The organism is Streptomyces stelliscabiei, from assembly GCF_014873495.1.
Taxonomy (GTDB): Bacteria; Actinomycetota; Actinomycetes; order Streptomycetales; family Streptomycetaceae; genus Streptomyces; species Streptomyces bottropensis.
Window position 1 is genome coordinate 3,441,381 of record NZ_JADBGF010000001.1, and the last position, 57,671, is coordinate 3,499,051.

46 protein-coding genes and 1 pseudogene (2 of these 47 cut by a window edge) are annotated in these 57,671 nt (G+C 73.2%); 24 read left to right on the top strand and 23 right to left on the bottom strand.

All coding sequences use genetic code 11. The annotated features are described in order from the left end of the window. A protein-coding gene (locus tag H4687_RS15035; protein WP_050398261.1) for a MerR family transcriptional regulator crosses the window boundary here: on the top strand, positions 1–68 show its 3' end. 1,009 nt of this gene lie to the left of the window's left edge; only the last 68 of its 1,077 coding nucleotides appear in the window; its start codon lies off the left edge, out of view; it ends in the stop codon at positions 66–68. A gap of 18 nt (positions 69–86) precedes the next feature. On the opposite strand, the gene H4687_RS15040 is transcribed toward H4687_RS15035, so the two are convergent. The 3 genes from H4687_RS15040 to H4687_RS15050 all read right to left on the bottom strand — a co-directional run bounded on the left by H4687_RS15040 (position 87) and on the right by H4687_RS15050 (position 2,612). Beyond that, the gene (locus tag H4687_RS15040) at positions 87–1,085 is read right to left on the bottom strand and encodes a nucleotidyl transferase AbiEii/AbiGii toxin family protein (RefSeq protein WP_046920371.1); all 999 of its coding nucleotides are present in this window, start codon (positions 1,083–1,085) and stop codon (positions 87–89) included. Then, positions 1,082–1,810, bottom strand: a complete 729-nt coding sequence (locus tag H4687_RS15045) for a hypothetical protein (RefSeq protein ID WP_050398260.1) — start codon at positions 1,808–1,810, stop codon at positions 1,082–1,084. The genes H4687_RS15040 and H4687_RS15045 overlap by 4 nt, the downstream gene beginning before the upstream one ends. 91 nt (positions 1,811–1,901) lie before the next feature. Further along, entirely contained in the window at positions 1,902–2,612 is a 711-nt protein-coding gene (locus H4687_RS15050; RefSeq protein ID WP_046918090.1) for a FadR/GntR family transcriptional regulator, read from the bottom strand. Between the two features lie 223 nt (positions 2,613–2,835). Between H4687_RS15050 and H4687_RS15055 the strand changes: the two genes are divergently transcribed. The 5 genes from H4687_RS15055 (at position 2,836) to H4687_RS15075 (ending at position 9,303) form a co-directional block, all read left to right on the top strand. Further along, positions 2,836–4,227, top strand: a complete 1,392-nt coding sequence (locus tag H4687_RS15055) for an SLC13 family permease (RefSeq protein ID WP_046918089.1) — start codon at positions 2,836–2,838, stop codon at positions 4,225–4,227. A 51-nt stretch (positions 4,228–4,278) separates the two neighbouring features. Then, positions 4,279–5,775: an acyl-CoA synthetase gene (locus H4687_RS15060; RefSeq protein ID WP_046918088.1), complete on the top strand. Its 1,497-nt coding sequence runs from the start codon at positions 4,279–4,281 to the stop codon at positions 5,773–5,775. Continuing rightward, complete coding sequence (locus tag H4687_RS15065; protein ID WP_050398259.1) at positions 5,768–7,234, top strand: carboxyl transferase domain-containing protein; 1,467 nt, start codon at positions 5,768–5,770, stop codon at positions 7,232–7,234. Before H4687_RS15060 ends, H4687_RS15065 begins: the two co-directional genes overlap by 8 nt. Before the next feature lie 241 nt (positions 7,235–7,475). Continuing rightward, complete coding sequence (locus H4687_RS15070) at positions 7,476–8,513, top strand: rod shape-determining protein (protein ID WP_046915884.1); 1,038 nt, start codon at positions 7,476–7,478, stop codon at positions 8,511–8,513. Between the two features lie 298 nt (positions 8,514–8,811). Then, the gene (locus H4687_RS15075) at positions 8,812–9,303 is read left to right on the top strand and encodes a hypothetical protein (protein WP_225966702.1); all 492 of its coding nucleotides are present in this window, start codon (positions 8,812–8,814) and stop codon (positions 9,301–9,303) included. 53 nt (positions 9,304–9,356) lie between these two features. Here H4687_RS15075 and H4687_RS15080 read toward each other — a convergent pair whose 3' ends face one another. Beyond that, complete coding sequence (locus tag H4687_RS15080) at positions 9,357–10,271, bottom strand: DUF4231 domain-containing protein (RefSeq protein WP_046915882.1); 915 nt, start codon at positions 10,269–10,271, stop codon at positions 9,357–9,359. Between the two features lie 228 nt (positions 10,272–10,499). Between H4687_RS15080 and H4687_RS15085 the strand changes: the two genes are divergently transcribed. The 5 genes and pseudogenes from H4687_RS15085 (at position 10,500) to fxsT (ending at position 19,078) form a co-directional block, all read left to right on the top strand. Then, on the top strand, positions 10,500–10,679 hold the full coding sequence (locus H4687_RS15085) for a hypothetical protein (RefSeq protein WP_046915881.1): 180 nt from the start codon (positions 10,500–10,502) through the stop codon (positions 10,677–10,679). A 97-nt stretch (positions 10,680–10,776) separates the two neighbouring features. Then, entirely contained in the window at positions 10,777–12,936 is a 2,160-nt protein-coding gene (fxsBH, locus tag H4687_RS15090) for a radical SAM/SPASM protein FxsBH, inactivated beta-hydroxylase extension form (RefSeq protein ID WP_046915880.1), read from the top strand. Next, positions 12,929–13,702 (top strand): AAC(3) family N-acetyltransferase, encoded by a 774-nt coding sequence (locus H4687_RS15095; RefSeq protein ID WP_046915879.1) that lies wholly within the window; start codon positions 12,929–12,931, stop codon positions 13,700–13,702. Before fxsBH ends, H4687_RS15095 begins: the two co-directional genes overlap by 8 nt. A gap of 96 nt (positions 13,703–13,798) precedes the next feature. Then, positions 13,799–15,016 (top strand): annotated as a pseudogene (locus H4687_RS15100) (TIR-like protein FxsC); the annotation flags it as partial. Positions 15,017–15,127: 111 nt separating this feature from the next. Continuing rightward, a complete protein-coding gene (fxsT, locus tag H4687_RS15105) occupies positions 15,128–19,078 on the top strand; it encodes an FxSxx-COOH system tetratricopeptide repeat protein (protein ID WP_050398300.1) in 3,951 nt (1,316 codons plus the stop codon). Between the two features lie 51 nt (positions 19,079–19,129). On the opposite strand, the gene H4687_RS15110 is transcribed toward fxsT, so the two are convergent. After that, positions 19,130–20,032 carry an alpha/beta fold hydrolase gene (locus H4687_RS15110; RefSeq protein WP_046919708.1) on the bottom strand — a complete coding sequence of 301 codons (903 nt, stop codon included), beginning with the start codon at positions 20,030–20,032 and terminating at the stop codon, positions 19,130–19,132. A gap of 276 nt (positions 20,033–20,308) precedes the next feature. Between H4687_RS15110 and kstD the strand changes: the two genes are divergently transcribed. Then, positions 20,309–22,108 (top strand): 3-oxosteroid 1-dehydrogenase, encoded by a 1,800-nt coding sequence (kstD, locus tag H4687_RS15115; RefSeq protein WP_046919709.1) that lies wholly within the window; start codon positions 20,309–20,311, stop codon positions 22,106–22,108. Between the two features lie 7 nt (positions 22,109–22,115). Here the strand turns inward: kstD and H4687_RS46400 are convergent, their stop codons facing one another. Both H4687_RS46400 and H4687_RS15120 read right to left on the bottom strand, forming a co-directional pair. Then, positions 22,116–22,589 carry a GNAT family N-acetyltransferase gene (locus tag H4687_RS46400; protein WP_046919710.1) on the bottom strand — a complete coding sequence of 158 codons (474 nt, stop codon included), beginning with the start codon at positions 22,587–22,589 and terminating at the stop codon, positions 22,116–22,118. A 9-nt stretch (positions 22,590–22,598) separates the two neighbouring features. Then, positions 22,599–23,639, bottom strand: coding sequence for a cyclase family protein (locus H4687_RS15120; RefSeq protein ID WP_078907161.1), 1,041 nt, complete (start codon positions 23,637–23,639; stop codon positions 22,599–22,601). A 70-nt stretch (positions 23,640–23,709) separates the two neighbouring features. Between H4687_RS15120 and H4687_RS15125 the strand changes: the two genes are divergently transcribed. Beyond that, a complete protein-coding gene (locus H4687_RS15125) occupies positions 23,710–24,633 on the top strand; it encodes a LysR family transcriptional regulator (protein WP_046919711.1) in 924 nt (307 codons plus the stop codon). Positions 24,634–24,660: 27 nt separating this feature from the next. Here the strand turns inward: H4687_RS15125 and H4687_RS15130 are convergent, their stop codons facing one another. Continuing rightward, a complete protein-coding gene (locus H4687_RS15130) occupies positions 24,661–26,286 on the bottom strand; it encodes an MFS transporter (RefSeq protein WP_046919712.1) in 1,626 nt (541 codons plus the stop codon). A gap of 130 nt (positions 26,287–26,416) precedes the next feature. On the opposite strand from H4687_RS15130, the gene H4687_RS15135 reads away from it, so the two are divergent. Next, complete coding sequence (locus H4687_RS15135) at positions 26,417–27,061, top strand: TetR/AcrR family transcriptional regulator (protein ID WP_046919713.1); 645 nt, start codon at positions 26,417–26,419, stop codon at positions 27,059–27,061. A gap of 143 nt (positions 27,062–27,204) precedes the next feature. On the opposite strand, the gene H4687_RS15140 is transcribed toward H4687_RS15135, so the two are convergent. From H4687_RS15140 to H4687_RS15150, 3 genes are all read right to left on the bottom strand, one after another. Continuing rightward, the gene (locus tag H4687_RS15140; RefSeq protein ID WP_046919714.1) at positions 27,205–27,852 is read right to left on the bottom strand and encodes a TetR family transcriptional regulator; all 648 of its coding nucleotides are present in this window, start codon (positions 27,850–27,852) and stop codon (positions 27,205–27,207) included. Between the two features lie 93 nt (positions 27,853–27,945). Beyond that, the gene (locus H4687_RS15145) at positions 27,946–28,506 is read right to left on the bottom strand and encodes a TetR/AcrR family transcriptional regulator (protein ID WP_046919715.1); all 561 of its coding nucleotides are present in this window, start codon (positions 28,504–28,506) and stop codon (positions 27,946–27,948) included. A gap of 115 nt (positions 28,507–28,621) precedes the next feature. Then, positions 28,622–30,838, bottom strand: coding sequence for an MMPL family transporter (locus H4687_RS15150; protein ID WP_050398258.1), 2,217 nt, complete (start codon positions 30,836–30,838; stop codon positions 28,622–28,624). 689 nt (positions 30,839–31,527) lie between these two features. Between H4687_RS15150 and H4687_RS15155 the strand changes: the two genes are divergently transcribed. Beyond that, positions 31,528–32,844: an FAD-dependent monooxygenase gene (locus tag H4687_RS15155; RefSeq protein ID WP_233443356.1), complete on the top strand. Its 1,317-nt coding sequence runs from the start codon at positions 31,528–31,530 to the stop codon at positions 32,842–32,844. Between the two features lie 66 nt (positions 32,845–32,910). Beyond that, positions 32,911–34,158, top strand: coding sequence for a cytochrome P450 (locus tag H4687_RS15160; protein WP_046919511.1), 1,248 nt, complete (start codon positions 32,911–32,913; stop codon positions 34,156–34,158). A gap of 244 nt (positions 34,159–34,402) precedes the next feature. Here H4687_RS15160 and H4687_RS15165 read toward each other — a convergent pair whose 3' ends face one another. The 5 genes from H4687_RS15165 to H4687_RS15185 all read right to left on the bottom strand — a co-directional run bounded on the left by H4687_RS15165 (position 34,403) and on the right by H4687_RS15185 (position 40,195). Then, positions 34,403–35,653, bottom strand: coding sequence for an MFS transporter (locus H4687_RS15165; RefSeq protein WP_050398257.1), 1,251 nt, complete (start codon positions 35,651–35,653; stop codon positions 34,403–34,405). 101 nt (positions 35,654–35,754) lie between these two features. Next, a complete protein-coding gene (locus tag H4687_RS15170; protein WP_050398256.1) occupies positions 35,755–35,949 on the bottom strand; it encodes a hypothetical protein in 195 nt (64 codons plus the stop codon). Beyond that, a complete protein-coding gene (locus tag H4687_RS15175) occupies positions 35,942–37,567 on the bottom strand; it encodes a phosphopantetheine-binding protein (RefSeq protein WP_046914214.1) in 1,626 nt (541 codons plus the stop codon). Before H4687_RS15175 ends, H4687_RS15170 begins: the two co-directional genes overlap by 8 nt. Further along, positions 37,557–39,140 carry a class I adenylate-forming enzyme family protein gene (locus H4687_RS15180; protein WP_046914215.1) on the bottom strand — a complete coding sequence of 528 codons (1,584 nt, stop codon included), beginning with the start codon at positions 39,138–39,140 and terminating at the stop codon, positions 37,557–37,559. The genes H4687_RS15175 and H4687_RS15180 overlap by 11 nt, the downstream gene beginning before the upstream one ends. Then, entirely contained in the window at positions 39,137–40,195 is a 1,059-nt protein-coding gene (locus H4687_RS15185) for a ketoacyl-ACP synthase III family protein (RefSeq protein ID WP_046914216.1), read from the bottom strand. The genes H4687_RS15180 and H4687_RS15185 overlap by 4 nt, the downstream gene beginning before the upstream one ends. 218 nt (positions 40,196–40,413) lie before the next feature. Between H4687_RS15185 and H4687_RS15190 the strand changes: the two genes are divergently transcribed. The 3 genes from H4687_RS15190 (at position 40,414) to H4687_RS15200 (ending at position 43,014) form a co-directional block, all read left to right on the top strand. Then, positions 40,414–41,970 (top strand): MFS transporter, encoded by a 1,557-nt coding sequence (locus tag H4687_RS15190; RefSeq protein ID WP_046914217.1) that lies wholly within the window; start codon positions 40,414–40,416, stop codon positions 41,968–41,970. A gap of 139 nt (positions 41,971–42,109) precedes the next feature. Then, a complete protein-coding gene (locus H4687_RS15195; RefSeq protein WP_046914218.1) occupies positions 42,110–42,637 on the top strand; it encodes an SRPBCC family protein in 528 nt (175 codons plus the stop codon). Next, complete coding sequence (locus tag H4687_RS15200) at positions 42,634–43,014, top strand: YrdB family protein (protein ID WP_005478945.1); 381 nt, start codon at positions 42,634–42,636, stop codon at positions 43,012–43,014. Before H4687_RS15195 ends, H4687_RS15200 begins: the two co-directional genes overlap by 4 nt. 107 nt (positions 43,015–43,121) lie before the next feature. On the opposite strand, the gene H4687_RS15205 is transcribed toward H4687_RS15200, so the two are convergent. Then, complete coding sequence (locus tag H4687_RS15205; RefSeq protein ID WP_225966704.1) at positions 43,122–43,928, bottom strand: thioesterase II family protein; 807 nt, start codon at positions 43,926–43,928, stop codon at positions 43,122–43,124. 145 nt (positions 43,929–44,073) lie between these two features. Beyond that, entirely contained in the window at positions 44,074–44,910 is an 837-nt protein-coding gene (locus H4687_RS15210) for an AfsR/SARP family transcriptional regulator (RefSeq protein WP_046916408.1), read from the bottom strand. A 296-nt stretch (positions 44,911–45,206) separates the two neighbouring features. Between H4687_RS15210 and H4687_RS15215 the strand changes: the two genes are divergently transcribed. From H4687_RS15215 to H4687_RS15230, 4 genes are all read left to right on the top strand, one after another. Beyond that, positions 45,207–45,533: a TIGR04351 family putative TOMM peptide gene (locus tag H4687_RS15215; protein ID WP_046916409.1), complete on the top strand. Its 327-nt coding sequence runs from the start codon at positions 45,207–45,209 to the stop codon at positions 45,531–45,533. Continuing rightward, positions 45,530–47,905 (top strand): TOMM precursor leader peptide-binding protein, encoded by a 2,376-nt coding sequence (locus H4687_RS15220; protein ID WP_046916410.1) that lies wholly within the window; start codon positions 45,530–45,532, stop codon positions 47,903–47,905. The genes H4687_RS15215 and H4687_RS15220 overlap by 4 nt, the downstream gene beginning before the upstream one ends. A 53-nt stretch (positions 47,906–47,958) precedes the next feature. Then, the gene (locus H4687_RS15225; protein WP_046916411.1) at positions 47,959–49,587 is read left to right on the top strand and encodes a SagB/ThcOx family dehydrogenase; all 1,629 of its coding nucleotides are present in this window, start codon (positions 47,959–47,961) and stop codon (positions 49,585–49,587) included. A 79-nt stretch (positions 49,588–49,666) separates the two neighbouring features. Continuing rightward, positions 49,667–50,920 carry a sensor histidine kinase gene (locus H4687_RS15230; RefSeq protein WP_046916412.1) on the top strand — a complete coding sequence of 418 codons (1,254 nt, stop codon included), beginning with the start codon at positions 49,667–49,669 and terminating at the stop codon, positions 50,918–50,920. Between the two features lie 135 nt (positions 50,921–51,055). Here the strand turns inward: H4687_RS15230 and H4687_RS15235 are convergent, their stop codons facing one another. From H4687_RS15235 to H4687_RS15250, 4 genes are all read right to left on the bottom strand, one after another. Continuing rightward, complete coding sequence (locus tag H4687_RS15235; RefSeq protein ID WP_046916413.1) at positions 51,056–51,661, bottom strand: response regulator transcription factor; 606 nt, start codon at positions 51,659–51,661, stop codon at positions 51,056–51,058. Positions 51,662–51,759: 98 nt separating this feature from the next. Further along, the gene (locus H4687_RS15240) at positions 51,760–52,791 is read right to left on the bottom strand and encodes a ScbA/BarX family gamma-butyrolactone biosynthesis protein (RefSeq protein WP_046916414.1); all 1,032 of its coding nucleotides are present in this window, start codon (positions 52,789–52,791) and stop codon (positions 51,760–51,762) included. A 51-nt stretch (positions 52,792–52,842) separates the two neighbouring features. Next, on the bottom strand, positions 52,843–54,489 hold the full coding sequence (locus H4687_RS15245; RefSeq protein ID WP_046916415.1) for an FAD-dependent monooxygenase: 1,647 nt from the start codon (positions 54,487–54,489) through the stop codon (positions 52,843–52,845). Further along, positions 54,486–55,235, bottom strand: a complete 750-nt coding sequence (locus tag H4687_RS15250) for an HAD family hydrolase (protein ID WP_225966705.1) — start codon at positions 55,233–55,235, stop codon at positions 54,486–54,488. The genes H4687_RS15245 and H4687_RS15250 overlap by 4 nt, the downstream gene beginning before the upstream one ends. On the opposite strand from H4687_RS15250, the gene H4687_RS15255 reads away from it, so the two are divergent. Then, entirely contained in the window at positions 55,225–55,455 is a 231-nt protein-coding gene (locus tag H4687_RS15255; RefSeq protein ID WP_063778533.1) for a hypothetical protein, read from the top strand. The two genes, H4687_RS15250 and H4687_RS15255, sit on opposite strands and share 11 nt — an antisense overlap. 323 nt (positions 55,456–55,778) lie before the next feature. Here the strand turns inward: H4687_RS15255 and H4687_RS15260 are convergent, their stop codons facing one another. After that, positions 55,779–57,671: the 3' portion of an MMPL family transporter gene (locus H4687_RS15260; RefSeq protein ID WP_046916417.1), read on the bottom strand. 465 nt of this gene lie beyond the right edge of the window; the window shows 1,893 of its 2,358 coding nt (coding positions 466–2,358); its start codon lies beyond the right edge, outside the window — the gene reads right to left on this strand; the stop codon is at positions 55,779–55,781.

Consider the following 57,671-nt stretch of genomic DNA (forward strand, 5'->3'; position numbering starts at 1 on the left):
GCCCGGACAACGTGAGCTGCGTGGTGGCGGACGTGGTGCGGGAGGGGGCCGGGACGCCCCGGGGGTGACGGGGACGGCTGGGGCCCCTACGGTCCGGCCCGCCGGGCGGCACGCCGCGGCATCGCCTCCAGTGCCCCGTTCAGGCGTTCGAGCCACTCCTCGGCCGTGCCCCGCACCTGCGGATGGGCGGCGCGGAAGTCCGTCCAGTCGGCGGGGTCCAGTACGACGGCGTCCAGGCGCGGGGCGTCCGCGACCGCCGGGTCGCCGGGACCGTGGCGGAAGACCTCGCGCAGCAGCCGCGGGGACAGTTCGGTGACGTCCGCCTCCGCGAGGAGGACGGCGTCGTGGAGGTCCTTGGCCCGGCCACGGCCCTCGGTGGCGCAGTCGGTGTGCAGCCACAGGAGTTTCCAGGCGAGGGACAGGCCGGGGCCGGGGGTGCGGACGACGGTGCGGCCGGAGCCGTCGCCGCGGGGTACCGCCGTCCACACGGGCGGCTCGGGGAGCCTCTCTTCGCGGGCGAAGTCCAGCCGCGCCTCGCCGGGCGGGAGGCCCTCCACCGCCCAGGGGATGGTCAGGCGGGTGCCGGGAGTCTCGTACTCCGTGTAGGTCCAGGTGCCGTCGGGGCGGGCGGCGGACGCGTCGAGCACCACCCCCGGCGCGGCCACCGGTCGCTCCCGCACCAGGTCGAGCACCGCCAGGTGCGGCGGGTGTTCCTCCGGCTCCGCCTCGACCACCCAGTGCAGCCCCTCGGGCGGGACCGCCGGCCGCAGGCCCTGGGTGTCGAACTCCTCGAACTTCCACATCTCGTACCGCCCGGCGCCGTCGGCCGCCTCCGGCCACTGCTGTACGGCCTCCAGCCCCTCCACGTACGGATAGGGGTGCGCGGCGTCCACCGGGACCAGCAGCGGCCGGGGAACGATCCAGTCGAGGTCGGCGGGCTCCCGTGCCCCGGCCCCCACCCACGCCGGCATGACCATGCTCCCGCGCAGCACCAGATCGTCCCCCAGGGGCGAGTCGGCGACGAGCCGGACCAGGTGGTCGAGCACCGCCCGATGGGCGGCCCGCCACCGCCCGGACGAGGTCATGAGGTCTCCGCCCGCAGGTCCCTCCGCGCCCCCGCCCGCACGTCCGCCCGCCCTGCCGCCCCCTCGTCGATCCACCCGCTGTCCAGGTCCGGGCGGTCGTCGTGCACGACGAACTCCTCCTCCACCTCGACAGCCTTGAAACCCGCCTCTGCGAGCGCGTCGAGGAGGGCGTCCAGCCGGCGGCGGGCCTCGGGGCGGCCCACGTCACGGCAGCGCTGGGTGACGAACCGCTCGTGCCCGCCCCCGCCACAACCACCCACCGCACGGCGGGCGTTGCGCGACACATGGGCCGCGTGCCGCTCGGCGAGGGCGCGCACCGGCCCGACCTCGGTGTCGTCGGCGAGGGCGAGCTTGACATGGTGTTCGAAGTAGCAGCCGGGAGGCAGGGCGCGGGCCTCGGCGGCCGTCAGCGGCACGTCCTCGTTCCACGGTGCCGCCTCGATCTTCACCCGCGCCACCCCGAACCCCTCGGTGCCCAGCCGCTCGGCCCACTCGGACGCGGCCGCGCGCTGCGCCGACAGGGAGCCCTCGCCGCGCACCGTCAGCATCGGCTGGTCGGGCGTCGCGCCCCGGTCGAGCACGATCCGTGTGTACTTGACCCGGTGCCGCTGTGCCCACCGACGTACGCGCCCCTCGCCCTCGCCCCAAGACTCGCCCCCGCCCCGGGACTCGTCCCCGATCACCACCGTCAGGTGGATCTCGAACTCCCCCGCGAACTCCCGCACCCCAGCCCCGCATGTCCCGTGCACATCCGCCTGCCCGCTTCTCGGCGGCCGACTGTACCGACCACCACCGACAGTGGCGCGGGAGCCGGGCTCAGGGCGCCGAGTCCCCCGGGTCCCAGTCCAGCAGACGGACCTTGGCGACCGTACGCACATGGCGACGCATCGCCGCGGCCGCCTGTGTGGGCTGCTCGGCGGCGATGGCGTCGAGGATGGCCCGGTGCTGGGCGAGGGAACGGTCGGGGCGGCCGGGCTGGCGCAGGGACTCGGTGCGGCTCTCGGCGATCTGGTCGGCGATGGACCGCATGAACTCGGCGAGCAGACTGCTGTGCGCGGCCGCCGTGACCGCCGCGTGGAACAGCCGGTCGCCCTCGATGCCGTGCCCCTCCCGCTCGATCTCCCCGGCCATGTGGGTGAGCGCGTCCCGCATCGCGGCGAGGTCGTCCTCCGTACGGCGTTCGGCGGCCAGTTCGGCGAGCTTCGTCTCCAGCGCCTCGCGGGCCTCCAGCACATCGGGCAGCCGTCGGCGCCGTTCGACCATGTCCTCCACGGGCTCGACGTCGAGGCTGTCGCGGACGAGATACGTGCCCCCGCCGTGCCGCGCCTCCACCAGGCCCTGGACCTCCAGCACCACGATGGCCTGCTTGACCGAGGCCCGGCTCACCCCCAGCCGTTGGGCGAGGTCCCGCTCGGGCGGCAGCCGGTCCCCCGCCCGCAGACCGCCCTCGGCGACGTACTGACGCAACCGGTCCAGGACCTGCTCGTAGAGCCGCTGTTTGGCCATGGGGCGCAGGGCGTCGCTCACGGTTCCCCCTCTGGTCCGGCACCGCTCGCCGGGAGCGTAACACCGGCGGGCACCAGTGGCCCGGTGGCCGAGTGGCTGAGCCAATTTCCGCGCGACCTCTTGACGCCACCGCCCTACGCCCCCACGCTGGCCCAACCGCGAGTGGCTCAGCCACTCGTCCACTCACCTCACTCGCCCGCCTGCTCAGCCCTCTCTGTCCCGGGACCCAACGACGGGAGCCCGCATGTCCCCCGAACTCATCTCGATCCTCGTCCTCGCCGTGGTGTTCGTCATCGCCACGACCCGTTCCGTGAACATGGGCGCGCTCGCCTTCGCCGCCGCCTTCGGGGTGGGCGAACTGGTCGCCGACCTCGACGCGGACGGCATCTTCGCCGGCTTCCCCGGAGACCTGTTCGTCGTCCTCGTCGGCGTCACCTACCTCTTCGCGATCGCGCGCTCCAACGGCACCACCGACTGGCTCGTGCACGCCTCGATCCGGCTCGTGCGGGGCCGGGTGGCGCTGATCCCCTGGGTGATGTTCTTCGTCACCGGCGCGCTCACGGCGATCGGCGCGGTCAGCCCGGCCGCGGTCGCGATCGTCGCCCCCATCGCGCTCAGCTTCGCCTCGCGGTACGGCATCAGCCCCCTGCTGATGGGCGCGATGGTCGTCCACGGGGCCCAGGGCGGCGGCTTCTCCCCGATCAGCATCTACGGCACGATCGTCAACGGCATCGTCGAACGCGAGAACCTCCCGGGCAACGCGACAGCCCTCTTCCTGATCTCCCTGATCGCCAACCTGGTCATCGCGGGCGTGGTGTTCGTGCTGTTCGGCGGCCTGAAGCTGTGGAAGCGGCCCCCCGCCGCCGATCCCGACACCAAGCACCCCGAGGCCGCCCCCGCGGCGGACGCACAGGTCGCCCCCACGACCGGCCCGGCGGCGGGCACGCGGCCCGGCCCCGCGACCGGCCTCGCCGTGGGCACGCAGACCGGCCCCGCGGTGGGCACCCGGCCAGCCCCCACGGTGGGCACCGAGGCAGTCCTCACCCCCGCCCGCATCGCCACGCTCTCCTCCCTCGCCGTCCTGGTCGTCGCGGTCCTCGCCTTCGACCTGGACGCGGGCCTCACCGCGGTGACCCTCGCCGCCGTCCTCAGCGCGGTCTGGCCGGACGACAGCCGCAAGGCGGTGGGCCAGATCGCCTGGTCCACGGTCCTCCTCATCTGCGGCGTCCTGACCTATGTGGGCGTCCTCGACGAGATGGGCACCATCACCTGGGCCGGCGAGGGCGTCGGCGGCATCGGCATCCCTCTGCTCGCCGCCCTGCTGCTCTGCTACATCGGCGCGATCGTGTCCGCCTTCGCCTCCTCCGTGGGCATCATGGGCGCCCTGATCCCCCTGGCCGTACCGTTCCTGGCGCAGGGCGAGATCGGCGCGGTCGGCATGATCGCGGCACTCGCCGTGTCCGCGACGGTCGTGGACGTGAGCCCCTTCTCCACGAACGGCGCGCTGGTCCTGGCCGCGGCACCGGACCTGGACCGCGAGCGTTTCTTCCGCCAGTTGATGGTCTACGGAGGGATCGTGGTGGCGGTGGTACCCGCGGTGATGTGGCTGGTGCTGGTGGTCCCGGGGTTCGGGTAGTCACCTGCGCGGTAGCGGTACCCGGACGACGACAACCAAGGAGTACGAGACGTGTCCCCTCTCTTCCCGGCACTCACCGGCGAAGCCCGGACCCCCGGACGCCCCGCCCTGCGCTTCGGCGACCGGTCCCTGACGTACGCGGAACTCGCGGCCGTCACCGACACCCTGGCGGAGCGCCTGCGGGGCGCCGGCCGGGTCGCCGTCTGGGCGACTCCCACACTGGAGACCGCCGTGGCCGTGGTGGCGGCGCTACGGGCCGGTGTACCCGCCGTACCCCTGAACCCGAAGTCCGGGGAGAAGGAACTCGGCCACATCCTCGGCGACAGCGCACCGTCACTCGTCCTCGCCGCACCGAACGACGAACTCCCGTCCCCGCTGGGCAAGTTGTCACGCATCGATGTAGAGGTCGAGGCCGAGGCCGACGCGCACGGTGCCGGAGGCCGGGCCGCCCCGGCCGGGACGGCCGCCGCCGAGGAGACGGCCACCGAGGAGGACGCGGCCCTCGTCGTCTACACCTCCGGCACCACCGGCCCGCCCAAGGGCGCCGTCATCCCCCGCCGGGCGGTCACGACCACCCTGGACGCGCTGGCCGACGCCTGGCAGTGGACCGCCGACGACGTACTGGTCCACGCCCTCCCCCTCTTCCACGTCCACGGCCTGATCCTGGGCGTCCTGGGCCCGCTGCGGCGCGGCGGCGCGGTCCGCCACCTCGGCAGGTTCGACACGGCCGCGGTGGCCCGGGAGCTGTCGGCCGGCGCGACGATGCTGTTCGGCGTCCCCACGATGTACCACCGCATCGCGGAGACCCTGCCCACCGACCCGGAGCTGGCGAAGGCGCTCGGCGGCGCCCGCCTCCTCGTCTCCGGCTCGGCCGCGCTGCCGGTGCACGACCACGAACGGATCACGGCGGCCACCGGACGCCGGGTGATCGAGCGGTACGGCATGACGGAGACCCTCATGAACACGAGCGTCCGCACGGACGGCGAGGCGCGCGCGGGCACGGTCGGACTCCCGCTGCCGGGCGTGGAGCTGCGGCTGGTCGAGGAGGACGGCACGCCGCTCACCGCGTACGACGGCGAGTCGGTCGGCGAGATCCAGGTGCGCGGCCCCAACCTCTTCACCGAGTACCTCAACCGTCCCGACGCGACCGCCGCCGCGTTCGCCCCCGACGGCTGGTTCCGCACCGGCGACATGGCCGTCCGCGACCCCGACGGCTATGTACGGATCGTCGGCCGCAAGGCCACCGACCTCATCAAGAGCGGCGGTTACAAGATCGGCGCGGGCGAGATCGAGAACGCCCTCCTGGAACACCCCGGGGTACGGGAAGCCGCCGTCACCGGCGAACCGGACCCCGACCTCGGCGAGCGCGTCGTCGCCTGGATCGTCCCGGCGGATCCCCAGTCCCCGCCCCCGGCGGGCGAGTTGGCGACCCATGTGGCCACCCACCTGTCGCCCCACAAGCGCCCCCGACGGGTCCACTACCTCTCCACCCTGCCCCGCAACGACATGGGCAAGATCATGAAGCGGGCGCTGAAGACGGATGAGTGAGCGGCGCGTGACGGCCCGCGAGGCCCTCGCCTCCCTGACCGACGACTTCACCGAACTCCCCACGCCCGAACGGGACCACGCCCCCGACGGCCCGCTCGCCTGGCACGGCTACGACACCTCCCGCGCCCGCGCCGCCGAGCGCACCGGCGAGGAGGAGTCGGTGGTGTGGGGGCGGGCGGTGATCGGCGGTACGGCGGCCGTGCTGATCTCCTTCGAGTTCGGCTTCCTCGGCGGCTCGCTCGGCGAACGGACCGGCGACCGTCTTCAGGCGGCGTACGGCCACGCCCGCGCGCACCGCCTCCCGGTCGTCTCCCTGGTCGCCACCGGCGGCAGCCGTATGCAGGAGGGCATGCGCGCCCTCAGCCAACTCCAGCGCGTGGCACGCGAGTCGGCGCTGACGGCGGCGGCCGGGCTGCCCCGGATCGCGGTGCTCCGCGACCCCACGACGGGTGGCGGCTGGGCCACGCTCGGTGCGGGCGCCGACATCGCCCTCGCCCTCCCCGACGCCCAGGTCGGTTTCGCGGGCTCCCGGGTACGCCCGCCCGACGCGGACCCGGCGGCGTACACGGCGGAGTCCCAGCTCGCGGCGGGTTCGATCGACGCGGTGGTCCCCGCGCCGGCCCTGCGCCGCGTCCTCGCCCTCTACCTGACCCTCCTGACCACCCCCTCCACCACCCCGGCACCTCCGCCCCACGCCCTCCCCGAGGGCCCCAGGCCCTCCAGGGGCGCGGGGAACTGCGCGACCGGCCCCCACCCACCCGTAGCCGCCGTCCAACCGAACCCCCCACCTCAGAAGGCGCCCCTGCCCACCACAGGCTGGGAAGCCGTACAACGCGCCCGCTCTCCCCGACGCCCCCGCGCCGAGACCTACTTGGACGCCTACTTCACCCGCCGAGCCCCCCTGCAGGGGGACCGCGCCGGCGGCACCGACCCCGGCGTGCTGTGCGGCTTCGGCGAGCACGAGGGCCGTACCGTCGCCTACGCGGCCCAGTGCGGCACGGCGACGCGCCCGGCGGGCTACCGCACCGCCGCCCGTCTGATCCGTCTCGCCGACCGCCTCGGCATCCCCGTCCTGACCCTCGTCGACACCCCCGGCGCGGCGAACGACGCCGCGGCGGAACGCGAGGCCGCGGGCCCCGCCATCGCCGACCTCTTCACCGCCGTCGCCACCGCCCGCACCCCCCTCACCACCCTCCTGATCGGCGAGGGCGGCTCCGGCGGCGCCCTCGCGCTCGCCGCCCCCGGCAACACCTGGGCCACCCCGGACAGCTATTTCTCGGTGATCGCGCCGGAACTGGCGGCCGCCATCCTCAAGCGGCCCGAGGAGCTGGTGCGGGCGACGGCGGACGAACTGCGCGTGCGCCCCCAGGACCTGGTGGAGCTGGGGGTGGTGCGGGGGGTCGTGGGGGAGCTAGCACGGCAGGGAGCCGAACCCGCGACGACGCGCCCACCCGACTGACGGGCCGTCCCCGGCCGACACCCACCCGCTCACGCCCCTTTCCGGCCCGTCCTCCCGCTCCTGCCGGGCCGTCGCCGCCTGACCTGCCGTCACCCGAACCACCCGTCCAGCGGCACCCCACCCGGCCCACCCCAGCGGGCAGCCCGGCGCCGGCCCGCGCACGATGCAAGGGAACCAGGGACCCGCCGACCGGCGGCGGCCCGCTCGGTCCGTGCTCTCGGGAGGATCCGCAATGACCGCGATGACCGCCAGTCTGGAGCAGCTGCGCCGCTGCCACTTCGGCGTCGACCTGGGAGCCGCGCGGACCCGCGTGTACGTGAAGGGCGCGGGCCTGGTGGTGGACCAGCCGAGCGTGGCCGCCGTGAACACCCGGACGGGCGCGCTGATCGCCGTCGGGGAGTTCGCCGAGAAGATGATGGGCCGTACGCCCGACTACATCAGGGTGGTCCGGCCCGTCTCCAGCGGCACGGTGGTCGACATCGAGATGGCCCAGCGGATGCTGCGTCAGCTGCTGGGCGACCGGGTCCGCCGCAACCTGCGCCGCAAGCCCGTCCTGCGCGCGGCCGCCTGCACCCCGCACGACGCGGACCCGCTCGCCCAGCGCGCCACGATCGAGACCCTGGTGGGCCTCGGCGCCCGGCGCGTGGAACTGGTCGACACGCTGATCGCGGCGGCCGTGGGCTGCGGGCTGCCCGTCGAGCAGCCCGAGGCCACGATGATCATGGTCTGCGGTGCGGGGGCCACCGAGCTGGCCGTCCTCTCCCTCGGCTCGGTCGTCAGCGCCGTACGCATCCCCGTCGGCGGTGAGGCCATCGACCACGCGATCGTGCAGCACCTGCGGCTGCGTCACGAACTGACGCTGCCCAGCCAGTCCGTACGGCCGCTCCAGCTCGCCCTCTCCGGCAACGGCCTCACCCCGCACGGCCCCGCCTCCACCGAGATCCACGGCCTCGACGTGGCGACCGGGCTCGCACGCTCCGTCCAGGTGGACACCGCGGCCGTTCGCGACGCCATCCAGACCCCGCTCACCGCAGTGGTCGACGGCATCGGCAAGGTGCTGCGCGACTGCCCGCCCGACCTGGTGGCCGACCTCGCCGACCGCGGCATCATGATGGTCGGCGGCAGCGCCCTCCTCCCCGGCTTCGACCAGATGCTCCGGCACGCCACCGGCATGCCGGTCCACATCGCCGAACGCCCCGACGTCTGCGCCGCCCTCGGCATCGGTGCCATGCTGGACGGCCGTATCGCCCCCATCAGCCTGGACCCGGTGGGCGACTGACGGCGGGCAGGCGCGGCCGGAGCACGGCCGACCCGCCGTGCCACCGTGCACCGCACGGCCGCCCCACCGTGCCGCCACCACTCGGCACCCGGCGAACACGTCTACGGCCACCCCGTCGGCATTCCTGCCAGCCGCAGCACGCGGAGCGCGTGAGGGCGGTCGGCGCCACGGCGGTCGCCCGGCGGTCGCCCCCGTGAGCCCGTGACGCCCCACCGAACGCCCGTACGTGTCGTTCTCGCGGACGTCGTCCGACGCTAGGGTTACTCGGAGGAACGCGGCCACGGAGGTGAGCGCTCGGATGCCAGGCCACGTGACCCGGATCGGTATCACCGGACACCGCGAGATCCCGGACGCCGCCCTCCCCGCCGTCCGCGCCGGCCTCCGGGCGGAGTTGGGGGGCCGTCCCGCCGCCACCCGGGCCCTCAGCAGCCTCGCCGCCGGCGCCGACCAGCTCTTCGCGGAGATCGCCCTGGAGAGCGGTCTGCAACTGACCGCCGTCATTCCCGGCATGGACTATGAGGCCCACCTCGGCGACGACGAGGTCAGGGCCGCCTACCGCCGGCTCCTGAAGTGCTGCGGCGAACGCGTGGAACTGCCGCGCGAACGCACCCACGAGGAGGCGTACCACGCGGCCGGCCGCTACATCGTCGACCACGCCGACCGCCTGATCGCCGTCTGGGACGGCGACCCGCCCCGCGGCCTCGGCGGGACGGCCGACATCGTCGACTACGCCCGCCTCACGTGCGTCCCGGTGACCGTGCTGTGGAGCCCGGGCGTACGCCGCGCCTGACGTCCCGTTCTCCCGTCCCGCCTCCCGTACCGTTCGCCGTCTCGCCGTGGCGGTCAGGACCCGAACCGCACCAGCCAGTCCGTGTGCTGGGGCGAGACGACCCGCTCCGCCTCCGCGACCGCGTCGGCCCAGCCGTCCTCACCGACGGTGGTGCTCATGGCGACGCGCAGGGTGTCCAGGTCCTGTTCGACGAGCTTGTGCGCGTACGTCAGCGGCCGGTGCCGCCGGACCTCCTGCCAGGCGACGCCCGCGGCGGCCGCGGCGCTCAGCACCCCGGTGGGGTCCCAGCGGCCGTCGATCGTCCCCAGGGCCCGCAACACGGCGGTGACCAGCGCCAGCAGCGTCAGAAAGGTCGTCATGCCCGACCATCGCACGGACGAGCGATGCGCCTCCCCGGCGCTGTTGCCGTACCAGGAGAGCTGTTCCAGGACGCGGTCGCGGAGATAGATGTCGCGCCGCGCCGCGAACGGCTTGGCGCGGACCGCGCGCATCATGGGCGTGATCTGCCCGAGCCCGAGTTCGGTGACGGCCTCCCGGGGGTCGTCCCACCCGACCTTGCGCAGCTCGCTGAGCCGTTCCTCCAGCCGCTCCGCGAACAGCGCCTCGGGATTGACGAGCCGTGAGGGGAACGGCCCGCCATGCACCATGAACTGCCAGGCCAGCGACTTGACCACCTCGGCCGCCGCCCGATGCGCCTGCCACTGCACCCGGGCACGACGACGGGACGCGTAGACCCCGATCCCCATCGTCAGGGCGTACAGCACGGCCGCCACGGCCGACGGCACCCGGCTGCCCATCCGCTCGGCCAGGGAAGCGGTCGCGGTGGCGAGCAGCAGCACGACCAGCTGCGTACGGACGACCTTGAAGGATTCCCCCTGATGGGTCACCGCCTTCTCGTCGCACACGTGGAACAACGGGGACAGATCTCGATCACTCACCGTGGTGCTGGGGCCGGGCGTCGCAGCCATGCACACCTCGTACGGATGCCGAAGTCGACGGAATGGTCATGCTCTCGTCAATCTTGAATTCGCGCCAGGCCGCCTCCCGCTCATATCGCGCAGCGAACACCTGTCGGCGCATGATAGAAACGCGCACGTCTGTAGTCTGTCGTCCCCCCTCATGTCCGAGCCTCGACCAAAAGGATCTCGTCAGCAAGGGACCGATGACAGCGTCCCTTTTTTCGAACTGGAGCGACGATGAACCTTTCCCTCACGAAGACGACACGTGGATCGGACACCACCCGGTCGGCCCACAGGAGGCTCGCCCCGCTCGCGACGGTCGCCGCACACGAGCCCCGCACCCAGCGTTCCACCGGACGGGTGACGGACGCTCGCGACCTGGACCTCGCCAGGCAGGGCTTCACCTCCAGCATCTGACACGGGTCGGCCGGGGCCTCAACCTCCTTGTTGATCAAGGAAGTTGGGCCCCGTCGTCATGTCTTCCCCGGATGACGTGAGGGCTTACACTGCCGAAGTGAGGGACCCCGCGATCCAGCAACTGGTACTCAAGATCCACAGTCGGTGCGACCTGGCGTGCGACCACTGTTACGTGTATGAGGCCTCCGACCAGTCGTGGCGTTCGCGGCCGACCGTCATCTCCGAGGAAACCGTCGTCCAAGTGGCCCGACGCCTCACCGAGTACGTGCTGGCGAGAAATCTGGATTCCGTCACCGTCATTCTGCACGGCGGTGAACCGCTCCTCGCCGGACCGGCCCGGCTCCGGCGAATCTGCGCGGAACTCACCCTTGCCCTCGCCCCGGTCACCGCCCTCGATCTGCGTATTCACACCAACGCCGTACGGTTGAACAGAGATCATTTGCAGATCTTCGACGAATTCCGGGTAAAGGTGGGGGTCTCGCTCGACGGCGACCGTGTCGCCAACGACCGCCACCGGCTCGACCGTCGGGGCCGCAGCAGCTACGACCGGGTCCTGCGGGCGATCGAACTCCTCCGCCTCCCCGAACACCGGCATCTCTACCAGGGCCTTCTGTGCACGGTGGACGTGGCCAACGACCCGGTCGCCGTGCACGACGCGCTGACCTCGCTCGATCCGCCCCGGATCGACTACCTGCTCCCCCACTCCACCTGGGACTTCCCGCCCCCCGGTCAGCAAGCCGGGGGACCGCCGACGCCCTACGCCGACTGGCTGCTGAGGGTCTTCGACCGGTGGGAGGAACAGGGGCGCCCCATGCCGGTGCGCACCTTCGAGTCGGTGCTCAGCACGCTGCGCGGCGGCCCCAGTCTCACCGAGGCACTGGGGCTCGCGCCGTCCGACCTGGCCGTGATCGAGACCGACGGCACCTTCGAGCAGGCGGACTCGCTCAAGACGGCGTACGAGGGTGCCCCGGCGACCGGCTACGACGTCTTCCGGCACGGTTTCGCGGAGTTCGCCGAGCATCCCGGTGTCCGGGCCCGCCAGCTGGGCATCGCGGGCATCAGCGACACCTGCCGCCGCTGCCCGGTCGTGGAGTCCTGCGGCGGCGGCCTCTACGCCCATCGCCACAGCAAGGAGAAGGGCTTCGACAACCCGTCGGTGTTCTGCGCCGACCTGCGGGGCCTGGTGGAGGGCATCGCTGAGCGGATCACCGACCACGCGCTCCACCCGGCGGTCACCGACGCCGAGGAACTGCGGCTGGCGCAACTGCGGTTGGACCGGGACCTGCTGGCCCGGGTCAACGCGCGGCTGGCGGGCGACCCCGACTGGGACGCGGCCTGGCGGGTGCTGGTCCGGCTGGACGCCGACGGCGCCACCGCCGCGCACCTCAACACCGTCCTCGCCCACCCGTATCTGCGGACCGTGCTGCGCCGCTCCCTGGACGGCCCCGCGGACCTCCCCCGACTGCTGGCGGCGGTCACGGCGGCCGCCGTGTCGGCGGGCGCGGAGGCCACCCTCACCTGGCGGCAGCCCGGCCCGGACCTCCACCTGCCGACCCTCGGCACCGTGCGGCTGTCGGGCCCCGGGCGGGTGGAGTGCGTGAGCACGGCGAACGGTCTCCAGGTACACGGCACGGGGGACGACGGCACGGAACTCACCGCCGGGTGGCGGCCGTCGCAGACGGTGGAACTCCTCGACGGACCGGCGCTGCTCCTCGACGACGCCGATCCCTCCCGCGACCGCTTCGAGGCGCCGGTCGCGGACCCCCTGCCTCCGAGCGACCTGGCCCTCTTCGTGAAGCGGCTGCAGGCGGCCCACGAGGCGCTGGACGCGCGGGAGCCCGGCTGGCGCAAGGCCGCCGACGCACTCGTCGTGACCACGATCACCCCGCTCGCCCCGGGCTGCGGACTACGGCTCGGCACCCACGCGTTCGGCGCGCTCGGTGTGGCCGTCGACTTCGAACCGGACGCGTTCGTACGGGAACTGCCGCTCCTGGGGCGCAGATCCAGGCTCGCGGCCCTGCGGGAGGTCACGGATCTGTGCGTGCCGGGCAGCGACGCCGGGCGGTTGCTCGACGAGGCGAGTGCGTGCGTGGGAGGCCTGGCCTCGGCCCCCCACGACACCGCCGCGTCGCTGCGCCGACGGGCGGAGGACGCCCTGGACAGGCTCGTCTCCACCTCCTCGGGCCGTCGCCTCACGTCGAGCGGGCTGCACCTGGTCGACGAGCTGCGTGCGGAACTGGCGGTGGTGCATGGCTGATACGACTCGGCCGCGCGACGCGCTCGCCGGCATCGGTGTCCGGCCCGGTGGTGTCCTCATGGTCCACTCCTCGTTGCGCGGCACCGGATGGAGCCCCACCGAGGTACGCAACGCCCTGCTGGACACCCTCGGCCCCGACGGGACACTCGTCGTCCCCGCCTTCACCCCGGAGAACTCCGACACCTCCCCCGCCCATCACCGCCGTACCGAGGGGATGACCGAGCGGGAGAAGGCCGAGTTCCGCGCGTCGATGCCCCCGTTCGAACCGAACGCCACCCCCTGTCCCACCATGGGCGCGCTCGCCGAGTGTGTGCGGACCACTCCCGGGGCGGTGCGCAGCGCGCATCCGCAGACCTCGTTCGCCGCGATCGGACGCCGCGCCGAGGAGCTTCTCGCCGGCCACGACCCGTACTGTCACCTCGGTGAGCGGTCCCCGTTGGCGGCGCTGTACGAGGCGGGCGCGCAGGTGCTGCTGCTGCGGGTCGGGTTCGAGGTGTGCACCGCCTTCCATCTCGCCGAGTACCGGATGACCCCGCCGCCGCCCACCCGCACGTATCGCTGTGTGGTGGAGGACAAGGGCAATTGGATCGAGTATCCGGATCTCTCTTTGTTCGACGGCGACTTCGCGGCGATCGGCGCTCGACTACCGCATGCTTTGTTCACGGAAAGGGAGTTCGCGGGAAAACCGACGTTTCTGTTCGAGATACGCGATGCTGTCGACGCGGCCCGGCATCTGATGTCCGGATATCGCTCTGAAATGACGTGAAACGAGCCATGTGCCCGGGGGTTGATCGGGCACATTGTTGGTTCCGGCTGGAGGGCGCCTGGGCGGGGGGCACGAGGCATCGAAAGGCGGGGGCGTGTGGACACATCTGCGCGGGGGCGGGCTCCGGACAATCGGCCGTACTTCTTTCTCAGTTACGCGCACACACCGCCTTCGGGACCCGACAGCGGCGATCCCGACCACTGGGTGCACCTGCTCTACAAGGATCTGTGCGCGGACGTCCTGGCCCTCACCGCTCATCCGCGGGGGACGCCCGCGGGATTCCTGGACCGGGAGATGCGGTCCGGGGAGGGCTGGCCCGACCGGCTCAGTGAGAACCTCGCGCACTGCCGGGTGTTCGTCCCGCTGTACTCGCCCCGCTATTTCTCCAGCGACAACTGCGGCCGTGAGTGGTTCGCCTTCGACGAGCGCATACGCGAGGCCCGCAACGCGGGCCTCGGCGACATCCCGGCCATCGTCCCGGCCCTGTGGACGAGCATGGACCTCGAAAACCTCCCCGAGTCCGTACGACAGATCCAGGTCGAGCGCTCCCAGTACGGCGAGCGCTACACGTCGTACGGGATCTACGGGCTGATCAAACTCAAACGGCTGCGGGACGAGTACGAGGAGATCGTGTTCGGTCTCGCCCAGCGGATCGTGCAGGTCGCCGAGAACACCCCGCTGCCGTCGAGCCGGCCCCGGCCCTACGAGTCCACGCACAGCGCGTTCCGGCCGCACGGCGAGGGGCCACGCCGTATCCACCTCACCGTGGCCGCGCCCAGCCGCAGTTCGGTCCCGGAAGGCCGCGACGCCGTCCCCTACGGCGAGGACGCCACGGAGTGGAACCCTTACCACAGCGAGTCGAGGCGACCGCTGTCCGCACTGGCCGAGGAACTGATCCGGTCACTGGACTACCGGATCACCGTGTCGGACTTCGATCTGCCGGACCCCGGCACCGACGGTCTCACCCCGGGCGACACCGAGGCCGACGGCACCGGGCAGCCGCTCGAACCCCATCCGGGCATCCTGCTGCTCGACCGCTGGGCCCTGCTCGACCGGGACCGGCGCCACCGGCTCAAGACGTTCGACTCGGCCGCTCACCCGTGGGTCGGGGTGATCGTCCCCTGGAACCGCCTCGACCTCCAGTGCCGCGGTGAACAGGGCGAGCGGCTGAAGGAGCAGCTGGAGGACACCCTGCCGGTGATCCTGGAGCGGGGGCGCCGCGCCAAGTGCTGGGCGGCGGTCAACGGCGTACCCACGCTGAAGCAGTTCACCGAGATCCTGCCGGTGGTCGTGGCCCAGGCGACCCGGCAGTTCCTCAGACACGCCAAGGCCCACCCGCCCCCCCGGCCCGGTCACCCCGAGGCCCCGGCTGAGTCTCGCCGATCCGACCTACCCCGATGCGGATTCCGACCACGGAGGAGAAGCATGACGGCCCGTAAGGACGGACGCATCATCACCTTCTACTCGTACAAGGGCGGTACGGGCCGCACGATGGCCCTGGCCAACGCGGCCTGGATCCTGGCCGCCAACGGCAAGCGGGTGCTCGCCGTCGACTGGGATCTGGAGGCACCGGGCCTGGACCGCTTCTTCCAGCCGTTCCTCGATCCGAGCGTCCTCGCGTCCACCACCGGCGTCCTGGACATGATCACCGAGTACTGCTGGGCCGCGACCACCGGAGGCCCGCGCAGCGGACCCTGGCACCGGGACTACGCCCGGGTCGAGCAGCACGCCGTGTCCCTCGGCCCCGAGCGGCTCGGGCTGTCCTTCCCCGAGGGCGGCTCGCTCGACTTCCTGTCGGCCGGCCGGCGGAACCGGGAGTACTCGGCGACCGTGTCGTCGTTCGAATGGGACAACTTCTACGAGCGGCTGGGCGGCGGCCAGTTCCTGGACGCGCTGCGCGAGGACATGAAGGGGTCCTACGACTACGTCCTCATCGACAGCCGCACCGGCCTGTCGGACAGTGCGGACATCTGCACCATCCAGATGCCCGACGTGCTCGTCGACTGCTTCACGCTCAGCGGTCAGTCGCTGGACGGGGCCGCCGCCGTGGCCCGCAGCGTCGAGGGCGGCCAGCACAAGCGGCGGATCAGGGTGCTGCCGGTGCTGATGCGCATCGACGAGGGCGAGAAGCGGAAGGTCGACGCGGGCCGGGCCCTGGCACGGCTGCGGTTCGAGGGGCTGCCCAGGGGCCTCGACGGCGAGGAGTTCGGCGCCGAGCAACAGGACGCCTACTGGGGCGCGATGGAGATTCCGTACGTCCCGTTCTACGCGTACGAGGAGACGCTCGCGACCGTCGGCGACAAGAGCAACATCGCCAACTCCCTGCTGTCCGCCTTCGAACGGCTGACGAAGGTGATCTCCGACGGTGAGGTCACCGCGCTGCCACCGATCCCCGAACCGGTGCGCCAGCGCTGTCTGGAGGCGTTCACCCGGCGGCAGCCGATGACGGACATCCTCATCGTGTACGCGGCGGAGAACCGGATGTGGGCGGACTGGGTGGAGGCCGTCCTCAGACAGGCCGGGTGCAACGTCACCCTGCACGACGTGTCCACCGGCCCCCCGGAGCGCCTGGACACCGCCACGCGCGCCCTGCTGTTGGTGTCCCACGCCTTCCAGAAGTCCCGGCACGCCCTGTCGGTCTGGCGCTCCCTGGCCGACACCGCCCTGGCGATGCCACGCGCCGCCACGGTGCCGCTGCGCGTGGACGAGGTCCGTTTCCCCGACGCGTACGTCGACCACGAGCCGGTGGACCTCTACCGGTTCGACGCCGGCCAGTGCGTCTCCGCCCTGCTCGGCGCGCTGAAGCTGCCCGAGCGGCCCGACGACCTCGTGGTCGTGGAACCACGCTTCCCGGGCAGCGCGCCGACCGTGTGGAACGCGCCGCAGCGCAACACCACGTTCACCGGCCGCAGCCGCATCCTGGACGAGCTGCGGGAACAGCTGCGGGGCGGGGTGTCGGCCGTGGGGAGCCAGCCCAAGACCCTGTTCGGTCTCGGTGGCGTCGGCAAGACCCAGGTCGCGCTGGAGTACGTGCACCGGTTCATGGCCGACTACGACCTGGTGTGGTGGATCTCCGCCGAGCACGGCGACGGCGTCACCTCCGCCCTCGCCGAACTCGGCGCGCGCATCCACGCGCCCGGCGGCGACGACATGACACTGGTCAGCCAGGAGACCGTACGGATGCTCGCCGAGGGGGTGCCGACCAAGCGCTGGATCCTGGTCTTCGACAACGCCGACAACCCCGAGGAACTGACCAGGTTCTTTCCGCAGGGCGGCGGCGGTCACATCCTCGTCACCTCCCGCAACCAGACCTGGGAGCAACGGGGCACCTCGCTGCCCGTCGACGTCTTCCCCCGGCACGAGAGCGTCGAGCACCTGTCGCGGCGGGCCCCCGGGCTGAGCGCCGACGAGGCGGACCGGGTGGCGGAGGCGGTCGGCGACCTGCCGCTGGCGGTGGAGCAGGCGGCCGCCTGGCTCGCCGAGACGGCCACTCCCATCGAGGAGTACCTGCGCCAGCTGAACGAACAGACCACCGGTGTTCTGGACCTCAACCAGCCCGCCGACTACCCGCAGACGGTGGCGGCGACCTGGAACATCTCCATCACCCGGCTGCGGGATCGCTCGCCCGCCTCGGTGCGGCTGCTGCAGCTGTGCGCCTTCATGGCCCCCGAGCCGATCTCCTCGCACCTGCTGTACAGCCGGGAGATGCTCGACGAGCTGAAGAAGGTCGACCCGAGTCTGCAGGAGAGCCTGATGCTGGGCCGGGTCATCCGGGAGATCGGCCGCTTCGCCCTCGCCAAGGTCGACCAGGCCAGCACCAGCATCCAGGTCCACCGTCTGGTGCAGGCCGTGATCCGCTCCCGGCTCACCGAGGAGGAGCAGCGGCAGGCCCGGCACGTGGTCCACACGATGCTCGTCGGTGCCCGTCCGCCCGGGGACGAACCCATCGACGATGCCGAGACCTGGCCCCGCTTCGCCATCATCTGGCCGCATCTGAACGCCTCCGAGCTGCGCGACTGCCACGAGGTCGAACCCCGCCGGCTGCTCATCGACCGGGTCCGCTACCTGTGGAAGCGCGGCGACTTCCCCGGTGCGCGCAGACTCGCCGAGGACCTGCTGGCGTACTGGAAGGAGACGCTCGGCGAGGACGACATGCAGTACATGTACCTGCACGGCCAGCTCGCCAACGTGCTGCGCACCCAGGGGCGTTTCGTGGAGGCACGCGACATCGACGAGGAGGTGCGCGAGCGGCAGCTGAGGGTGCTGGGCCCCACCCATCCCCACACCTACGTCACCACCTCCAGCCTCGCCAGCGACCTCGCCGCCCTCGGCGAGTACACCAAGGCGGTGAAGCTGGCCCGCGAGGCCCACCAGGGGTTCAGCCAGATCTTCCACGAGTCGCACGGCCGGACGCTCAACGCCGCGAACAACCTCGCGCTCGCGTTGCGCATGGTCGGTCACTACGACGAGGCCCGCGACGTCGACCAGGACACCTACACCCGTCGCCGGGAGGTACTCGGGCCCGACCATCCCTACACGCTGATCTCGGCCCAGGGACTCGGCCGCGATCTGCGCGAGGTCGGCCGCTACACCGACTCGGTGGCGGTCCTGTCCGAGGCGTACGAGATCCACAAGCGGATTCTCGGCAAGGACTTCCCCGGCACGCTCAGCTGCGCCAAGTCGCTCGCGGTGTCGCTGAGGCGGGCGGGCCAGTTCGTGGACGCGCATCGGCTGACCCGGGCGACACTCACCCAGTACCGGACCCAGTACACGAGGGACAAGTACCCGGAGCCGATTCCCGACTCGCTCGCCTGTGAGCTGAACCTGGCGGCCGACCTGTACGCCGCCGACGAGCCGGACCGGGCGCGCGAGACGGTCCGGAGCGTGCTGGAGCACTATGTGCAGGTGCCGGGCAGGGAGCATCCCTACACCCAGGCCGCGCTCAACAACCTCGGCATCTACCTGTGGGCCTGCGGGGACGCGGAGGAGGCCGAGGAGGTGTTCCAGCAGGTCACGGAGCGCATGGCGGCGGGACTCGGCGAGGAGCACCCCCACACCCTCTTCGCCCGCGCGAACCACGCCAACGTACTGGCGGAGAAGGGCCGTCCGGAGGAGGCCTGGGCCCTGGAGGAGCCGTCCCGCAACGTCCTGAAGTCCCTCCTCGGCCCCCAGCACCCCGAGACCCTCGCCGTCGTCAGCAACTCCGCGTTGACGCTGCGTGCCCTGGGCCGTGAGGAGGAGGCCCAGCGCCTGCGCGAGGCGACCCTCGCGGAGCTGCGCCGGCTCGGCCAGAAGCTGGGCGAGGGCAACGGGATCACCCGTCTGGTGGGTCAGCGGCGGCGGGTGTACCGGGACCTGGAGCCGCTGGCCGTGTGAGGGGGTGCGCCCGGTGTGTTCGGGGCACGGCGGCCCGCGCGAGCGGCCCGTTCACGCCGCGGCCGGCGCCGTGGCGGTGAGGAGCCAGCTCAGGACGCCCGGCAGGGCCCGGATCGCGGCGAAGTGGGCGGCGGCGGGTTCGTAGACGGTGACCGCGCCGGGGATGCGGTCGGCGAGCCAGGAGGAGTGGGCGGAGGGGGTGAAGACGTCCTTTCCGGCGTGCCAGAGCAGGACGGGGACCCTGATCTCCGCCGGGTCGAAACCCCAGGGGCCGGTCAGCGCGAGCGCGTCGTCGATCCAGCCGTACGGCGAGGTCCGCAGCGCCTCGTGGTAGTTGCGCAGCAGCATCGAGCGGATGCCGTTGTCCGAGACGATCGCCCGGTCCTCGTCGGTGAGATCGCCGCGCAGTTCGTCGAGCAGCCGGGCGGGGTCGGACCGGATGGCGGCCGACCGGGGAATGAGCTGGGCGACGAAGCCCCGGGGGTCGGTGAGGACCGAGCGGAACTCACGGACGTTGTGCGGGGCCATGCCGGCGAACCAGTCAAGGCCCTCCGCGTCCTGCGGCGCGAGCGTCACGAGTGCGGCGGCCCGGGTCACCCGGTGGGGCAGCAGAGCGGCACAGGCCAGCGCGTGCGGGGCCCCGCCGGACCGGCCCACGACGGCGAAGCGGTCCAGCCCCAGCGCGTCGGCGACCACCTCGACGTCCCCCACGACATCCACGACCCGTCGTCCCGGTCGCCGGTCCGAACCGCCGTACCCGGGGCGGTCGTAGCTGATCAGTCGAGCGCCGCGGTGGTAGAGGAAGATGGACCGGGGTCTCGGTCCCACCCTGCTCCCGGGCATGCCGTGCAACAGGAACACCGGCCGTCCGCCCGGATCCCCCGCGCACTCGACCCGCAACCGCCGCCCGTCGGCCGTCCGGACGTGGTCCGGCGTCCGTACGAGGTCATGCACAGCGTCCCCCTCCCTCGGTCCGCAGACCGGGACCACGCTGCCCGAACATTTCCCGCGCGCCCACCCCGCGAAACGAACACGCAGGTCAAATGGGGCCCACGCAGGGCCTGAGCAGGGCCTGAGCAGCGGAATCTGATGAAGCGTCAGTACACGTCTTGACTTCACCACCCCTTCCCGTCAGATTCGAGGCTCCGCACACCGCCCGGCGCGAACGGGACCGTCGCCGCCGGGGCGGCAGCACGGCCACCATCCCTTCGTGAGGCTGGAGCGTCCGGCATGTCCAAGAGCGCGGATCCTGAGAGACGTACGGGGGCGGAGGCCGGCCCCAGTCGGCGGCGGGTGCTCGGTACGGCCGCGGGGGCGGGAGCCGCCGTGGCGGCCGGCGGGGTCGTGGGGAGTCCGGCCGTGGCCGCCGCCCCTCCGGTCCTCGGCACCTACGACGTGGTCGTCGTCGGCTCCGGCGCGGCCGGGATGACCGCCGCGCTCACGGCGGCGAAGCAGGGGCTGAGTTGTGTCGTCGTGGAGAAGGCGCCGACGTTCGGGGGGTCGGCGGCGCGGTCGGGGGCCGGGATCTGGCTGCCCAACAACAGTGTGATCAAGGCGGCGGGGGTGCCGGACACTCCCGCCAAGGCGGCGCAGTACCTCGCGGCCGTGGTCGGGCCCGAGGTACCCGCCGACCGGCAGAAGGCGTTCCTCGACCACGGGCCCGCGATGCTGTCGTTCGTCATGGCCAACAGCCCGCTGAGGTTCCGGTGGATGGAGGGGTACAGCGACTACTACCCGGAGCTGCCGGGCGGACTGCCGAACGGGCGGTCCGTCGAACCGGACCAGTTCGACGGGAACCTGCTGGGCGAGGAGCTGGCCCGGCTCAATCCCGCCTATCTGGCAACTCCGGCCGGGATGGTGGTGTTCAGCGCCGACTACAAGTGGCTCGCGCTGACCACCGTGAGCGCGAAAGGCCTGGCCGTCGCGACCGAGTGCCTGGCCCGGGGGACGAAGGCCGCGCTGCTCGGGCAGAAGCCGCTCACCATGGGGCAGGCGCTGGCGGGCGGGTTGCGGGCAGGACTGCTCGGCGCCGGTGTGCCGGTGTGGCTGAACACCCCGCTGACGGACCTGTACCTGGAGAACGGGGCCGTGGCGGGGGCGGTCGTGACCAGGAACGGCTCCACCGGGCTGGTCCGCGCCCGCAAGGGTGTCGTCGTCGGCTCCGGCGGCTTCGAGCACAACGCGGCCATGCGGGCGCAGTACCAGGAGCAGCCGGTCGGGACGCGGTGGACGGTGGGGGCGAAGGAGAACACCGGGGACGGGATCCGGGCCGGTCAGCGGGCCGGCGCCGATCTCGCGCTGATGGACGACGCCTGGTGGGGGCCCGCGATCGACACCCCGGGGCAGGCCTGGTTCTGTCTCGCCGAACGCACCCTGCCCGGTGGGCTGTTGGTCAACGGCGCCGGTGCGCGGTTCGTCAACGAGGCGGGGCCGTACAGCGACGTCGTCCACACGATGTACGAGAAGGACACGTCGTCCGCCTCGCACATCCCGGCCTGGCTGATCGTCGACCAGAACTACCGCAACCGGTACCTGTTCAAGGACATCGTGCCGACCTTCCCGTTCCCGGACGAGTGGTACGACGCCGGGGCCGCCCACAAGGCGTGGACGATCGACGCGCTGGCCGGTGCGATCGGTGTCCCCGCCGCCGCCCTGCGTTCCACCGTCGACCGCTTCAACTCCCTTGCCCGGCAAGGGGACGACACGGACTTCGGGCGGGGCGACAGCGCGTACGACCACTACTACACGGACCCGTCCGTGCGCCCCGACTCCTGCCTCGCGCCCCTGTGGCTGCCGCCCTACTACGCCCTGCGCATCGTCCCGGGCGACCTCGGCACCAAGGGCGGCCTCCTCACCGACGCCCGCGCCCGGGTCCTGCGCCCGGACGGCACGGTGATCGCCGGACTGTACGCGGCGGGCAACGCCAGCGCCGCCGTGATGGGCCGCAGTTACGCGGGCGCCGGCTCGACGATCGGGCCCGCGATGACGTTCGGCTACGTGGCCGCGCTGGACATCGCGGGGAAGCTCTAGGGGCGCGCTAGGGAGTGTCGCCCGGCACCGTCTCCTGGAGCCTGAGGTCGATGTACGGGATCGTGTCCCCGTCCAGCAGGTAGCGCTCGGTCTCGACGAATCCGTGGCCGAGCGCGAACCGCAGGCCGTCCTCGTTGGACGCGAGGACACAGGTCTCGATCACCCGGGCGTCCAGCTCCCGCGCCCGCCGCACCGCCCGCTCGTACAGCCGCTCGCCGAATCCGCGCCGGCGGTGTTCGGCGAGCACGCGCGCGATGACCATGGCCGTCGCCGTGTCCGGGCCGGGAGGGCGGACCGTGGAGTTGCCCACGAGAACGCCGTCGGCGTACGCGAGTTCCAGGTCGTTGCGCGCGGCCCGCTGCCGCACGTCGTCGAGCGAGAGCTGATGCGGGGGGATGATCGTGTTGTGGACGTACCGCCAGGCTTCGAGGTCCTCGTCGCTCGCGGTGGCGTCCAGGCGCCTGATGTCGAGATCGGTCATGGAGGCAGCCTAGGCAGGGTCCGCGCCGGGCTCGTGGTCGTCGTTGGTGTCGCCGTCGTCGTCGAGAAGGGCGTACGCCCGTACCGGGAACGTGCCCATGCCCTCGACGGCCGGGGGCGCGGCGTGGAACCGGAAGCCCCGCGGGGGCAGTCGGTCCAGGCCCCGCAGGTGTTCCACCACGGGGATGCCGGCGGCGAGCAGGCCGGTGTGGGCGGGGCGGGTGCCGTCGTCGGTGTCGTCGATGTTGAGGGAGTCGATGCCGACGAGGGCGGCTCCCCGCTCGACGAGCAGGGCGACGGCGCCGGCGGTGAGGTAGGGGTGGCCGTGCCCGTACCGGTCCGTGCCCCAGTGCCGGTCCCAGCCGGTGTGGATCAGCACGGCCCGCCCCGGGACGTCGTACGGCAGCAGCGCCTCCCGGTCCACCGCCCGGCCCCCGGTGTCCTGGACGCGTACGACGACGCCGTCGAGGTCGGTGAACCTGTCGATCGGCAGCGCGGCGAGGTCGTGTCCGGCGCCGAAGCGGTGGAAGGGGCTGTCGAGGTAGGTGCCGGTGTTGGACACCATCGAGATACGGCCGATGGCGAACTCGGTGCCGGGCGCGTAGACCTCCCGTGAGGCGTCGCGCGTGAGGTGCTCGCCGATCTCGGGGCCGGGGAGCCCGGGGTAGGTGGTCATGCCGTGCCGGATGGTGTGGCTCAGGTCGACGATCCGGCGGGCGCCCTGCCCCCGTACGGACTCGCGCGGCCCGCCCGCGGTGTCCGTCACCCCGCGTGACCCCTTGTGCGGCTCCCGTACCGCTTCCCGGCTCCTGATGTGCACCTTGTCGACCATGAGCAGCCCGAGGTGCCGGACGAAGAGCTCGGCCAGTTCGCCGTCACCGATCTCCGCGTCCGGTACGTCCAGCAGGAAGCCCCGGGTCTCCAGCCCGCCGCCGTTGCCGAAGACCACCTCGGCGTCGAACCGGATCCGCCACTGCCCGCCGGTGCCGCTCCGGTCGCCGTCGCCGCGCCGTACGGCGCTCCCGCCCTGGTCGTCGCTGTGCTCGCTCATGACCCGATCCTCCCTGCAGTACGACTTCACCACAAGCGAGATTTACTGAAGCGGCACTACAGTACGGCTTATGGAACTGGATCCTCGCCGGCTGCGCGTCCTGCGTGCGGTGGCGTTGCGCGGCGGGGTGGTGGACGCGGCGAAGGTGCTGCATCTGACGCCCTCGGCCGTCTCGCAGCATCTGGCGCAGCTGGAGCGGGAGGTGGGGCAGCCGCTGGTGGACCGTTCGCGGCGCCGGGCGGGACTGACCCCGGCGGGGCGGTTGCTGGCGGCGCGGGCCGAGCGCATCGAGCAGGAACTGGCCGAGGCCCGCCGGGAACTGGCCGAACTGACCGGCCGCTCGACGGGGCCGGTGACGGTCGCCGCGTTCTCCTCCGCGGTGTGCCATCTGCTCGTCCCCGCCCTCGGCGCCCTCGCCCGCACCCATCCGGGGCTGGAACCGCGGGTGGTGGAGGCCGAGGGGGCCGAGGCCCTGCGCGATCTGCGCACCGGAGGGCTGGACCTGCTGGTCGTCGAGTACGACGGTGACGATCCCGACCCGGACGAGCAGTGGCGCGACCTGGCGTCCGCGCCGGTCGCCGACGACGCGTACCGCGTGATCACCCCCGCCGACTGGTCGCCGCCGCCCCGTTCGGTCAGGGACCTCGCCGGGCGCCCCTGGGTCACCGCCCCGCCCGGCACCGCCTGCGGTCGCGCGCTGGCCCGTATCTCCGCCCAGTACGCCTTCACCCCGCGCCGCGCGCACACGGCCCTGGAGTTCCCGACGGCCCTCGCCCTGGTCCGGGCGGGCCTCGGCGCGGCCGTCGTCCCCACGCTCGCCCTCACCGACGCCCCGCCGGAGACCGTGGCCCTCCCGACGGTCCCGGTCGCCGGTCATCGCCGTATCGCGGCGGTCTGGCCGGCCTCGCCGTCCGGCCCGCAGCCCCGGACGTCGGCCCTGGTCGAGGCGCTCCGGCTCGCCGCGGTGCGACGGGGGCTGCCACCCGCGCCCTGACCGGGCGCGGGAGGCGGGCCGGCCGCTCTACCGCACGGCTTCGGCGTGCTCCGCCGCGCGCTTCTCGCCCGTCGCCGCCTCGGCCTCCTGCTCGGCCTTCCCGCCGAACGCGCGGCGGCCCGGCAGGACCGCGAGGACGATCACCGTGCCGGCGGCCATGATGATCCCGCCGACGAGGCTGGTCTGGGCGACGCCGTGGGCGAAGGCCTGGTGGACGGCGTCCACGATCGCCTGGGCCTGCCGGGGGCCGGCGGAGGGGTCCTGGGCGACGCGCTCGGCGACGGCCAGTCCGCCGCCCACCGAGTCCTGCGCGGTCTGCATCGCGGCCGCCGGCAGCCGGTCGCCGACCAGGTCGGTCAGCTCGTCCCGGTAGGCCGTGCCGAGCAGCGAGCCCAGCACCGCGATGCCCAGCGCCCCGCCCAGCTCCAGCGCGGTGTCGTTGGCACCGCCGCCGACACCCAGCTCGGACTCGGGGAAGGAGTCCATGATCGTGTCGGTGGCCGGGGAGACGCTCAGCCCGATCGCGAAGCCCAGCATCGTCATCGGGGCCAGGAAGTCGCCGTACGTCGAGCCCTCGTCGATCCGGGTGAGCAGGAACACGCCCGCCGTGCCGACGACCATGCCGGCCACGACCATGGCCTTCACGCCCAGCTTCGGGGTGAGCTTCCCGGTCACCACGGCGCCGAGGAAGACCGCGCCGGCCAGGGGCAGCAGCCGTACACCCGTGTCCAGGGCGTCGTGGCCGAGGACGAACTGCAGGAACTGGGTGGAGTAGTAGATCGCGCCGAAGGTGCCGAAGAAGAAGAACAGCACCGCGAGCATCGAGCCGCCGAAGGGCCGCAGCGCGAACCTGCGGACGTCCAGCATCGGGTGCGGGTGGCGCAGCTCCCAGGCGACGAAGGCGAGCAGACCGGCACCGGCGACCACGGCCGCGGTGACGGGGCCGACGCCCCAGCCGAAGTGCGGGCCCTCGATGGCCGCGTACACCAGGGAGCCGACGGAGACGATCGACAGCAGACCACCGACGTAGTCGATCCGGCCCATGCCCTCCGCCCTCGACGGCGGCACCAGGGCGAGCGCGCCGACGACGGCGGCCACGGCGATGGGCACGTTGATCAGGAAGGTCGAGCCCCAGGCGTGGTCCTCCAGCAGCCAGCCGGCGACCAGCGGGCCGACGGCGATCGCCAGGCCGGAGGTGGCGGTCCAGGCGGTGATGGCCTTGACCCGCTCGCTCCGGGGGAAGGTCGCGACCAGCAGCGACAGCGTGGCCGGCATCACGACCGCGGCGCCGACGCCCATGATCGCGCGGGCGGCGATGACCAGAGAGGTCTCGTCGACCAGGCTGCCCATCACCGAACCGCCCGCGAAGATCACCAGACCGGTGACCAGCGCCCCGCGCCGGCTGTACTTGTCGCCGATCGAACCGAGGACCAGCATCAGCGCCGCGTACGGGACGGTGTAGCCGTCCACGACCCACTGCAGGTCACTGCTGCTCAGGCCCAGGTCGGTGGTCATGTCGGGGGCGGCCACGATCAGTGACGTGTTCGCCATCACCACGATCAGCAGGCTCAGGCACAGCACGAGCAGCGCCCACCAGCGCCGCGCGTACGGCCCGGTCGTCTTCTCCACGGGGGTGGTCGCGAGGAAGGGCATCGAAAGCTCCTAGGGGGACGGGAGGACGGGCGGCATCACTTAATTGCCCATCGATGTGCAGGTTAGTTTATTGCCCATCAGTGTGCAACTATCGCGGTGACTCCCTCCCCCGTCCCTTCCGAGGTGCCGTGTGACCGCCCGGCCGGCTCAGCCTCCGCGCCCGACGCCCCTTCCGGCACGGCGCCGTGACGCACACGCCACCCGCGCCCGGATCCTGGAGGCGGCGCGGCGGGAGCTGACCCGGGACCCCGGCAGCCGTCTCGAAGACATCGCCCGGGCCGCCGGTGTCGCCCGGCGCACCGTCCACGCCCACTTCCCGGGCCGCGCCGCGCTGGTCGAGGGGCTGGCGGCGGAGGCCGCGGAGGCGGTCCGGCTCGCCGTCCTGGGCGTCCCGGCCGCGACCGGGGACGCCGCGGCCGACCTGGCGCGGCTCGTTCTCGCCGTGTGGCCGGTCGGCGACCGGTTCCGCTCTCTCGTCCGGCCGGTCCGCCAGGGGCTCGGCGCCGACCGCGTGGACGAACTGCTGGCCCCGCTGCGTGACTCGGTCACCCGCGTCCTCGCCGAGGGTCAGCGGCAGGGCACCTTCCCGACCACGGTCCCGCCCGGTCCGCTCGGCCGGGCCGTCGAGGCCCAGCTGTTCACCCTGCTCGACTGCGTCGACCGCGGTGTCTGGTCCGACGACGGCACGGGCGCCGCCCTCGCCGCCCTGGTCGCCGTCGGAGTGGCGCCCGACACCGCCGCCGCGAAGGTCCGCGGTCCGACCTCGTGCGGGTGACCGGGGCGCGGGCGCCGAAACCCCTCGAACCCGCCGGCCGCCCCTGACGGGGACTCACATCGGGGTGGGGGCAGCCCTGTCAGTCGTCGTGGGACGGGTACAGGGCGGGACGGGACAGGACAGGGCGGGACAGGGCCGCAGCCTCAGGCGTCCTCGGCCGGGACCGGGCGCGTCCGTGCCGCGACCTCCTCGACCACCGCGCTCGCCCGCCTCTCGGGGACGCCGGCCGCGATGAGGGTGGCGGTGGCGATCAGGCGCCCGTCGTCCTCCAGCGCGCCGGTGTTGACGGCCTCCAGGAGCGCGACGTGCATCGCCTCCAGGCCGGCGCTCTGCACGGCGGGCGGCAGGTGGGAGTGGAAGACCCCGTCCCGTTGCCCCCGCTCCAGGATGGTCGCGGCGGCCGCACGGGCCGGTGCCAGCACCTCGGCGACGCGCTCGGAGCCGAGGTCCCGCCGGGCCAGCGCCAGCAGCATGCGGTAGCGGTCCCCCACCGGCCACAGGGAGAACACGAACTGGGCGAGCGCCCGCTCCGCGGGTTCCGCCGGGTCCGGTCCGGCCGCCACCGTGGTCCGCAAGGTCTCGGCGGCCTCCTCGGCGAGGGCCTCCAACAGCGCCGCCCGCCCCGGGAAGTGACCGAAGAGGGTGCGCCGCACGACCCCGGCGGCCCGCGCCAGTTCCTCCAGCGTGATGTCGGGGTCGCGGCCCAGCTCCTCACGGGCCGTGGCCAGGATGCGCGCCCGGTTGGACCGCGAATTACGGCGCAGCGGCTCGCGGGCCACGGGCTTGGTCACGGGACAACCTCGGAGGTACGGGGGCGGGGCGGGGACGTCGTACGGCCACCCCAGTTTGTCACGAGGGGTCCGGCTGGGGCCCCGCACCGGCCGTCAGGGCGTCTTGATGAGCGTGTGGATCGCCCGGCCGAACTCGTCGGGGTCGGCGTCGTCGCCCATGGCCAGGCGCAGGGTGTATCCGGTGAGGAGGGCCAGGAGCACGTTCGCCGCGCCGGTGGCGTGCGGGTCGTCGGAGAGTCCGTGCCCGGTGCGTTCGTCGCGGATGAGGTCGGCGGCCTTCGCGTGGGCGGTGGCCAGGTGGCGGCGGACCTGTTCCGCCAGGCTCGGGGAGACGGCCGCCTCGCCCCAGATCTGTGCCATGAGCCGCGCGTGCTCCCGCCCGTCACCCGTGCCGTGGACACGCTCCGGCGACGCGGACAGGTCCGGCGAGGTGACGTGGTCCAGCGCCCGGTGGATGGTGTCCTCGCACACCGCCTGCACGAGGTGGTCCTTGCTCGGGAAGTAGCTGTAGATCGCCCCGCTCGACAGTCGGGACCGCGCGACGATGTCGCCGGTGGAGGCCCGCACGAACCCCTTCTCGGCGAACACGGAGCGGGCGGCGTCCAGGATCTGCCGGCGCCGGGCGTTTCGATGGGCCTCGGTGACCTTCGGCATGGGCGGGCGGCCTTTCGTCGTCGTGGACGCGTGGGTTCTTCGCTGATCACGAGGCGCTCGGGTCCGGGGCCTCCTACGGCCCCGGACCCGAGTCGCGCCGCCCGGCCGCGGACCGTCAGGCGACGGGTGCGGAGGTCTTGTCCGGAGCCTCCGGAGCCTGAGCGGGTGCGGGATCGGGGGCGGGGGCGGGGGCGGTGGAGTGTTCCATCCGGTCGAGGCGCAGCGCGCGGTGCAGGGCGCGCAGGGGGGACGGGGCCCACCAGTTGGCGGCGCCGAGGAGGGCCATGAGGGAGGGGACGAGGAAGGCGCGGACCACGGTCGCGTCGACGAGGACGGCGAACGCCGCGCCCAGGCCCAGTTCCTGGATGAACACCAGCCGGGACATCGCCAGCGCGCCCACCGGCACACAGAACAGGACGGCCGCCGAGGTCACGATCCCCCCGGTGCGGGCCAGCCCCTGGGCCACCGCCTCACGGTTGTCCAGGCCCTGCGCCCGGGCCTCCTTGATCCGGCTCAGCAGGAAGACGTTGTAGTCCGTGGAGAGTCCGAAGGCGAGCGCGAAGACCAGGACGGGCGTGGTGGCCTCCAGCCCTGTCTGCGCGGAGAATCCGAGATTGCCGTCCTGGAAGACCCACACCAGGAAGCCGAACGCGGCGCCGGTGGACAGCAGGTTCATCAGCAGGGCCTTCAGCGGCAGCACCACCGAGCCGGAGAAGGCGAAGAGCAGCAGCAGGGTGACACCGACCAGGATGCCGCCGGCCAGGGGCAGGCTGTCGCCGATGCTCTGACGCTGCGCCAGGAAGTCCGCCGTCCGGCCGGTGTAGCGGGCTGAGTAGGGGGCGGCCAGGTCCTGGACGGCGTCGACGGCGTCCAGGGACGTGTCGGCCAGGGGGTCCTCGGTGAGGACGGCGTCGATCTCCCAGTGCCGGTCGTCCAGTTCGACGGGGGTGCCCACCGCCTCGACGCCGGGTACGGCGCCGATCCGTTCCGTGTAGTCACCGAGCCGGGAGGTGTCCGGGGCGCCGCCGGTCTCCAGGACGATCTGCAGGGGTGAGGTGGCCCGGGAGTCGTACTCCTCGTCGAGCACCGCGGCCACCTTGCCCGCGCTGGTCTCCTCGGGCAGGAGCGTGGGGTCCACGCCGGTGAAGCGGACGCCCAGCAGCGGCGAGGCGATCACCAGCAGCACGGCCGTGGCCAGCAGCGCGAACACCGCCGGGCGGCGCATCACGGTCTGCGCCAGGCGGTACCAGCGCCCTTCGGTGGCCCCCGCGGCACCGGCCGTACGCTGCCAGCCGCGCGGGGCGAGGGAGTTGACCCGCCTGCCCAGGACGGCCAGCAGCGGGGGCAGCCCTAGCAGGGCGAACAGCGCGGCGGACACCACGGTGATGACGCCGGCCAGCCCCATGGACCGCAGATACGGCTGCGGGAACGCGGTCAGCGCGGCGAGTGCCGCGGCCACCGTGAGGGCGCTGAACAGAACGGTGCGGCCCGCGGTGGCGACGGTGCGCAGCACCGCCTCCGCGCCCGGTCCCCGCTCCGCCAGTTCCTCGCGGTAGCGGGAGACGAGCAGCAGGCCGAAGTCGATGGACAGGCCGAGCCCCAGGGCGAAGGCGAGGCTCATGGCGCCGGTGGAGACGTTCATGAACTCGGTGGCGACGCGCAGGCCCGCCATGGTGAGCAGCAGCGAGACGATGCCGCCCAGCAGGGGGATCAGGGCGGCGACCAGCCCTCGGAAGACCAGGAAGAGGACCACCAGGATCACCGGGGTGGCGAGGAGTTCGGCCTGGGTCAGGTCGGTGTCCGAGACCTCGGCGACCTGGACGTGGCCGGGAGTGGCGCCGCCGAGCCAGGTGCGGCCGCGCAGGGCGGGATCGTCCTCGATGGCCTTCTGCAGCTCCGCCTCGGCCCGTACGCTCTCGGCGTCCGTCAGGGACCCCACGGAGCCCACGACCACGGTGCTGCGCCCGTCACGGGCGATGAGCGCGGCGCCGTCGGGGGAGGTGTAGTCCACGACCGACTCGACCTCGGGGCGGGAGCGCAGCAGCGCCACGGCGGCGGTGACCGCCTCCGGCGGGGCGGTGGTGGCCTCGACCCGCTCGTCGGTGCGTACCAGCAGGACGTGGCCCTGCTGGGGGTCGCTGCCCGTGGCCCGTTCGATGATCTCGCGGGCCGCGACGTTGCCGCCGCCCGGGTCGTCGTAGTCCGAGAGGCCGTTGGAGAGTTTCTCCGCCACGGTGCCGCCGTAGACCGTGGCCAGGGCGGTGACCAGGAGGGACAGGAGAAGTACGGCGATCCTTCGGCGGTGAAGGGCCGAGCCCAGAGCGGAGAACATGTTTCCTTCCTTCTTCCTCCCGCCTGCGGGCCGTGATCCGCAGGGCCGTGGAGGATGCGCTGGCTGCCCGGGACGGGCTGGTGGGGGGCACGCGGGCGGGCGCGGTGTCCGCATCGGCCGGGACGCTCCCGCCGACCGTCACGCGCGACGGCCAGCATCGGGCACGGCGCTGTATTCCCACTGAAGCCCGGGCGCCAGGCCTCGTGGGCCACGTGCGGCAGCCCTGCGGGCCGGGTCCGGCAGTCCCGTGCGCCAGGGTCCGGCAGCCCTGTGGGCCGGGTCCGGCAGTCCCGTGCGCCAGGGTCCGGCAGCCCTGCGGGCCGGGTGCGGCAGTCCCGTGCGCCAAGGTCCGGCAGCCCTGCGGGCCGGGTGCGGCAGTCCCGTGCGCCAGGTGCGGCGGCCCTGTGCGCCAGGTGCGGCGGCCCCGTGGGCGCGCGCGGCGGCGAAGGACGCAAGACCGGCTTTAGGAGGCGCCCGAAGCATGGCGGCGCCGCGTACGACGAGCCTCGGCCGGGACCGCCCCGTGTCCGGCCGGCCCGCACCACGGCGCGGTGCGGCTCCGCCCGGGAGTGCCCCGGGCGGAGCCGTCGGGGAGGCAGCCGACGGGGCGCGACACCGTCAGGGCTTCCCCCTGGGCCGTGAGGCCGACTTCTCCCCGACGAGGGGCCGACGTGCAGGAGGGACAGCCCGTGACGGGATCTGACAGGGCCAGGCCGGCCGGGAACGCGGCGGTGCACACCCAGGTGTGCATCATCGGCGGCGGACCGGCGGGGATGACACTCGGCCTCGAACTGGCCCGCCGCTCGGTCGAGGTCGTCGTCGTGGAACAGAGCGGCCACTTCGACCGCTCCTTCCGCGGTGAGTCGATCTCACCCGACTCGGTGTGGCTGCTGGAACGTCTGGGGATCCTGGACAAGGTCCGGGACCAGACCCTGGAAACCCGCCGGATGCAGATCATGGACGGCGGCCGGGTGGTGCTGGACGCCGACTTCTCCGCGTTCGACCAGCCGTGCCGCTACCCGATGGAGCTTCCGCAGCCCCCGCTGCTGACGGCGCTGGCCGAGGAGGGTGCCTCGCTTCCGGGGTTCACCCTGCTGCGGCGGAGCACCGCGGTGGAACTGCTGCGGGACGGCGAGGCGGTGACCGGCGCCCGGGTCCGGGGCCCCGACGGGGAGGTCGAGGTGCGGGCCGCGCTGACGGTGGGCGCGGACGGCCGGTTCAGCAAGGTGCGCCAGATGGCGGGCCTGCCGTTCGAGAAGATCCCGCTGGAGCGGGACTTCGTCTGGTTCAAGGTGCCGGTGCCCGAGGCCTGGGACCCGCACACCTACCGGGTACGGATCCGGGGGAACCGCCACGGCCTGTTCATCCCCACCGTGCCCGACCTGGTACGGGTCGGCTTCAACATCCCCAAGGGCGGCCTGCGGGAGATGCGGGGGCAGGGCCTGCCCGCGCTGTACGAGCGGATCGACGAGCTGGCCCCCGAGATCTCCCAGGAGGTGCGGGAGTCCGTCACCGGCTGGTCCGACACCTCCATGCTGGACATCTTCACCACGGTCGTGTCCCGCTGGTCCATGCCCGGCCTGGTGCTGATCGGCGACGCGGCGCACACGCTGACACCGGTGCTCGGGCAGGGCGTGAACCACGCCATCACCGACGCCGTGATGCTCGCACCCCTGGTGGCTCCCGTCCTGCGGGGCTCGGGTGACCACCGGTCGGCGCTGCTGAGGGCCACCGAGCGTTTCCAGCACGAGCGGGAGCAGGCCGTGGCCCGCTCCCGTGACCTGCAGTTGCGCCAGGAACGCGCGTTCGCGCTCTCCGGCACCGTGCCGGTGGCGCTGCGCAAGCTCGCCTACCGGCTGGTGAGCTCCAACGACGCCCTGAAGCGGCGGATCGTCGCGGGCATCTACTACCCGCTCCAGGAAGCGCACCGCACCGGCCGCACCCAGGTGCGGGTGGCGCCCCCCGTGCCCGCCGCCCGCCTCGGCGCCGACCCGTCCGACGTCTGACCCCGCGGCCTGCCCGGCCGCCCCACGCCGCCCGACTCCGACGCGCTACGAAGAGGACTCACGACCATGACCGCACAGCCCGAGACAGCACCCGACACGGCTCCCGCGCACTCCGCCCCCGACGACGAGACGGTACGTCCGTACCCCTTCGAACGGCCGTCCGCGATGCAGGCCTGCCCGGTGTACAAGGACCTGCGGGAGACCTGCCCCGTGTCCAAGGTGCGGATGCCCAGCGGCGACCAGGCCTTCCTGGTCACCACGTACGACGAGGTCCGCACCGTCCTGTCGGACCAGCGGTTCAGCCGGGCCGCCACGCTGGAGGACGGCGCCCCCCGGCTGGCGGCCGCCCCGCAGAAGTTCAAGAGCCTGCTCAACATGGACCCGCCCGAGCACTCCCGGGTGCGCAAGCTGGTCTCCCGGGAGTTCACCGCCCGCCGGGTCGCGGCACTGCGCCCACGGATCCAGGAGCACACGGACGCGCTGCTGGACGCGATGGCCGAGCAGGAGGGCCCGCTGGACCTCATCCCGGCCCTGGCCTTCCCGCTTCCGGTGATCGTGATCTGCGAGCTGCTCGGCGTGCCCTTCGACGACCGGGAGAAGTTCGCCGCCTGGGCGAGCGCCTTCCTGGCCACCACCTCGCGGACCAAGGACGAGATGCTGGAGGCCCAGATCGGACTGTTCACGTACCTCTCCGAACTCGTCGAGGCCAAGCGCGAGAACCCCGGTGAGGACCTGCTCTCGGCCCTGGTCCAGATCCACGACGAGGACGGTGACCGGCTCAGCCACGAGGAGCTGATCTTCCTGGGCATCAGCCTGCTGGTGGCCGGCCACGAGACGACGGTCAACCAGATCGCGAACAGCGTGGTCGCGCTGCTCACCCACCCCGAACAACTGGCCGCCCTGCGCGCCGATCCGGAGCTGATCGGCAACGCCATGGAGGAGATGCTGCGTGCCTACCCGCCCGGCGACGAGGCCCTGCTGCGGATCGCCACGGAGGACGTCGAGCTCGGCGGTGTGCTGATTCCGGCGGGCAGCGCCGTGCTGCCGGGCCTGGCGTCGGCCAACCGGGACGCGAGCCAGTTCAGCGACCCGGACGGCCTCGACTTCCACCGGCCGACGAACCCGCACTTCGCCTTCAGCCACGGCCCGCACTACTGCATCGGCTCCGGCCTCGCCCGTCTGGAGCTCCAGATAGCGATCGGCACGCTCATCGAGCGCTTCCCGACCCTCAAGCTGGCCGTGGCGCCGGAGGAGCTGCCCCGTCCGTCCGGGATGCTCGTCCACGGCATCACCGCGTTGCCCGTCACCTGGTGACACACCCTCGTACGACACCTTCTCCACGCGGTACACAGCTCCCCGGGCGGGGCCGGTCCTCCGGCCCCGCCCGGGGCGTTCGTGCGGGTGGCGTGACGTACGTACACACGCGTCGACGCCATGAGGCTGACCGAGCCGCCCGCAGAACGAGTGGCCGGCCGTCCGAGCGCGGACGCACGTGGGCCCCGGCCTGATCAGGCCGGGGCCCACGTGCGGCGAGCCGGAGGCTGCCGGGCGGAGCGCGTCAGGTCCGCTCGCGTACGGCCGTGGAACGCGCCCGTACGACGAAGGCGAAGGCGACCGCCGCTCCCAGTGCGGGCGGCACCGCGGCCAGCAGCAGGATCTCGCGGCCCGGGACGTCCAAGGCGAGGAGCCCGCCGCCGACCGCCGGACCGACGATGGAGCCGGTGCGGCCGAGCGCGGCGGCGTAGGCGACACCGGTCGTGCGGGTCGCGGTGGGGTACAGGGTCACCGCGAGGGCCGTCTGGCCGAGCACGCCCGCGACGATGCCGGCACCGGCCGCGGCCAGCATCACCAGCAACGCCGCGCGGCCGGTGTCCGCCCACGCCGTCGCGACGAGGAACACGACGGCCGTCAGCGCCATCACGGTCAGGGCGCGCGGCGTACCGAGCCGCGCGCACAGGGGAACCATCACCAGACCGCCGATCACCCCGCCCACGGCGATCATCGACGTGCCCACCGGTGCCTGCTCGGGGGTGAAGCCGTACCCCCGGGCGAGCAGGGTCGGCAGCCAGGTGAGGAGGCCGTAGTTCGTCGTGTACATCAGCAGGGCGAAGCACCACAGCAGGACCGTCTGCACGGCGGTGCCCCGCTCGAACAGCCGGCGTACGGAGGGGTCCGCCGCCTCCGCGCGCGGTACGGAGGAGGCGGGGGTGCCGGGCAGTCCCCGCACCAGCAGCGGCACCATGAGCGCCGGCAGCAGGGCGCCGGCCCAGAACACGGAGGTCCATCCGAACGCGGTGATCAGGGGCGTGCTGACGAGGCCGCCGGCGACGGCGCCGACGGCGATCGCGAGGACGACCCCGACACTGGCGGACTCCCGCCGGGCGGGGGGCACGTGGTCCGCGGTGAGGGAGACGCAGGCGGGCAGGACCGCGCCGAGACCGAGCGCGGTCACCAGACGCGCCACGCCGAGCGTCGTCACCGAGTCCACGGGCACGGTCAGTGCCGACCCCGCCGCGAACACCAGGGTCCCGGTGACGATCAGGGGTTTGCGCCCGAAGCGCGCGGCGGCACGCGAGGAGCACAGGTAACCGATCACCACACCGAGGTTCGTGGCGACGAGCGCCGGGGTGAACGCCGATTCGTCCAGGTTCCACTCCCGCGCCAGCGTCGGGACGACGAAGCCGAGCGACGCGGTGTCGAATCCGTCGAGGAAGATGGTCAGGAAGGCGAGGACGACGACCCGCCGACTCGCCGTCCCTGCACCCCCCTCGGCCGTCGCGTCCGCCGGACGCTCATGAGTCGTGGTCATTTGCTCTCACCTTGGGATCACGGGCGCGAGCCCGCGCCCTGGTGTGCGGTCGGAAGGGGGGCGGACGACCGCCGCCGGAACCGATGTGGTTCCGGCGGCGGTCAGGCCCGGTGTCCGGAGCCCGCGGGCTCCGGACACCGTCGGACCCCTGCCGCGGGGGTGGGTGTCATGTGGCGGTGACGCAGCAGGCTGTCGGCCGCGCCGCCCTCGACGCGGGAGACGGCGGCCAGCCACTCGCTCAGCCCGGTGCGGCCCAGCAGGGACCGCAGCCTGTCGCCGGCACCCTGCTCAGACACGGCCCGCGGCCTGCTCGCGCAGGGCGGACACCACGCGCCACAGCGAGGCGGGGGTGGCGAAGGTGTCGGCCATCAGCTCGGAGTCCGGGACGGCGATGCCGTACGTCTCCTCCACCCGGACCAGGACCTCCACCATCGCGAGCGAGTCCAGGCCCGCCGCCTTGAGGCTGGTGTCGGGCTTCAGTTCGCCCTGGGCGGCGAGCCGGGGCAGGGCCTCCTGGAGCAGTGCCGTGTACGTCGGGTCCCAGGGCGCGGCCGGTTCGTCGGCCGTGCCGGCGGGCGTCGTCCCCGTGGTCGTCTCGGTCATGGCGGTGATGTCCTCCGTACGTGATGCGGTGAGGGGGGAGACGGTGTGGCGCCGCAGGGCCAGGCGGCTGGCGGAGACGGTCTCGGCGCCGTCCACGACGAGTTCGGCGGGCGCCGGGTGGCCGAGGAAGCCGAGCAGGCTCGCGGACAGTCCGTAGGCGCCCACGTTGGGGAAGGCCAGCAGGTCGCCCGGGCGCAGCCCCGGCAGGTCGGCCGCGCGGGCGAGGATGTCCGCGGGGGTGCACAGCGGACCGGCGAGGGTGACCGGGGCGGGTTCCCGGTCACCGGCCTCGTCCGCCACCGGGCCGGGACCCGACAGCGGCTGGGCGGACAGGGGCAGCAGACGGCCCAGGCCCGACAGGCCGCCCAGGTGGTTGATGCCGGAGTCGAGCACCGCGTAGGTGTTGCCGCGGCTGTTCTTCACGTCGGTGACGGTGCTCACCAGCCGGCCGCTGTCGCCCACCAGATAGCGGCCGGACTCGAAGGCGACCACCGGTTCGCCGTCGCGCCAGCCCGGCAGACTCTCGTCGAGCACGGCGGACAGCGCCGACCGCAGACCGGGGTACGCGGGCCGCTCGCCCGGGGTCGCGTACGGGGCGGCGAAGCCTCCGCCGAGGTCCAGCAGGTGCAGGGGGATGCCGAGTTCGTCCCGGAGGCGGGCGGCGGTACGCACGCTCTGGGCCAGTTCGGCGAGGAGGCCGTCCTCGTCCCGGGCGTTGGTGAGCGGGAAGAAGTGCATGCCGATGATCCGGACGCCCTTCACCAGGAGCCGGGCCCCGCGCTCGGTCAGATCGTCGAGGTCGAACCCGAACTGGGACGGGCCCCCGGTCATCCGCAGGCCGCCCTGGCCCGGCGCCCCGGCCGCGTTGATCCGCAGCACACAGTCCGCGGTGACGCCGTGGGCGTCCGCGGCGGCGCCGATCCGGTCCAGATCGCCGAAGGACTCGGCGGAGAAGGTGCGCATCCCCGCCGCGATCGCCTCGTCCAGCTCGGCCGGGACCTTGCCGGGGCCGGAGTACATCAGTTCCGCCGCCGGATGACCCGCTTCGAGGGCCGCGGCCAGTTCACCGCGTGAGGTCACCTCGGCGCGGGCACCGCCCCGGCGCAGCTCGGCGACGAGATCGGGGTGCGAGTTGGCCTTCAGCGAGTAGTAGACGCGGGACGGCTGGGGCAGGGCCGCCCGCAGGTCCTCCAGCGCGGTGCGCACCCGGGCCAGGTCGTAGACGTAGAGGGGGCTGCCGTACTGCTCGACGAGGCGGCGGAGCGTCAGGTCGTCGCCGGGGGGCCCGGTGCGGTCGCGGTCAGTGGACATGGGTGCCCTCCAAGAGCCGCCGGCGCAGCTCCTTGCGGTCGGTCTTGCCGTTGGGGGTGAGCGGAAGGGCGTCCAGCACATGGCAGACGTCCGGCACCTTGGCGGCTTCGAGGCGGTCCCCCAGCCGGGCCAGCACCTGCTCCCCCTTCACGTCGGGGCTCTCGCCGACGACGAAGAGGACCATGTCGCGGTCGTCCTCCGGCACGAGCAGCGCCGCTTCCCGCACGCCGTCGATGTCGAGCACGGCGGCCTCGATCTCGACGGAGGTCATCCGCGAGCCGCGCCGCTTGAACAGGTCGTCCCGGCGGCCCTGGAAGTAGACGTGCCCGTCCTCGTCGAGGCGGCCGTAGTCACCGGTGTGCAGGGTGACCGGGCCGCCGTCCGCGCCCGGCCGGAACCGCAGGGCGGTCTGCTCGGGGGAACGCCAGTAGCCGGCCATCAGGTGCGGGCCGCGCACCACGATCTCGCCGGTCTCCCCCGTCGGGAGCGGCCGTCCGTCGTCGTCGACGACGAGCACCTCGGTGCCGGGCAGCGCGGGCCCCACCGAGCCGGGGCGGGCCAGATCGCCGTCGGGTTCGAGGATGGTGATCCGCTTGCACTCGGTGGTGCCGTACATGGGCGCCACCGACGCGCCGGGGAACGTCTCCCGCAGCGTGGCGATGAGCGGGGCGTTGAGGGCGGCCCCGGTGTTGGTGAACAGGCGGATCCGGGTGGGCCGCTGGTCGCGGGAGGCGAGTTTGACGAGCAGTTCTCCCAGGGACGGCACGAGGGGCAGGACGGTCGCCCCGTGGTCCCGGGCGAAACCGAGCAGCCGGGCGTGGTCGGCGGGGCCCGACAGCAGCAGTTCGGCGCCCGCCAGCGCGCTGAGGAAGACCTGGTAGAGGCCGTAGTCGAAGGAGAGCGGGACGGCGGTGAGCACGATGTCGTCGGGCCGGTAGTTCAGCCGTGCCGCGATGGCGCGGGCGGCGAACGCCACGGGCCCGTGCGGGCAGGCCACCCCCTTGGGCGCCGCGGTGCTGCCCGAGGTGTAGATGAGCAGGGCGAGCCGGTCGGCGGGTACCTCGGTCTGGGTACGGGCGGCCGGGTCGGCCGGACCGGACAGGTCCAGCTCGGAGACGGCGGCGACCGGCACCCCGGACGGCCAGCTCAGCCCGTCGGCACCGTCGCGCTCGGCGTCCTCGACGACGATCAGCGAGGGCTCGGAGTCGGCGAGCACCGACTGGAGGTGGAAGGCCTTCATGCCGGGGTTGATGGGCACCAGGACGGCACCGTGGCGCCAGGTTCCGTACAGCAGGGCGGTGAACTCGCGGCTGCTGCCGACGCGGGCCAGCACCCGGTCGCCGGGCTTGATGCCGTGGCCGTCCAGGATCCGGGCGAAGGAGTCGGCGGCGGCGTCGAGTTCGGCGTAGGTCCACATGCCGTAGCGGTCCCGCACGGCGGGGGCGTCGGGGTGCCGGGCGGCGGCGGCCGTCAGGAACACCTCGGCGGCGTTGTCGACCCGGGGGGCGGTCGCGGTCCCGACGGCGTCGTCGATCAGGGCCGAGGCGGGAAAGGAGGTCAGTGTGCTGGTCACGACCGCGCCTCCTCGTCGTGCGCGGCGGGGTTCTGCCAGGCGGGTTCCTCGGTGATCTCCAGCACGGCGCAGGTGGAGGTGAACCCCGAACCGGCGCCGATCAGCAGGACCGTGTCGCCGACCCGCAGCAGCCCGCGCTCGGCGAGGTCGTCGAGCCCCGCGAACTGGTCGCCCGCGCCCAGGTGTCCGCTGCGCCGGGCGAACTCCCAGCTGGTGCGGTCCTCCGCCAGCCCCAGGACGGTGCCGGCCTGCCACTCCATCTTGCTGCGGCCGCTCGCCGGGATCACGGCCCAGGTGATGTCCTCGCGCTCCTTGCCGGCGTCGGCCAGCGCCGCGTCGACGGCGGCCACCGCCACGCCCACCAGACGCTGGGTGGCCTCGCGCAGGTTGCCGTGGTGCTGGAGGTAGTGACCGAGCCGCTCGGCGAGCCCGAGCGGCTTGTCGTCGGGCAGCGGGGTGAACCCGGGGCCGCGGGTGACCACTTCCAGCGAGTTGTCGGCCCGGGTGGCGGTCGACAGCAGCTTGGCGAATCCGCCCTGGTTGGAGAGCAGCAGCGCGGTGCCGCCGTCGCCGTAGACGATGCCGGCCTCGTCGCGCCAGCGGTCGATCAGCGGTTCGCCGAAGCGGTCCGCGGTGGTGAGCATCGCGGCGGTGGCACCGGGCGTGGTGGCCAGGTGGCGGGCGGCCAGCTCCATGGCGCCCGTCCCGGCGTTGCACTCCTGCTTGAGCTCGAACGCGGGGACGTCCCTGCCGAGCGCCTTGTCCGCGACGTACGAGGCCACCGGCCACAGGGTCTGCCCCTGGAACCAGACGTAGCTGTGCAGCAGCAGGCTCACGGTCTCCGGGTCCAGCCCGGACCGCTTGAGTGCCGTGGTGGCCGCCTGCACGGCCATGTCGGGCGGTGCGACGTCCTCGTCGGCCACCCGGATGGACAGCAGGGCGTCGGCCTCGAACTGCTCGGGGTCGTACCTGCCCGCTTCCACAGCCGCACGTGTCGGATACGGCTCCGGGAGCCAGGATCCCGTGGCCGCCACGTAAACGCTTTCCCAGCGCATGGTCCTCCCATCATCGGTGGCTGATCTCTCGGCGTCGTGTCGTGTCAGGAGATGAGCCCTCAGGCGGATCGTGTGGGTGACGGCTTTGGCCCGGCTAAAGAAGGAGACCGCCGGGGCCCCTGGCGTGCGGGCGCAAGTGCGGCTTCAGCGACCCCGCCCAGGCTCGGGGCGCGTGACGTTCGGAACGCCGCGTTCAGGCCGCCGAAAGGAGCCGGCACATGCACAGGACCGAGGGGGACGGCGCACACCCCAGGCGGTGGTGGATGCTCGGGATACTGTCCCTGGCGTTGTTCGCCATCGTGCTGAACAACGGGCTGCTCAATGTGGCGATACCGGTGCTGATGCGCGATCTGGGCGCGGACATCGGGCAGGCCCAGTGGATCGTCGACAGCTACGCCCTGGCCTTCGCCGGCGTCCTGCTGACCGCGGGGGCGGTGGCCGACCGGTTCGGCCGCAAGCGGGCCACGCTCGGCGGCGCGGCGGTCTTCGGGGCCGGCTCCCTGATCGCGCTCGGCGCGGACACCCCCGGCCAGCTGATGACGGCACGGGTCGTGATGGGCCTGGGCGCCGCCTTCATCATGCCCGGCACGCTCGCCCTCATCGTCGACGTCTTCCCGGAGAGCGAGCGGGCCCGGGCGATCGGGGTGTGGAGCGGGGTCTCCGCCCTGGGGGTGGCGGCCGGCCCGGTGGTCGGCGGTGCCCTGGTCGGCCACTTCTGGTGGGGGTCGATCTTCCTGGTCAACCTGGTGCCGGTGGCCGTGGTCCTGGTCGGCGGGGCGCTGCTGCTGCGCGAGTCCGCCGACCGGGCGCCGCGGCCACCCGACCCGGTCGGCGCGCTGCTCGGCACCGCCGCCATGGCGGGGCTGGTGTTCGGCGTCATCCAGACCTCGGGGCACGCGCTCGCCTCGCTGCCCGTGGCCGGCGGACTGACCGTGCCCGCCGCGGCGGGCACCGCGTTCGTGGTGTGGGAGCGGCGGCACCCGCATCCGATGCTCGACACGGACCTGCTGCGCCGACCGGCGTTCATCGGGGCGAGCGCGAGCATTCTGCTCCTGATGCTGGGGCTGGCCGGCACCCTGTTCGTGCTCACCCAGCGGCTTCAGTTCGTGCTGGGGTACACCCCGCTGCGCTCGGGGCTGGCCGTGATGCCGGTGGCCCTCGCGGTGGTGCTGGGCACGCTGTTGTGTCCGGCGCTGGACCGGCGGGCCGGGGCGCGGGGCTGTGTGGCCGTGGGCCTGTCGGCCGCCGCGTGCGGTGTGCTGGTGCTGGGGCAGTGGGGCGAGGGGTATCCGCCGGTGTTCGCGGGTCTGGTGCTCATCGGAGTGGGCTTCGGTCTGTCCATGGCCCCCACCACCCACGTGGTGATGTCCCTGGTGCCCCCGGAGCGGTCGGGGTCCACCGCCTCCCTGGACATGACCATGCAGGAGCTGGGCACCGCCCTGGGGGTGGCCGTGGTGGGCAGCGTGCTCGCCGGCCGTTACGCCGACGCCCTGGCGGGCGCGCCCGGGACCGTGGGCGAGACCCTGCGCGCGGCCGAGCGGACCGGGGGCGAGGCCGGGCACGTCCTGGCCGCCGCCGCCCGCCGGGCCTTCGACGACGCGGCGGCGGCGGGGCTCGGTGTCGCGGCGGCGGCCGTCGCCTGCGGTGCGGTGGTCGCCGCGCTGCTGCTGCCGGGGCGGGCGGGTGCCGAGGCGGCCGTCGCGCCGTCGACCGCCGGCCCCCGTGAGACGGAACCGTCCCCTGCCCACCCGGGCGCCGCCCGCCCCCGAGCCTGAGCGCGTGCCGTACCCGTACGGCCGTGACGGCGACCGCTTCAGCGATTCTCCAGCGGCGGGGGCGACGCTGGAGACCTGGTCGTCCCGTGCCCCGTTCGCGTGGCGCCGGCACCACGAACAGCATGAGGAGATTCACCAGATGACCGTTCAGCAACGCTCGTTCCTGGGCAGAGCCCTGTATGTCGGCCCGTCACTGCGGACCCTGCACGAGCAGTACGCCAAGCACGGGACCGTCGACGCCGGTGCGCCCGTTCTCGCGTCCTGCGAAGTCACTGTCCGAGCCCCGTCGTCGGAGGTGTGGGAACTGCTGGCCGACATCGCTCGATGGCCCTCCTGGGTACCGGGGGTCCGGGAGGCGCGCCCCGACGGCGAACCCGCGCCGGACGTACCGTTCCGCTGGGTGCTGAACGGCATGCGCGTCAAGTCCACGCTGGCCGTGGTCCGGCCGGGCTCCGAGCTGTCGTGGACCGGCACGCTCGCCGGGACCCGCGGAGTGCATCGCTTCCTGCTGGAGCCGGCGCACGGCGGCACCCGTGTGCGGTCCGAGGAGTCGATCGGCGGTCCGCTGGCGGGCCTGCTCTACAGCAGCGACAAACTGCGGGCCGTCCTGGCCGACTGGACCGCGGCCCTCAAGTCCCAGGCGGAGAAGGCGGGATCGACTCGATGACCATCGCACTGGCCTACAACCCGTTCTTCCTCGCCCTGCGGTTCCTGCTGGAGGTGTTCGCGCTGGGCTGCTACGCCGTGTGGGGCTGGCGCGCGGTCCCGGGGCCGCTGCGTTTCGTCGCCGCGATCGCCGTCCCCGTGGCGATGGCGATGCTGTGGGGCAACTTCGCCACCGCCGGCGACGAGGCCCGGTCGGGGGAGACCACCTTCGACACCCCCGGTCCGCTGCGGCTGCTGCTGGAACTCGCCGTGCTCGGCGGGGCCTGGGCCGCGCTGCGGCACATCGGAGCCCTGCAGGTGGCCAAGTACTACCTGATCGTGCTGGTGGTCTACCACGTCTGCGCGTACGACAGGATCTGGTGGCTGCTGCGGCACTGACCGGATCGCACGAGGGCCCGGCGCACCCGGCCGCTCCTCCCCGAACGTCGGCGGGCCGTCCGCTCCGATCCCGGAGCGGACGGCCCGCCGGTCGTGTGCGCGGTGCGTCAGACGCCGACCGTCTGAGGGGTCGCCACGAAGTCGCGGCCGCCCACACCGGTGCGGTGGACGGTCTCGTAGCGTCGCAGCGCCTCGCAGAGCCGGTCGAGGAAGGCGCTCTCCTGTTCCCTGATGTAGAAGTGGCCGCCCGGAATCACGACGGTCTCGCAGTCCTCGGTGGAGTACCGGGACCACTCCCGTACCTCCGGGACCGTCACCAGGCGGTCGTCGGCCCCGGCGAAGGTGTGCAGCGGAATCGGCAGCGGGGTACGGTCCACGCTCCCGGCGCCCTCGCAGAGCATCAGGTCGCCCCTGACGACGGGCAGCAGCGCCGCCAGCCACTCGGGCCGGTCCAGCAGCACCCGCGGCAGGCCCCCCAACGCGGCCAGCCCGCGCATGAGTTCCGCGTCGTCCGCCACGTAGCCGTGGGTGAGGGGCGGGGCGGGCAGGTGCGGGGCGCGGTGGGCCCCGAGGAGGAGCGCGAGGGGGAGCCGTTCGCCGCGGGCCCGGCGGTGCTGGGCCAGGGCGAAGGCGACGAGCGCCCCCATGCTGTGCCCGAACAGCACGTGCGGGTGGTCGAGTTCCTCGCCGAGCTCCCGGTCCAGGTCCGCCACGAGCGCGGGGAGATCGGTGAAGCGCGGCTCCGTCATCCGGCCCTCACGGCCGGGCAGTTGCACCGGCAGCACCTCGACCCCGGTTCCCAGCCGGCGCTGCCACCCGGCGTAGGCGGAGGCGCCCCCGCCCGCGTAGGGGAAGCAGAACATGCGCAGGCGACCGTCGTGGCGTGGACCACCGCGTCTCAGATATCGCGTCATAGTGACCGGAACTCCTCTCGTTGCGCGGTGGCCACCAGGTGGCCGGTACCCGCCGTACCCACAGCGTCGGGAGCGGCGCTTAAGGGCCGCCAAACGCCCAGGGCGCGGAGAGGAAGGCTCCAGCCCCGCCTCGGAGAGGCGGGGCTCAGACCGAGGCGGGCGTGAGCGGTACGACGCGCAGTCCGTCGCCGGCGGACACGGCCGGATCCGGTGACTCCAGGACGGGGTCGGCCCGCAGGATCGCCTGGTGCAGCCGCTGCAGCCGCGTCGACGGCTCCAGCGCGAGTTCCCGGATCAGGCACTGGCGCAGCCGCTGGTAGATGCCGAGGGCGTGGGAGGGCCGGCCGGAGCGGTAGAGCGCGAGCATCAGCTGCGCGTGCACGGTCTCGTGCAGCGGGTGCTGGGCGGCCAGCGCGGTCAGCTCCCCGAGCAGCGCGGCGTGCCGGCCGAGCCGCATGTCGGCTTCGATCCTGGCGTCCAGCGCGCCCAGTCTGGTCTCCTCCAGCCGTACCGTCTCGACCTCCAGCGCCCGGCCGATCTGCACATCGGCCAGGGCGGGTCCCCGCCACAGCGCCAGCGCCTGGTGCAGCAGCGCGGACGCCTCCCGGGCGGCGCCCTCGCGCAGCGCCGTCTGCCCGGCCACGGACAGCCGCTGGAACTGCGTGGCGTCGTCGGGCCCGGCCACGTCCAGCGCGTAGCCGCCGTAGCGCGTGCACAGGATGTCCTTCGGCCCGCGTACCGCGGTCGGGCCCAGCACCGTGCCCAGCCTGCGGCGCAGTTGCCGTATATAGGTCTGGAGGGTGGCGGGCGCGGTGCGCGGCGGGGCGTCCCCCCAGAGTTCGTCGAGCAGGGTGGACACGGTCACGACCTGGCCGGCGTGCAGGGCCAGCAGGGCGAGCACCTGACGGGGCTTGGCCGCGCTGGGCACCACGGACGTGTGGTCGAGCTGGGCGACGAGCGGCCCCAGGACCCGGATCTCCATATGTGGACTCCCTCCAGCCAAAACCGCTCGGGATGCGTTTCGGGGCTCTCCACAGTGGCATGGCGGCCCGCGCCGTCCCAGTGATCGCTTCATCGCTCACGCGTGAATTACCGAGGAGGTGACCCATGACGAATTCACACGTGAGGCATGAACGGAACACTGTCGGTGACGACCCTCGTCCCCGAAGAATCCTGTCTGCCGGTCCGACCACGGCGACGTCCGATCCACCACACACAGGTTCAACGGAGGGCAACGTGCACGAAGGCGTTATTTCCACTCTCGACGGTGCGTGCGACATGGACCAGGCCGTGGGTCTCGACCGCACCCCCGCCCAGGAACTGCGCTTCATGGAGCTGGTCGCACAGGCGTGGCTGGAGCCCGAGCTTTCGCGCCGCTACCAGGTGGACGCCCGTTCGGTGCTCGACGAGTTCGGCGTCACGCTGGCCCAGGGAGAGCAGCCTCCCGCGCTGCCCGAGAACCCGGCGTGCGAGCTGACCATCGAGGAACTCTCGCGGCCGGCGAGCGCCCACGCGTTCCTCTGCTTCTGCCTGTCGCCCGACAACCCGATCCCGGCCCACCAGTTCACGGGCGCGGGGGCCGGGAGCCGGGCGGTCGTGCGGTGACCGCCCTGTACGGGGAGCGTCCGGCGCAGGTACCGAGAACGCACGACCGGCGGCTCGTGGGTTTCCGCAGCCATCTCAGAGCGGAGGTCGTCGCCGACGACGCGGCCTATCTGCTGTCCGACCGGGGGGTGACCGCTCTGCAGGGCGATCACATAGAGGCTCTGGTGCCCCTGCTGGACGGGACCAGGGACCTGACGTCCGTGCTGCGGGACGCGGCCCCCGAGATCCCTCCCGAGCGGGTGGGGCGCCTGATCGGGCGGCTCGCGCAGGCCGGTCTCGTGGGGTACTCGGCGCCGGCCCCGGCCGGCGGCTGCGACGACCCGACGCGGCCCGCCCACGCGTACTGGGAGCTGGCCGGGCTGGACGGCACGGCGGCCCTCGGGCGGGTTGCCGCCGCTCCGCTGGACGTCCTGACGGTGGGCGGCGCGAACGCCGAGAAAGTGGTGGAGGCGTGCCGGGCCGCGGGACTGGCGGTCTCCGGTGACGGCCACGGTGCGCACCGCGTGGTCGGGGACGACGCCACCCGGCTGTCCCTCGTCGTCTGCGACGACTACCTGAACCCCGAGCTGCGCGAGATCGACGCCCTGCACCGGGCCACGGGACGGTCCTGGCTGCTGGCCAGGCCCGGTGCCTCCACCGCGTGGGTCGGCCCGGTCTTCCGGCCGGGCGCCGGCCCCTGCTGGTCCTGCCTGGCGCACCGGCTGCGCGGCCACCGGCTGTGCGAGGCCCCGGTGCGGCGGGCGCTCGGTCTGGCCGGGCCGGTGCCCCGGCCCGCCGCCCAGGTGCCGCCGACCGCCGCCGCGGCCGCGCAGCTCACCGCGCTGGAGACGGCGAAGTGGCTGGCCGGCTACCGCTATCCGGGCCAGTCGGCGGTCCTGACCCTGGACACCCTCGCCCTGACGACCCGTCATCACGAGCTGCGGCGCCGCCCCCAGTGCCCGGACTGCGGCGACCCCGGCCTCGTCGCGCGGCAGGTGCGGCAGCCGGTGACGCTCGCCTCGCGGCCCAAGGCGCCGCGCGCCGGAGGGGGACATCGGGCGCACTCCCCGCAGGAGGTCCGCGACCGCTACCTGCACCTGGTCAGCCCGGTGACGGGGGTGATCGAGGAGATACGCCGGGACCCGCGGGCCCCGGAAGGTCTGCACTGCTACCTGGCGGGCCGCAACGCCGCGCTGGGCGGGACCGACCTGGCACGGCTGCGGGCCGGTCTGCGTCAGCTCAGCGGCGGCAAGGGCGCCACCGCGCTGGACGCCGAGGTGAGCGCCATGTGCGAGGCGCTGGAGCGGTACAGCGGCACCCTCCAGGGGGACGAGCCGCGCGTGAGGGACAGCCTGCGCGGTCTGGGGGACGCGGCCGTCTCCCCGGACGCCTGCCAGTTGTTCGCCGCCCGGCAGTTCCGTGACCGCGAGCGGTGGAACGCCCTGCACGGCGCGTTCCAGTACGTTCCCGAACCCTTCGACGACCGGGCTCCGGTCGACTGGACCCCGGTGTGGTCCCTCACCGAGGGCCGGCAGCGGCTGCTGCCCACCGGCATGCTGTACTTCCCGGGCTCGCTGGACGGGGCGTCCCCGCCGGTCGCGGGCCGTCGCTCGCTGCGCGCCGACTCCAACGGCAACGCCGCCGGCAGCAGTCCCGAGGACGCGATCCTGCACGGCTTCCTGGAACTCGTCGAGCGGGACGCCGTGGCCCTGTGGTGGTACAACCGCACCCGCCAGCCGGGTGTACGGCTGGACGGCCCGGGCGGTTTCGGCGACGGCTGGAGCGAGGAACTGCTCGACGTGTACCGGCACCTGAACCGTGAGGTGTGGGCACTGGACCTCACCGCCGACCTGGGCATTCCGGTGTTCGCGGCCCTCTCGCGGCGCACCGACAAGCCCGCCGAGGACATCATGTTCGGGTTCGGCGCGCACTTCGACCCGGCCGTCGCGCTGCGCCGCGCCCTGACCGAGATGAACCAGCTGCTGCCCGCGGTCATCGGCGCCGGGCCCGACGGCACGGGCTACGGCTCGACGGACCCCGAGCCGCTCGGCTGGTGGTGGGGGGCGACCGTCGCCACCCAGCCCTACCTGCTGCCCGACCCCGCGCAACCGGCGCGCGGCCCGGCCGACTTCGTCTTCCGCGACCGTCAGGACCTGCGGGAGGACGTCGAGGACGCGGTGGAGCTGCTGCGCGGGCACGGCATGGATCTGCTGGTGCTCGACCAGACCAGGCCCGACCTCGGGATTCCGGTCATGAAGGTCGTCGTACCGGGGCTGCGCCACTTCTGGGCCCGGTACGCGCCCGGCCGGCTGTTCGACGTACCGGTGCGGTTGGGCCGGCTGGCCGCGCCGACCCCGTACGAGGACCTCAATCCCGTCCCCCTGTTCGTCTGACTGTTCGTCCGGAACGGCGCCCCACCGCCGTTCCCGTCCCTCAGGAGCCCCCGATGTCCGCCGAAAGGCCGTTCAGCTCAGCCGCGACGACGCGGAGCGACAGGCGCTGTGTCGCCCTGTGGTCGCTCCGCGAGGACGTCCTGGTGGACATGGGGGGTGCTGACGGTTCCGTGGTGCTCTCCGGGCGGTGGGGGGAGTCCCGGCTGCTCCGGGCGGGCCCGCTGGTGCGCGAGGCCCTGCGGCGGATGAGCCTCGGCCCGATCTCGCTGGCCAACGTGGTGGCCGAGATGGCCGCCGAAGGCACCGTGCGCCCCTCCTCGCCCGGGGGGCGCACGGCCGGCGCCGCGGACGAGCAGGCCGAGATACTGATGCTGCTGCACCGGTTGCGGCACCTGGTGGTGCGCTCGCTGATGCTGGAGGACGCCGAGCAGCCGCTGCTGTCGGTGGTCCCGATCGTGCAGTCCGCGCGGTACCGGCCGGACACCGTCGACCGGGACCGACCGGTGCGGCTGTCCCGCTTCGCGTTCCTGCGCAGCGAGGGCGAGGGCTTCGTCCTGGAGAGCCCCGTGTCGCTGTACCGGGTCGTGGTGCACGGTCCGGAGGCCGCCTGGGTGATCGGGATGCTCGGCCGCGCGCACACCGTCGACGAGATCACGGCGGCCGTCCCCCTGCCCGCCCCGGCGGTCGCGGAGATCATCGCCTATCTGCTGGGGACCGGCATGCTCCTCGCCTCCGAGCGGGTGCCCGCGGAGGGAGACCTCCCGGGCCGGGTGGGCGCGGACGAGGACGGCAGAGGCGGCGTCGCCGCCGTCCCGACGTTCGCGGAGGACCAGGACCCGGCGCTGCTGTCGTGGGGCGCCGTCGACCTGCTCTTCCACAGCCGCTCCACCCTCGGCCGGCACGACGCGGACTTCGGCGCCACCTATCCGCTCGCCGACCGCCTGCCCCCGGCCCCGGCCGTCAAGCCGCTGCCGGACGGACCGCGCTTCTCCCTGCCCCGGCCCTCCCTGAGCGAGGTGGCGGCCGCGGATCCGCCGCTCACCACCGTGGTGGAGGAGCGGCACAGCATCCGGTCCTACGGCTCGGAGCCGCTCACGGCCGCCGTCCTGGGCGAGTTCCTGTACCGGGCCCTGCGGGTCCGCGGCCTGCACGAGCGGCCCGGCGAGGGCCGGCACGCGGAGGGGTACACCGACCGGCCGTATCCCAGCGGCGGCCGCGCCTACGAACTCGAGTTCTACCTCACCGTCCGGGACTGCGCCGGCATCCCCTCGGGCACCCACTACTACGCGCCGCTGGAGCACTGCCTGGTGCATCTCGGCGAGGGTGCGACGGACGCGACGACGGCGGAGCTGCTCGCGGAGGCGCAGATCAGCGCCGGGCTGGACGCACCGCCCGCCGTGGTCATCACCATCACCTCGCGCATCCACCGGCTGTCGTGGAAGTACAGCGGTCTCCCCTACTCCCTGACGCTGAAGCACGTCGGCGCGGTGATCCAGAACCTGTATCTGATCGGGACCGCGATGGGCCTGGCCTCCTGCGCCCTCGGCAGCGGCGACATCGAACTGGCCGCCCGCACCACCGGAACGGACTGGCTCACCGAGCCGAGCGTGGGCGGCTTCGCCCTGGGCGTGTCCCCTCAGCCGTCACCAAGCATCCACGTAAAGCACACAGTTGATCCATGAGTCCTGCATCTAACACTTAAAGTTCATAGTTCCCGCATAGACTGATCGCTCCTTGATCCCGTTCGTGTGAGGGGTATTCATGGAGGCAGCCGCGCCGGACGCGGAGACAGACGCCGACATTTCCTTAAGGGACACCGCCGACGGCGGGGTCGGCGGCAATCCCCCTCTCTCGGCGGCGGTGCGGTTCCTGGGCCTCAGTGCCCCGCCGCCCCGGCTCGCCCGAAGCGTCGTCCTCGTCGTCGAGTGCGGGTTCGTCCTGACCGGCTTCCTGAACATCGCGGACGCCGAGCCGGGACCGCTCACCCTGGTCGCCTCGGCGTTCGGTTTCAGCCTGGTCTTCCTTCTCCAACTGGTGCACACCGCACAGCGGTTCCGGCGGTTCAGGGCCCGCTGGTACCGGTGGACACTCACTCTCCAGGCCCTGATCACCTATCTGCCGCTGTTCGCCCTGGGCTTCGGGTGGGGCGGGATGGCGGGATTCCTGGGCGCCTCCCTCCTGCTCGTGCTCCGGCAGACGGTGGCCTGGCCGCTCTTCGGGCTGGTCGCCGTGGCGGCCGCCGCGACCGGGCCGCTGCTGGGCATGGACCTCGTCGGCTCGGTGTACATCGCCGTCTCCACCGTGCTGACGGGGCTGATCGTGTACGGCCTGAACCGGCTCGCCCAGCTGGTGGTCGAGGTGCACGCGGCCCAGACGGAACTCGCCCGGCTGGCCGTCACCCAGGAGCGGCTCCGCTTCGCGCGTGACCTGCACGACCTGCTCGGCTTCAGCCTGTCCGCCGTGACCCTCAAGAGCGAACTGGCGTGCCGTCTGGTGCCCGCGGCCCCGGATCGGGCCCTGGAGGAGCTCCGGAGCATCCTGGAGATCTCCCGGCAGGCGCTCGCCGACGTCCGCACCGTCGCCCGCGGCTACCGGGACATGTCGCTGACCACCGAGGCGGTGTCGGCGCAGGCCGTCCTGGCGGCCGCCGGCATCCAGGCGGAGGTGCGGTGCCGTGTGGACCTCCCCGAGGGGGACGTGAACACCATCATGGCCACCGTGCTCCGGGAGGCCATCACCAACCTGCTGCGCCACAGCAAGGCGGAGCACTGCCGGATCGAGAGCCGCAGGACGTCCTCGGGCGAGCTGGAGCTGACCATCGCCAACGACGGGGTGCAGAAGACCGCCACGGGCTTCCGGGACCCCTCCTCCGGCGCGGACGGCAGCGGTCTGGGCAATCTGCAGTTCCGGCTGACGGCGGTCGGCGGCCGGCTGGCGTCCGGACTGGACGAGCAGGGGTGGTTCGTCCTGCGGGCCACCGCCCCGCTGCGCCGGGGCGCCCGTCACAGCACCTGAGCACCCGCCTCCGGGCGGGTGCGCGGCGCCCGCGCCGGCGTCACGGGCAGCGGAAGGGAGCGAGGGCCGGGCGGGTGGTCGTGCCACCGGCCCGGCCCTCGTGGTCCCCCTGGCCGCTCGGCGCCGCGCGCCGGGCTACAGCCAGCCGCTCTCCCTGGCCACCCGGATCGCGTCGACGCGGTTGCGCGCGTTGAGCTTGGTGACGACGGTCGTCAGGTAGTTGCGCACCGTGCCCACCGAGAGGAACAGCCGGCTCGCTATGTCGGCGGCCTCCGCTCCGTCGGCGGCCATCCGCAGCACCTCCGTCTCACGGGGCGTCAGCGGGTTCTCCCCGTTGTCGAAGGCCGCGAGGGCCAGCTGGGGGTCGATCACCCGCTTCCCCGCCGCGACGTCCCGCACCGCGTCGGCCAGCCGGTCCGGCGGCGCGTCCTTGAGGAGGAAGCCGCCCACCTGGGCCGCGAGCGCCTTGCGGAGCGTGCCGGGACGGCCGAGGCTGGTCAGGATCAGCGTGCGGCACGAGGGCAGTTGCCTGGCCAGCTGGGCCGCGGCGCTCAGTCCGTCGAGACCGGGCAGGTCCACGTCGATGACGGCGACATCGGGCTCACACTCCAGCGCCGCGGGGACGATCCGGTCCCCCCGCTCGACCTCGGCCACCACCGTGAGGTCATCCTCCAGGGTCAGCAGGGCGACTAACGCCCCCCGGACCATGTGCATGTCCTCGGCGAGCAGGATGCGGATCACTGTGCTCCCCCCGTCGGGCCGAGACGATCAGGACGGCCCGTTCGACGAGGACACTACTTGACCCAGAGTGTGCGTAAAAGATCAGAGAGCGATTTCCTTTAAACTTCATCTTCATTGCGGGGGCACTGCGCCACTTCGAGCCGCATGGCGGTGGTGACCGTGTCCTCCTGCACCGCCTCCACCGCGACCGGGATGGTGAAGGCGCCCAGGGCCTCGTCCGACCGGAATCCGCCCACCGTCGCCCGAAGGCTGGTGATCCGGTCCAGTTCGGCATAGTCGGTGAAATCGGTCTCTATGGAGGCGACGGACAGGCTGCCCGGGTCCAGGCCGTGCAGCCGGGCCACGGAGGCCACCGCCAGCTGACGCGCCGCCTCCATCTGCAGATGGCCCGGCACATGGTCCAGCGGATGGTCGAAGACGTGCGGATGGCTGGTGTCCACCACCAACTGGCAGGCGAAACGGCCCTGTTCACTGTCCGCGACGGGCTCGGTGACGAACACGTTCCTGGCGTCGCGCCGCCCCACGGAGCACGGTTCGGCCGCCGTGAACCGCGGCAGCAGGAACCCGGGATGGTCCGGCAGCTGCCGCCTGCTGCGCATCGCCCGGTACGCCGCTTTGGACAGGATCAGCAGCCCGCCCTCTCCGCGCATCGCGGGCCGCCCGTCGACGGCGACGTCCCCGGTGAAGGTGAACCCCTGGATCCGGCCCGCCCTGTTGCGCCGGGTCCGCACGCTCACGTCGACCCGCAGATCGGCCGGCCGCCGGCCGATGCGCAACGGTTCGAACGCGGTGACCCGCAGCCGGAGGTCCCGGAAGATGAACGCCGAGCCCAGCTCGACCTCCAGGTGGCGGTGGGCGATCAGGACCCCGGCCTGCCGCACCACCTCCACCAGCAGGGTGAAGTCGTACGACGGGGAGGACTCCCCGATCAGATGGCCGCGCGGCAGCTGGGCGGCGACCGCGTACGTGTCCTCGCCCGTCTGCGCCGAGTCGGTGACGAAGACCTCGGCTATCGAGGCCCGGTGGACCAGGGTGCGGGGAACGGTCGCGTCGTAGCTCAGCTCCGCCTCGGGGGTTCGTGGGCACACCGGTGCCGTCTCGGACGCGAGGGCGGACGTGGAAATGCTCATGGTCGGTCCTTCCAACAAAGTCTCGGTGTCGCGAACGGTGGGCCGAGCCGGTCAGGGCAGCTCGGCGGGGACCGGCGCCGTGAGGGCCGGACGGGACGGCAGCCGGGCGAGGAGCCCGTCGAGGCCGGCCGGGGCGGAGCGGGCCGCGACGACACCGTCCGGCCGCACGTACGCGATCCACGGGGAGCCGGCCCCGCCGAGCGTGTCGCCCTGTTCCCGGGCGACGATCAACTCGCCCTCCCCGTGCGGTACCTGCGCGTCGGCGGTGTCCGCGGGCCGGATCCACAGCACCTGCGCGATGTCGTCGGCGCCGCGCTCGCGCACCGCCTCCGCGGCGCGCGCGGCCACCGCACCGGCCGCCCCGGCGCCGTGCACCAGCAGGGTGTGCCGCCCGGCCGCCAGGTGATCGTGCAGCGTCGCCGCGGCCGTGCCGCGCACCGGGGTCAGTGCCGCGTCGGGAGCCCGCCGCCCGGGCCTCAGCGTGCGCGGCGCGCCGGCCACCGCGTCGGACGCGGTCACCGCCGGGCTCCCGGAGTGGTCCAGGTCGAGCTGGGCGAGCAGGGGGATCACCTTGCGCTCCAGCAGGCCGGTCGCGGACAGCACCCGCATGACCGTGTTCCGCAGGAGCCGGGCCGCCGGACTGCGCAGCAGCCACATCCGGGTCTGCTGGTCGCCGTTCGCGACCGCCCGGACGGACGCGGGGCGGCGCTCCGCCTCGTAGCTGTCGAGCAGGGCCGGGTCACCGCCGCGGACGACGCTCGCGAGCTTCCAGCCCACGTCGTAGCCGTCCTGGACACCGGTGTTGAGTCCCTGGCCGCCGGCGGTGGTGTGGGCGTGCACCGCGTCGCCCGCCAGCAGGACCGGGCCCTCACGGAACCTCGGGGCGACCTTGGCGTGCACCCGGAAGCGGCTGGTCCACCAGGTGCCGTGCAGCCGCAGCCCGCCCGGGCCCCGCTCGTCGAGGAGCCGCTGCAGCAGCTGTTCGGAGGGCGGTTCGGTCCGCTCGTCCGGTTCCGTGTCGAAGAAGACCCGGTGACCGTCGGGCTGGGGGACGATCACCAGCACCCCGTCGGGCGTGATGTGGTGCTGGACCTCGGCCTCGGCGGACGCGCCCTCCAGCCTGCCGTCCCCGATCAGGAACGTACGGTCGAAGGTGTGCCCCTCGAAGGGGATGCCGACGCTGTCGCGCACCAGGCTGCGGGCGCCGTCGGCGGCGACGAGCCAGGGCACCGTCACCGACTCCTCGCCCCCGGCCGCGCTCAGGGCGACGGTCACCGACTCCTCGGGGCCGCCCCGGCGCACGGTCACCGCCGTGACCTCGGTGTCCCACTCGACCGTGCCGCCCAGCTCCGTCAGCCGGTCCAGCAGCGCCCGTTCGGTGACCGGCTGCGGCACACAGAGGGGGCCGGGGAACGCGGTGTTCGTCAGGGTGCCGAACCGCGCACCGGCGATGCGCCTGCCGTTCGACCAGTACGACGCCCCGGCCAGCGGCAGCGCGGTCCCGGTGAGCTTCTCGGCGACCCCCAGACGCTCCAGGCATTCGAGCGCGCCGCTCCACAGCACCAGCCCCTTGGGGGCGATGCCGGGGCCGGGGCGCCGGTCGACGACCCGGCAGGGCACACCGAGGTCCCACATCGCGCATGCGGCGCTGAGCCCGGTGGGCCCGGCGCCGACGACGAGGACGGGCGTGGCGGTCACCGGGCACCTCCCGCCGCCGCGGCGGCGGCCACGGCCACCGGGCGGTGCAGCAGCGCCGAGATCTCGCGGACGGCGCTGTCGGTGTCGGCGAACAGCACGGTCCGCATGCCGAGTTCGGCGGCGGCCCGGCAGTTCTCGTCCGTGTCGTCGACGAACAGGCACCGCTTCGCCGGGGTGCCGAGCCGGTCCAGCAAAATCCGGTAGACGGCGGGGTCCGGCTTGCGCACGCCCTCCCGGTGCGAGTCCACGACCACGTCGAAGAGTTCGTCGACGGGGACCTGGGCGCGCCACAGCGGTTCCCACTCGCGGACGTTGTTGGTGAGCAGGGCGAGCCGGTAGCCGTCGCGGCGCAGGGCGCGCAGGAACGACAGGAACGGCTCGTTGGGGCGCCGGCCCCGGAACCACAGCTCGCCGAAGCCGCGTCCGTCCGCCAGGATCCGGCCCGCGCCCTCGGGGAGCTGCGCGAGGATCCGGTCCACCATCTGCCGCTCGGTGATCTCGCCGGTCTCCAGGGCGGCCATCGGGGTCTCCCCGTGCAGCTCCGTCGCCGCCAGGAACGCCTGGGCGAGGTCGCCCGCCTCGATGCCGGCCAGTTCGGCGAAGGCGGCGAAGGTCTCCACGAGCGGGTTGGTCAGCACTCCTCCGTAGTCGACGACGATCGTGTCGACCGCCATGGCGCTCCCCTCGCCCACCGCGACGCGGCGTACGAACCGCGCCTGTGGCCCGGTCTGGTGTGTGGATGTCATCGGACTGGTCCCCCTTGCTCTGGTTGATCTGGTGCGTCTGGTGCGTCTGGTGCGTCTGGTGCGTCTGGTGCGTCTGGTCGATTTTTCGGGCCTGGTGGGGCTGGTAGGGCTGGTGGGTCTGGTCGGTCTCTTGGGGCTGATGGGGCTGATGGGGCTGTGCCTCGTGTGTCTCGTCGATCCCTTGGGACTCCGGGGGCCCCGGGCCCTGTGGATCTCGTAGGCCCGGACCCGGGCGGCGCGTGCCGGTGCGGGCGGCGGGTGTCGTGCGGGAGGTCCTGACGTGAACGGCAGGTGCCGCCGGAACGGCCGAGCCGGCGTTCCGGCGCGTCCGGTCCCGGTGCGGGCTCGTGCGGGCCCGGTGCGGGCCCGGCGGCGCCGTAGGCCTTGGGGCGGCCGGTGGCCGGGCGTGCGCCCGTTGCCGCCGCGGCGTCCGCCCGACGCGTTGCCCGGACGCTAACGGCGATCGCTTGTGCCCGGGCAAAGAGGTGCGGGAGGACCTGTCGAGGTCCTCCCGCACCCTGTGTTCGCCGGTCCGACGTACCGTCAGCCGGACGGCTTTCCGGCCGCCGCGCCGACCGTGCCGGCCCGTTCCTTCTCCCGCGGTACCGACGCGGCCGGCTCGACCGGACCGTCCGGTGCCTGTACGGCGGCGGCCGGGGCCGGGCCGCCCTCACGGATGCCGAACCGGGCGTGCAGCCGGCGCAGCGGCCCGGGAGCCCACCAGGTCGCCCGGCCGGTGAGCGACAGCACGGCGGGGACGAGGAGCGTGCGGATCACCATGGCGTCCATGAGGATGGCCAGGGCGACCCCCAGTCCGAGCATCTTCGTGTTGGTGATCCGGGACGTGCCGATGGCCACCATGACCACCGACAGGACGAGCGCGGCGGCGGTGATGACCCCACCGGTGGAGCGGATCCCCTCGATCACCGCGGCCCGGTGGTCGTGCGTGCGCTCCTGCTCCTCCTTGATCCGGGAGAGCAGGAAGACCCCGTAGTCCATGGAGAGTCCGAAGGCGAGGCAGAACATCAGCACCGGGAGGGCCGTCTCGATGCTCCCGGTCGGGGTGAAGCCCAGCAGCCCCGACAGATGCCCGTCCTGGAAGACCCACACCACGGCCCCCAGCATCGCGGTGAGGCTGAGCGCGTTGAGCAGGACGGCCTGGAGCGGCACCAGCACACTGCCGGTCAGCAGGAACACCAGGACCAGGGTGGCGAGCACGATGATGCCGACCGCCCACGGCAGACCGCGTCCGATGGCCGCCTGGCTGTCGACCAGGGCCGCGGTCGTTCCGGAGGCGGACGCGGGGAAGTCCGTGTGGACCGCCCTGACGTCCCGCACCAGGTCCTTGCCCTCGTCGGAGACGGCCTCCACGCCGGGCACCACGGTGAGGTACGCGATCTCGCCGGCGGTCCGGCCCGGCTGCGCGGGTCCGGCGGCCCGGCCGTCCGTGTAGGTGCCCGTCGGCGCGTCCACCCGCAGCACCCCCTCGATCCGGGACAGCCGCTCGGCGTACTCGCCCAGTCCGGCGGCGGGCGCCCGGCGGGTGACGACCTCGATCGCGCCGGTGGGACTGCCCTGGAAACGGTCCCTGATGTGCTCCTGCACCACCCGGGAGTCGGCGGACGCGGGCAGCTGCCGGTAGTCGGCGGTGCCGAAGTCGACGTTCAGGAACGGCGCCCCCAGCAGCAACAGCACGGCGAGGGTGCCGGTGGCCACCAGCGGGGCCCGCCGCATCACCCCCCGGGCCAGCCGGGCCCAGCCTGCCCCGGCCGCCGCGGGCTCCCGGCGCTCGCGGGAGCGGCGCCGGACCAGCTTGCGTACGTCGAGGGCGTCGATCCGCCGGCCCAGGACGGCGAGCAGGGCCGGCAGCACCACCAGGGCCGCGACGGCGGCGAGGACGACCACGCTGATCCCGGCGTAGGCGAGGGAGCGCAGGAAGTACAGCGGGAACACCAGCATCGCGGCGAGCGAGACGGCGACCGTCGCGGCCGAGAACAGCACGGTCCGGCCGGCGGTGTTGAGGGTGACCGCGAGTGCGCCGGGCATGTCCCGGCCGGCGGCGAGTTCCTCGCGGTAGCGGCGCACGATCAGCAGCGCGTAGTCGATGGCGAGGCCCAGGCCGAGGGCGGTGGTGAGGTTGGTGGCGAAGACGGAGACGTCGGTGAAGGAGGTGAGGACCCGCAGCACCGCGTTGGTGCCGAGGATCGCGATCACCCCGATGCCGACCGGGAGCAGCGCGGCGACCGCGCTGCCGAACACGACCATGAGGATGAGGAGCGTGATCGGCAACGCGATGACCTCGGCACGCACGAGATCCTCGCGGATGAAGGTCTGCTGCTCGTTCTGGACGGCGACGCTGCCTCCGATCCGGACCGTCAGATCGCCCTGCCGTCCGTCGAAGTGCCCGACGACACGGTCCTCCAGGGTGCGGTCGGC

Coding starts and splice junctions, on each gene's coding strand:
- H4687_RS15150 (WP_050398258.1), bottom strand. CDS start 30,838: ATGTTCTCCGCTCTGGGCTCGGCCCTTCACCGCCGAAGGATCGCCGTA.
- H4687_RS15130 (WP_046919712.1), bottom strand. CDS start 26,286: ATGCCCTTCCTCGCGACCACCCCCGTGGAGAAGACGACCGGGCCGTAC.
- H4687_RS15225 (WP_046916411.1), top strand. CDS start 47,959: ATGTCCGCCGAAAGGCCGTTCAGCTCAGCCGCGACGACGCGGAGCGAC.
- H4687_RS15200 (WP_005478945.1), top strand. CDS start 42,634: ATGACCATCGCACTGGCCTACAACCCGTTCTTCCTCGCCCTGCGGTTC.
- H4687_RS15065 (WP_050398259.1), top strand. CDS start 5,768: ATGAGTGAGCGGCGCGTGACGGCCCGCGAGGCCCTCGCCTCCCTGACC.
- H4687_RS15230 (WP_046916412.1), top strand. CDS start 49,667: ATGGAGGCAGCCGCGCCGGACGCGGAGACAGACGCCGACATTTCCTTA.
- H4687_RS15070 (WP_046915884.1), top strand. CDS start 7,476: ATGACCGCCAGTCTGGAGCAGCTGCGCCGCTGCCACTTCGGCGTCGAC.
- H4687_RS15195 (WP_046914218.1), top strand. CDS start 42,110: ATGACCGTTCAGCAACGCTCGTTCCTGGGCAGAGCCCTGTATGTCGGC.
- fxsT (WP_050398300.1), top strand. CDS start 15,128: ATGACGGCCCGTAAGGACGGACGCATCATCACCTTCTACTCGTACAAG.
- H4687_RS15185 (WP_046914216.1), bottom strand. CDS start 40,195: ATGCGCTGGGAAAGCGTTTACGTGGCGGCCACGGGATCCTGGCTCCCG.
- H4687_RS15055 (WP_046918089.1), top strand. CDS start 2,836: ATGTCCCCCGAACTCATCTCGATCCTCGTCCTCGCCGTGGTGTTCGTC.
- H4687_RS15080 (WP_046915882.1), bottom strand. CDS start 10,271: ATGGCTGCGACGCCCGGCCCCAGCACCACGGTGAGTGATCGAGATCTG.
- H4687_RS15190 (WP_046914217.1), top strand. CDS start 40,414: ATGCACAGGACCGAGGGGGACGGCGCACACCCCAGGCGGTGGTGGATG.
- H4687_RS46400 (WP_046919710.1), bottom strand. CDS start 22,589: ATGACCGATCTCGACATCAGGCGCCTGGACGCCACCGCGAGCGACGAG.
- H4687_RS15175 (WP_046914214.1), bottom strand. CDS start 37,567: ATGTCCACTGACCGCGACCGCACCGGGCCCCCCGGCGACGACCTGACG.
- H4687_RS15085 (WP_046915881.1), top strand. CDS start 10,500: ATGAACCTTTCCCTCACGAAGACGACACGTGGATCGGACACCACCCGG.
- H4687_RS15125 (WP_046919711.1), top strand. CDS start 23,710: ATGGAACTGGATCCTCGCCGGCTGCGCGTCCTGCGTGCGGTGGCGTTG.
- H4687_RS15040 (WP_046920371.1), bottom strand. CDS start 1,085: ATGACCTCGTCCGGGCGGTGGCGGGCCGCCCATCGGGCGGTGCTCGAC.
- kstD (WP_046919709.1), top strand. CDS start 20,309: ATGTCCAAGAGCGCGGATCCTGAGAGACGTACGGGGGCGGAGGCCGGC.
- H4687_RS15205 (WP_225966704.1), bottom strand. CDS start 43,928: ATGACGCGATATCTGAGACGCGGTGGTCCACGCCACGACGGTCGCCTG.
- H4687_RS15095 (WP_046915879.1), top strand. CDS start 12,929: ATGGCTGATACGACTCGGCCGCGCGACGCGCTCGCCGGCATCGGTGTC.
- H4687_RS15120 (WP_078907161.1), bottom strand. CDS start 23,639: ATGAGCGAGCACAGCGACGACCAGGGCGGGAGCGCCGTACGGCGCGGC.
- H4687_RS15250 (WP_225966705.1), bottom strand. CDS start 55,235: ATGACATCCACACACCAGACCGGGCCACAGGCGCGGTTCGTACGCCGC.
- H4687_RS15160 (WP_046919511.1), top strand. CDS start 32,911: ATGACCGCACAGCCCGAGACAGCACCCGACACGGCTCCCGCGCACTCC.
- H4687_RS15145 (WP_046919715.1), bottom strand. CDS start 28,506: ATGCCGAAGGTCACCGAGGCCCATCGAAACGCCCGGCGCCGGCAGATC.
- H4687_RS15215 (WP_046916409.1), top strand. CDS start 45,207: ATGGACCAGGCCGTGGGTCTCGACCGCACCCCCGCCCAGGAACTGCGC.
- H4687_RS15165 (WP_050398257.1), bottom strand. CDS start 35,653: ATGACCACGACTCATGAGCGTCCGGCGGACGCGACGGCCGAGGGGGGT.
- H4687_RS15210 (WP_046916408.1), bottom strand. CDS start 44,910: ATGGAGATCCGGGTCCTGGGGCCGCTCGTCGCCCAGCTCGACCACACG.
- H4687_RS15075 (WP_225966702.1), top strand. CDS start 8,812: ATGCCAGGCCACGTGACCCGGATCGGTATCACCGGACACCGCGAGATC.
- H4687_RS15240 (WP_046916414.1), bottom strand. CDS start 52,791: ATGAGCATTTCCACGTCCGCCCTCGCGTCCGAGACGGCACCGGTGTGC.